The following is a 57,671-nucleotide window of genomic DNA, read 5'->3' on the forward strand; positions in this document are numbered from 1 at the left end:
TGCATATTTTTAATAATATTGAACTTCCGGTTTCGGCTTTAAAAAGCTACTCTGTTTATGCCGGTGTTCAGGATGCACTTGTACAATGGTGGTATGGTCATAATGCCGTTGCATTTTTCTTAACGACACCATTTTTAGGGTTGATGTATTATTTTGTTCCAAAAGTAGCCAATCGACCAATTTATTCTTATCGTTTATCAATTATACATTTTTGGTCTTTAATCTTTATTTATATCTGGGCAGGACCACATCATTTATTGTATTCAGCTTTACCAAACTGGGCGCAAAATTTAGGAGTCGCATTCTCTATTATGTTAATTGCACCTTCGTGGGGAGGAATGATTAACGGACTTTTAACTTTAAGAGGCGCTTGGGATAAAGTTCGTGAAGAACCGGTTTTAAAATTCTTTGTGGTCGCCATTACCGGTTACGGAATGGCAACTTTTGAAGGTCCGATGCTTTCATTAAAAAATGTAAATGCTATTGCACATTATACAGACTGGATTATTGCACACGTACACGTGGGAGCTTTAGCCTGGAACGGGTTTATGTCTTTTGGTATCATTTACTGGTTGATTCCAAGAATGACAAAAAGTAAACTATTCTCTAATAAACTTGCTAATTTTCATTTTTGGATTGGTACGTTAGGAATCATTTTGTATACTTTACCAATGTATGTGGCCGGTTTTCTTCAGGCTTCAATGTGGAAACAATTTAATCCGGACGGTACTTTAACGTATGGTAATTTTCTTGAAACCGTTACGCAAATCATGCCAATGTATTGGATGAGAGCTATTGGCGGTACTTTGTATTTAGTTGGTATGTTTACATTGGTTTACAATATTATCATGACCGTTAAAGCAGGTGAAACAATAGAAGACGAATTGGCTCAGGCGCCTGCATTGCAAAGAATAAGCAGCAGCAGAATAAATGGAGAAAAATTCCATTCATGGTTAGAACGAAAACCAATTCAGCTGACCATTTTAGCAACGATTGCAATTTTAATTGGAGGAGTGATACAAATTGTACCAACAATTATGGTAAAATCAAATATTCCAACTATTTCCAGTGTAAAACCATATTCACCTTTAGAACTTGAAGGGCGTGATTTATATATAAGAGAAGGCTGTGTAGGCTGCCATTCACAATCAGTGCGTCCGTTTAGAAGTGAAGTTGAACGATACGGGCCACAATCAAAAGCAGGAGAATTTGTATACGATCATCCATTTCTTTGGGGATCAAAACGAACAGGTCCTGACTTATTGAGAGTTGGCGGTAAATACAATGATAACTGGCATTTTAATCACTTTTGGAATCCGCAAAGTATTTCGGCAGGTTCAATTATGCCAGGTTATAAATGGTTATTTGATAATAAACCGATGGATATTTCTTTAACCCAAAAGAAAATGCAGGCAATGGTTACATTGGGAGTTCCGTATTCAGAATCCGAAGTTTCAAATGCAGTGCAAACATTAAGAACCCAGGCATTATCAATAGAGAAAAGCCTTGAAAACGATCCTGACTTTGTAAAAAGCTATGAAGAAAGCAAGAAAAAAGCTGCTGCAAGAGGCGAAAAATTTGTTCCAATGAACGAAAGAGAAATAGTTGCCCTTATTGCATACATACAAAGACTCGGAACTGATATTAAAGTAAAAGATACTTCAAAATTATAAGATTATGTTCGAACAAATAAAACACAATATGGAGAATATTTCGGGTATAGCCATTTACCCGATTCTTTCTCTGCTTATATTCTTTGTCTTTTTTGTATTCTTAGGCTTTTGGGTCTTTACTTATAAAAAAGAAAAAATTAAAGAAATGAGCCAAATACCCTTAAATGAGGAAAGTATTATAATTTCAAAAAATATTTAAAATGAAAAAATTTTTCCCAGTATATGTAAGAGTACCGGTGATTTTCTTCATCGTTTTTGGATTAATGGAATATTTTATAGATTCTGGAGACAGAGCTGCTTTTATAAGGTATCCAATGGTTTCCGTTTTTTTATTGGTATTTCTATTCATTCTTATTGCAATTGAAATTACATTAAGTGCTGTTAATCGCGTTATGTATCAATTGATGTCTCCGGAAGAAAAAGCTGTGGCAGATTATGAAGATAACCTGAGCATTAAAGAAAGTACCTGGTATAAAGATTTAATGCATAAACTTACCAAAACGCAGCCTATTGAAAAAGAAGGCGATTTGTTGATGGATCATGATTATGACGGAATTAAAGAGCTTGATAATAATTTACCGCCTTGGTGGGTGTATTTGTTTTACATCTGTGTCATTTTTGGAGTAATTTATTTTGCCCGCTATGAAATGTTTGGTGGTGATGATCAGGAAATGGAGCTAAAAAAAGAAATGGCTCAGGCAAAAATCGATGTTGATGAATACCTCAAAACAGCACCGGATTTAATGGATGAAAAAACAGTTGTTTTGCTTACGGATGCTCCAAATTTAGATGCAGGTAAAGAAATTTTTATGACAAATTGTGCAGCTTGTCACCGCGCTGACGCCGGAGGACAAATTGGACCAAATTTAACAGATAATCATTGGATACTAGGTGGCGGAATTAAAAACCTGTTTCACACAATTACAAATGGTGGTCGGGACGGTAAAGGAATGATCTCATGGAAAGGAACTTTAAAACCTAAAGAAATTCAAAAAGTAGCAAGTTATATCTTGTCTTTACAGGGAAGTAATCCAAAAGATCCAAAAGAATCAGAAGGGGAAATCTGGGTTGATGAAAATGCGAAAAGTGATGTAGCGACAAGTAAATCAGCTGATAGTACCGAAGTTAAAAAATAATAAATAATCATGTCAAATTTACCAGACGAAGCTTTTAGAGATACCATTGGAACTATTGATGAAGGTGGTAAAAGGAAATATATTTTTCCAAAAAAACCGTCTGGTAAGTTCTATGATTATAGAAAATGGGTTAGTTACATTTTATTAGTCATATTAATTGCCAATCCATTTATAAAAGTAAACGGAAACCAATTTATGATGTTCAATGTATTAGAACGTCGTTTTAATATTTTTGGATTTCCATTTTGGCCACAGGATTTTTACCTTTTTGTAATTTCAATGCTTGTTGGAATTGTTTTTATTATATTATTTACAGTTGTTTTTGGAAGAATATTTTGCGGATGGATTTGTCCACAGACTATTTTCTTAGAAATGGTTTTTAGAAGAATAGAATATTGGATTGATGGTGATCGTGGCGCACAATTGCGTTTATCAAAACAAGAATGGAATTCTGAAAAAATTAGAAAGAGAACGACTAAATGGATAATTTTCTTCCTCATTTCTTTTGGTATAGCAAATGTCTTTTTAGCTTATTTGGTTGGGAGTGACACTCTTTTTTTAATGATTGAGCAAGGACCAATTCAGCAGGCAAGCAATTTTATTGCCCTGCTTATTTTTACAAGTGTTTTTTACTTTGTTTTTGTTTGGTTTCGCGAACAGGTTTGTATAATTGCTTGTCCTTATGGCCGCTTGCAAGGCGTTCTTTTAGATAATAAATCGATAAACGTTGCTTACGATTTTGTACGTGGTGAAAAAGAAGAAGGTCGCGCTAAGTTTAATAAAAAAGAAGACAGAAACACTACAGGAAAAGGAGATTGTATTGATTGTCATCAATGTGTGCACGTTTGTCCAATGGGAATCGATATTAGAAATGGTACACAATTAGAATGCACAAATTGCACCGCTTGTATTGATGAATGCGATTCGATAATGGATTCTGTTGGTTTACCAAAAGGCCTTATTCGTTATGCTTCAGAAGATGAAATTGCAAAAAAAGAGCCTTTTAAGTTTACTGCAAGAATGAAAGGTTACACAGCAGTTTTACTGATTTTAATGAGTGTTTTTGTTGGAATGCTTTTTTTAAGAGCAGATGTTCAGGCGATTATTTTACGTTTGCCGGACAGCTTTTTCAGCATAAAGGAGATAAAATCAGCAATGTATATACTTATAAGATTGTAAATAAAACCATGAAAGATTATAATGACATTCATTTTGAATTAATTGATCAAAAGGGTGCAATTAAAAACGTTGGAAAAGAGCATTTTAAAATTATAAAAGAAGGAATTTCGCAAGGAACCCTTTTTATAGAAATAGATGAGGCAATTTTAGAAAGTGATAAAACAAAAGTTAAAATAGGAATTTATAATGGCAAAGATTTGCTTGAAACAACCACAACAAACTTTTTAGGGCCGCGTAGTTTTAATTAAAAAAATAATACCATGAAAATCAATTGGGGAACGGGAATAGTAATTGCTTTTGGGTTATTTATGACCTTTATTTTATACTTCGTTTTTGAAGTACAATCAAATAGTAAATACGATAATGATTTGGTCGTAGAAGAATATTATAAACACGATTCGCATTTTCAGGAAGAAATGTCCCGTATTCAAAATGCACATGATTTACAGCAAAAACCAACAATTGAATATATAGCGGAAGGCGTAAAAATAGTTTTTCCTGTAAAATTTGAAACTGATAAATTAAAAGGAAACATTTTGCTGTACAGGCCATCAAACAAGAAATTTGATTTTAACACGCCAATTACTTTGACAAATTCTACATTATTGATTCCAAAAAGCAAATTAATAAAAGGACGCTGGGATGTTACTATGGAATGGCAATATGATGGTAAAAAGTACTTATCAAAAGAAGTTATTTTTGTAAATTAATAAAGCAAAAAATGCTGTATTCTGCTTTTATATTTGGGTTAATTAGTAGTTTTCACTGTATAGGAATGTGCGGACCCATTGCTATGATGTTGCCGGTAGATCGTCAAAATGAAGTAAAGAAAGCAATTCAGATTTTTACCTATCACATTGGGCGTTTAATTGCATACGCAGTAATTGGTCTAATTTTCGGATTATTGGGCAGAGGCTTTTTTCTGGCCGGATTGCAGCAAAATATGTCTATAGTTATTGGTTTGTTTATGATAATTGTAGTTTTGATTCCTGAAAAAGTATTTTCAAAATATAATTTTTCAAAACCGGTTTATAAAGTTATATCAAAAATCAAATCCGGTCTGGGAAGTCATTTTAAAAACAAAAGTTATAAGTCACTTTTTATAATAGGTTTATTAAACGGCTTTTTACCTTGCGGAATGGTTTATGTAGCCTTATTTGGAGCAATTGCGATGCAAAGTGCCAGTTTAGGGATTCTCTATATGATCTTATTCGGATTGGGAACTATACCTTTAATGACAGCCGTTGTGTATTTAAATTCATTACTGAATTTGTCTTTTAGAAATAAAATTCAAAGAGCAATTCCTTATGTTGCTGTAATTATTGGCGTTTTATTTATTTTACGGGGTTTGGGTCTCGGAATCCCATATTTATCTCCATCAAATATGAGTTTGTTTGTTCAGGAAGTTCCAAATTGTCATTAAACCGTCATTGAAAACAAACTGGTTTCCGGAGATTTTCTTTTTAAATGTAAATCAAAAGCCATACAAATATTACGTACAAAAGGTTTTCCTGCTTCGGTAATTGTAATTTTATTTTCTTCAATAACGATTAAATTATCTTTTTCAATTTCTTTTAAATCCGCTTTCACATTTTCAAGCTCTTTAAAATAAAGAACTTCATTAGTCCAGGAAGTTTCAAATTCACATGTTAGATTCAAAATATGTTTTCGGATGATTAAATCCTCACTATCCAGAATATGACCTTTTACAATTGGCAATTTATCCCATTCCAGTAATTGATAATAGTCTTCTAGGTTTTTGGTGTTTTGAGCAAAACTATACCAGCTGTCACTAATAGATGAAACCCCTAAACCAATCATAAGCTGCGTTTTTGAGGCACTATAACCCATAAAATTTCTATGAAGTTTTTTGTTTTGAGACGCTTTATATAAACTGTCTGATTGTAACGCAAAGTGATCCATTCCAATCTCTTTATAAGCGTTTTTAAACAACATCTCCTTTCCGGTTTCATACAAATTTCTTTTTTCGGAATCTTTTGGAAGATTTTCTTCATTGAAACCACGCTGACCATTTCCTTTTATCCAAGGCACATGGGCATAACTATAAAATGCTAAACGATCCGGTCTTAAAGAATTTGTTTTTTCTATCGTATCTACAACATCATCAATGGTTTGAAATGGCAGTCCGAATATAATATCGTGACCAATAGATGTATATCCAATTTCTTTTGCCCAAAAAGTTACTTTGGCTACATTATGAAAGGGCTGAATGCGATGAATTGCTTTTTGCACTTTTTCGGCATAATCCTGAACACCAAAACTTACCCGACGAAAGCCTAAATCATATAATTTTTTAAGTTGATCATAAGTGGTATTATTTGGATGTCCTTCAAAACTAAATTCATAGTTTTCTGCTTTATTGGCATAACAAAAAAGGCCATTTATGAGATGCTCTAAATTGTTTGTCGAAAAAAATGTTGGAGTGCCTCCGCCTAAATGTATTTCTTTTATAAAAGGTTTTTCGGGAAGTAATTTGCAATATAAGCGCCATTCCTTGAGTAAAGCTTTAATATACGTTTCTTCTACAGAATGGTTTTTTGTAATGCGTTTGTTGCATCCGCAAAAAGTGCACATACTTTCGCAAAAAGGCAAGTGAATGTAAAGACTGATTCCGTTTTGGGAATTGCTTTCTGAAAATGCTTTTTGAAAAGATTCAATCCATTTTTCAGAACTAAAATTCTGTTCATTCCAATACGGAACAGTTGGATAACTTGTATATCTCGGTCCCGGAACATTGTATTTTTGAATTAGTGAAATTTTCATAAAAGCGCATTTTGGATCTATCAAAATTAGCACGACAGATCAAAATATAAAATGATAAATATCATATTAGCCCATAAAAAAAGAGGCCCAAAATGAACCTCTTTTAACTGAATTAAATAACTAACACTAAATAGAATCCTGAATGATTTTAAGCCATTTTTTTGCAAACATATGATCTTGGTAAGCACTGATTTGCTTAATTCTGTCATCGTCAAAATCATAGAATGGGATTGTAATTTTTTTTGAGTTTTCTCTTTCCTGAAATTCAAAATCAATTTTTAAAATTGTATCTGAATTTGCGTCAGTTGTTGAAACTAATTTACAGGATGAAACTGTTTTTAAATCGACAAATGATGATTCCTGTTGATTAGGATTAAAATTCATCAAAATAAATTTTCTATTTTTTTGATCTATCGTAAGCGTTTTATTGCTTTGGGATTCTGTTAAATCAAAATCCTGAGGATTTGCCGAATTGAATTTCTTTTGAATATTTAAAATTTTTGTTTTGTTTGCAGCGCTTGTTCGTGCAGAGAAATATATAGGCACGGCTACTATGATCGCAATCACAATACCAATTATAGTTACACTTGTATCCATTTTTGTTTTATTAAATTAAATTATATGAAATAGTAAACAGTTTTCTAATCGAAAAACGGTTTAATTAATCTGAGAAGAATAAATCTTCGCGTTAAAATTTCATGAATTTAACTACCAAAAATAATGGAAGGGATAGAGTAATAGGGATATTTTGCGGCTCTGATTTAATAATTGATTTGCAAAATTTGATTTTGATTTAACAACCTGATGTGCAGGAATTGTTATCAATAAAGAGTCAAACCATTTAACTAAAATAGGCTGAATGGTTTTAATATTTGCTGTAAACTGATAACTCGCTTGTGGCTGTATAAAATCAGATGCGTCAACATAATCATTTGAAAAATTCGTATCCGATTTTTCACTTTCAATTTTTTGTACAGTAACTTGATTTGCCTGAACAGCAAAAAAAGCCATGATCAAAAGTGATACAAAAATAACGGTTTTACGAATCCAATCCATGTTGGCGAAATTAGTTCATAAAATACAATAAATGAAATTTTAAAAAGCTAATTAATGTTAAAAAAGGACATAATTTTATCCTCAACAAGTATTATAGTCGAGGATAAATAGTTTTATTGCTGCATTTTAAAATAATAGTCTGCCGAATGTTTTCCGCTTCCATAGAATAAAAAGAAAATACAAACTAACAGAACTACTATTGCCAGAACTAAGCTTTCTGAATGCATGTTTCCTATAAAGTTTATGAGAACGGCTCCAAATAATACAGGTAATTGAGCCGCTATTGCCCAGCGCGTAAGTAACCCGAAAACAATCATAATTCCTCCAATCATGTGAGCTGGAGCGATATAATGTAAAAGAAACATTCCGCCTCCAAAACGATCAATGGGAGAAATTAAATCATGCAGGTACTGAATGTTTGTTACAAAAGAAACCCCTTTCATAAATAAAAAAACACCCAATACAATACGTACTAAATCTACTGGCAAATAAGTGTGCGAATTAGCCCATTTATTTAAACTTTTTACATTTTCCATGATACTACGTGATTAAAAATTACATACTAAGTTACTAATTTTTAATGATATAGTGATTTTTAAGCGTTTAAAAATAAGTTTTGAATTATATTTTTAACGTATTTTAAGAATTCGTAAATGGCTAAACCTGAATTACGCCTAAATTAAATGGTTTTTGAATAGGAGCGTGGTTTGCAGCTTCAATTCCTAAAGAAATCCAGGTACGGGTATCTAATGGGTCTATAATGGCATCTGTCCACAATCTTGACGCTGCATAATAAGGAGAAGTTTGCTCGTCGTAGCGTGCTTTTATTTTGTTAAATAATTCTGTTTCCTTAGCTTCGTCAACAATTTCTCCTTTTGCTTTAAGAGAAGAAGCTTCAATTTGAGCTAATACTTTTGCAGCCTGTGTTCCGCCCATAACGGCAAGTTCTGCGCTTGGCCACGCAAAAATTAATCTAGGATCATACGCTTTTCCGCACATGGCATAATTTCCTGCGCCGTATGAATTACCTACAATGACAGTAAATTTTGGAACAACAGAATTGCTTACTGCATTTACCATTTTTGCTCCGTCTTTAATGATTCCGCCATGTTCAGATTTTGATCCAACCATAAAACCGGTAACATCTTGCACAAATACTAATGGAATTTTCTTTTGATTGCAATTAGCAATAAAACGTGTCGCTTTATCAGCGCTATCTGAGTAAATAACACCGCCAAACTGCATTTCACCTTTTTTGGTTTTCACCACTTTTCTTTGGTTTGCCACAATTCCTACAGCCCAGCCATCGATTCTTGCATAACCTGTAATAATAGTTTGTCCGTAACCATCCTTATAAGCTTCAAATTCTGAATTATCAACCAAACGATTGATAATTTCCATCATATCGTATTGCTCGTTTCTTGCTTTTGGCAGAATTCCGTAAATATCTTTTGGTTCAAGAGCAGGTTTTTCAGCCTTAATTCGGCTATAGCCCGCTTTATCAAAATCACCAATTTTATCTACAATATTTTTAATTTTATCTAAAGCATCTTTGTCGTCTTTCGCCTTATAATCTGTCACGCCCGAAATTTCGCAATGTGTTGTAGCTCCGCCTAAAGTTTCATTGTCGATAGTTTCGCCAATAGCCGCTTTTACGAGATAACTTCCGGCAAGAAAAATACTTCCGGTTTTATCTACAATTAAAGCTTCATCGCTCATAATTGGCAAATAAGCGCCTCCGGCAACGCAGCTTCCCATAACGGCAGCAATTTGAGTAATTCCCATACTGCTCATTTGAGCATTGTTTCTAAAGATTCTGCCAAAGTGCTCTTTATCAGGGAAAATTTCGTCTTGAAGCGGTAAATAAACTCCGGCGCTATCTACTAAATATATAATAGGCAACCTGTTTTCCATGGCGATTTCCTGCGCACGTAAATTCTTTTTTCCTGTAATAGGAAACCACGCGCCCGCTTTTACAGTAGCGTCATTGGCAACTACAATACATTGTTTTCCTCTAATATATCCTATTTTAATTACAACTCCGCCAGAAGGACAACCGCCGTGTTCAGCGTACATTCCGTCTCCAACAAATCCTCCAATTTCAATACTTTTCGAATTTTCATCCAGTAAATAATCGATGCGTTCGCGGGCTGTCATTTTACCTTCGGCATGCAACTTTTCGATACGTTTTTCACCTCCGCCTAATTTTATTTTGGCAAATCTTTGTTTTAATTCAGAAAGTAACAATTTATTGTGATCTTCGTTTTTATTGAAGTTTAAATCCATAAGATATTGTGGTTTTTACAAAATAGTGTTGGCTAATTTACAAAATCAATTGAAACCAGCATAATAAATTAATCTGTTGGGTTGTATCCATAAAAATTTAATTAAACACATTGAAGCATAGATTTTATTTGTTTGATTTAACAAAAATGGTTTTGCTGCTATCTGAAATTTTAGGCGTAATTCATTTTTTTTGACTTAATTTGTTTTTTCATACCAATTAGTATTTTTTATGTCTAAAGCTGCAAACACCCGACTTACAATTCTTCATAAAGCATTTGAATTGATTTATTCGAAAGGATATCAAACCACAAGTATCGATGAAATTATTGCGACAACTCAAGTTACAAAAGGTGCTTTTTATTATCATTTTGAAACAAAAGATGAAATGGGAGTTGCTATTATTGAGGAGATTTTAAAAGCAACAATGATGGAAAGCTTTATCTCGCCAATTGAAAATTCAGAAAATCCGCTGGAAGATATTTATGATATGATTTCGTATTTACTTCTCGAAGATCCTTTTTTGCAGGTTAAATACGGATGTCCGGTTGGAAACTTAACGCAGGAAATGACGCCTTGGAATAACGAATTCAGTAAAGCATTAACTGAATTGGTCGATCAATGGAAAAATACAATTGAAAAAGCTGTCACAAATGGCCAGAAATCTGGATTGATCAGGAAAGATGTTGATGGAAATCAAGCTGCCTTTTTTATAATTTCAGGCTATTGGGGAATACGGAATTTTGGAAAACTTCAGGATAATAATTCATGTTATATCGTTTATTTAAAAGAGTTTAGAAATTATTTAAATAGTTTAAAATAAATTCAATTTCAAAACATACTAATTAGTATGTTTTTGAATATATTTGCATTGTCTAAATCAAAAAAACAATGTATCAAACTCTTTTAATTTGCCATTCTTTTCTAAGATGGCTCCTATTAAACAGCTTATTGTATGCTATTTTCAGGGCTTATAAAGGTTATTCTTCAAAATTAGTATTTTCGAAAATAGACAATTCAATTCGACATTGGGCGGCGACAATTGCGCATATTCAATTAATTTTCGGAATTTTAATTTACATACAAAGTCCAATTGTTAAATATTTTTGGAAGAATTTTTCTGAAGGAATTCAAAATCCAGAAACTGTATTTTTTGGATTACTTCACATTTTTCTCATGTTAACTGCCATTGTTTTAATCACTGTTGGTTCGGCTTTAGCCAAAAGAAAAAAAGCTGACAACGATAAATTTAAAACAATGTTGTTGTGGTTTTCTATTGCTTTAATAATCATTTTTATTGCCATTCCCTGGCCATTTTCACCTCTTGCAAACCGACCTTATTTTAGATAATTATGAAACATTTACTTCAAACAAACATTGGAAGATTACGAATTATTGGATTTTTAGAAGGAACATCTTTATTGGTATTATTATGTATTGCAGTTCCTTTAAAATATGTTTTTGGCGAGCCATTTTTGACCAGAACAATGGGAACCATACACGGCGCTTTATTTTTACTTTTCGTTTTTAATACAATAAGCGTAGGAGTAGAACAAAATTGGAAGTTTAAAGAAACAACGTGGAAAGTGCTTTTAGCATGTATAATTCCATTTGGTACTTTTTATATTGATGCTAAAATTTTAAGCAGAATTGGAATAGCTTCTCAAAAGTAAAAAAATGAGCAAAAAAAAACAGAAGCCAAGCTTCTGTTTATATATATATAATTTGTTTGGATTATTTCTTAGAATCGCAAACCATTCTTTTCAAAATTGCCCATTGTTTTAAGGCATCACGAGCTTCAACAGCTGGATATCCCAACATGGTTTTTCCTGCAGGAACATCTCCGGTAACACCAGAACCTGCGCCAACAATAGCACCGTCGCCAATTGTTGTGTGATCTTTTATAGAAGCACTTCCGCCAATGATAACTCCATTTCCTAAAGTTACAGATCCGGCCAAACCACTATTTCCGGCCATAATACAAAATTTACCTAATTTGCTATTATGTCCAATTTGAACCAGATTATCAATCTTACAGCCGTCTCCTAAAATAGTCGAACTAAATTTTCCACGATCTACACATGAATTTGCTCCAATTTCAACTCCGTTTCCTATAATTACATTTCCAATTTGAGGAATCTTCACTAAACCTTTTTCACTGCACGGACGGAAACCAAAACCATCTGCTCCAATTGTTGCATTTGGGTGAATAATACATTCGTGACCAATGTGGCAACGTTCGCGAATTACTGTTCCTGACCATATTATGGTATTTTTACCAATAGTACATTCATCTAAAATGGTAACATTTGGATAAATGGTTGTATTTGCACCAATTTCGACTTTCGGACCAATATAACAACCGGCACCAATGCGAACATTTTCACCTAAAACAGCTGTTTCGTCAATAGTTGCCGTTTTGTGAATATTGTTGTGAAATAAAGGTGTTGGAGGTGCAAAAAGTGTTAAGATTTGAGACATAGCCAAATCAGCATTTTTTACTTTGATAAAAGCGCGATTATCTCCGGGTTCAATCGAAATATCTTCGTTAACAACTGCAATTGAGGCTTTTGACCCTTCCCAATATTTTTCATACTTTTTATTTCCTATGAAAGAAATTTCAGAAGTTGTGGCTTTTTCTAATTGCTCGGTCGCTGTAACGCATTGTGAAGTTGTGCCATAAATTACACCATTAATTACTTCATTAATTTCTTGAATTGAGTAGGATTTCATCGAATGAATTTAATTGATTTAGAGTTATTTTTTGCCAAATAAAATCAATTAGAATCGAATTACCTAATCTTATTTTTGCTTTTGTTGAAAAATATTTAAAATAACAGTTTAATTATTACAAAATTAACATTTAGATTATTAATTTTTTGCTTATTATTGATTTTAATTTTATTTTTTTTTCTGTTAAAACGACTTGATTACTAGTTTGTTAAGTGTAAATCATAAATTAAATACAATTATTGATATTTCTAATTTTCATAGATTTTAATTTTTAATTAATAAGCTATTGGTTGTTAATAAATTTTAATATTTCTATTTATCGTGAGAATAGAATCGATTTTGTGTTGTTGATCATGTTGATTTTCCAGATTCTCGTCTAACAGTTTTTCCTAATCCGGTGGATAATTTTCTAACGCTAAATTCTTTAGATGAAATACAGGGAATTTCAATTACAAATGAAAATGGACAAACAGTTTTAAATCTGAAAGGAAATATAAAAAGTAGATTTTAGTTCCTTTTCTACAGGGGTATATGTAGTAAATGTTTTAAGCGATAAACAAAAAATCACCAAAAAGGTGATTAAGAAATAATTTTTTATTTAATAAAATACCATGGAGAAAGTGTATAACATAATTTCTCCATGGTAGGGTATTTTGTTACTCTTTTATTTTAGAGAGAGAAACTGCATTAATGCAATAACGTAAACCGCTTGGTTCTGGTCCGTCAGGAAAAACGTGACCTAAATGTGCATCACAAACGTTGCAAACGACTTCAACACGAATCATTCCGTATGATTTATCAGCGTGATAGGCAATTGCATTTTCTTTTATTGGCTGTGTAAATGATGGCCATCCTGTTCCGGATTCAAACTTTTCAGAAGCATCAAAAAGCACAGTTCCACAGCATTTACATTCGTAAATTCCGGGATCAAATAAACTGCAAAGTTCAGAACTAAATGATCTTTCAGTGCCTTTTAAACGTGTTACCTGATATTCTTCAGCGCTTAAAACCTGTTTCCATTCTTCTTCCGTTTTTTCCACTCTTTTTTCAGGAGCCGGATTTCCTTTATTCGTAAATCGAATTATATCTGCCCATTTTATCATAGTCTTTTTTTTTAGTTTACAATCTCAGTCTCAGTCTTAGTTTACAGTCACAGTCACAGTTTGCAGTCACAGTTTGCAGTCACAGTTTACAGTTAACTGCGACTGAATACTGTAAACTGTGACTGACTACTGTAAAATTTATTCATCCTCTTTTTGTCCCATCATCATTAAAAATGCTTTCAGGAACGGATCAATATTTCCGTTCATAACACCATCAACATCGCTGGTTTCATAACCTGTACGAACATCTTTAACCAATTTATAAGGCTGCATTACATAATTACGTATTTGCGATCCCCATTCAATTTTCATTTTTCCGGCTTCGATATCGGCACGCTGCGCTTGTTGTTTTTTCAACTCAATTTCGTACAACTGCGAGCGTAACATTTGCATAGCACGTTGTCTGTTATCTTGCTGCGATCTGGTTTCAGAACATTGAATCTGAATTCCGGTTGGTTTGTGTACCAATTGTACTTTGGTTTCAACCTTATTTACGTTTTGTCCTCCCGCACCACTAGAGCGCGAAGTTGTAATTTCGATATCAGCAGGATTAATGTCAATTTCGATACTGTCATCAACAAGCGGATAAACGTAAACTGATACAAATGAAGTATGACGTTTTGCATTACTGTCAAAAGGCGAAATTCGTACTAATCTGTGAACGCCGTTTTCTCCTTTTAAGTAACCAAAAGAATAATCACCTTCAAATTCCAGAGTTACCGTTTTAATTCCCGCAACCTCGCCTTCCTGAAAGTTAAGTTCTTTTATTTTATAGCCATAACTTTCGCCCCACATCATGTACATACGCATTAGCATTCCGGCCCAGTCGCAACTTTCAGTTCCACCGGCTCCGGCAGTAATCTGAACAACGGCGCTTAAACTGTCGCCTTCATCAGAAAGCATGTTTTTAAACTCGATGTTTTCAATGTGATCCTGCGTAGTTTTATAATGCTCATCTAATTCTTCTGCAGAAAGTTCGCCTTCTTTATAAAAATCATAGGCAAGCTGTAATTCATCTGTAAGTTCAATGGCTTTGTTGTAATCTTCAATCCATTTTTTCTTGTTTCGAAGATTTTTTACAATGACTTCAGCTTCTTTTGCATTGTTCCAAAAATCAGGGGCAAAGGTTTTTTCTTCCTCGTTTGCAATTTCAATTAGTTTGGCATCAACGTCAAAGATACCTCCTCAACGCACCAAGGCGCTCCACAATACCCTTTATTTGTTCGGTAGTTGTCATAAATTAATATTAGTTTTATATGTTTTTTATAAATATTACGTTAATTTGGTTCTGGATATTCACAAGTTAAAATTTACTGAAACTTGCCAAGAATAACTCTAAGTAATACGTAATTTTGTAATACAAAAATAGATATAGTTTTTAGAACATGGAAATAAATTTAATTAGCGATACCATTACCAAGCCTACATACGAAATGTTGCAGTATATGTTTAACGCTCAGGTTGGCGATGATGTATACAAACAAGACCCTACGGTAATTGAATTAGAAACAAGGGTAGCTGAATTTTTTGGTATGGAAGCCGGACTTTTTTTTCCATCAGGAACTATGGCAAATCAAACCGCAATTAAATTACATACACAGCCCGGAGAGCAATTAATTGCTGATAAATATGCACACGTTTATCATTATGAAGGAGGAGGAGTTTCTTTTAACAGTGGCGTTTCGTGCTGTTTGTTAGACGGAGACAGAGGAATGATAAATGCGGCTCAGGTTGCTGCGGCAATCAATGATCCTGAGTTTTACCACAGTCCGTTAACAAGTTTGGTTTGTGTAGAAAATACAACCAATAAAGGTGGCGGCGCTTGTTATGAACTAGAAGATTTAAGAGAAATAAAAAAAGTTTGTGAGGCCAATAATTTGAAATTCCATTTGGATGGTGCCAGAATTTGGAATGCATTGGTGGCAAAAAGACAAAATCCGAAAGAATTTGGTGCTATTTTCGACACAATTTCAGTTTGTTTATCAAAAGGATTAGGCGCTCCAATAGGTTCTGTATTATTAGGTACAAAAGCAGATATTCACAGAGCATTGAGAATCAGGAAGATATTTGGTGGCGGAATGCGTCAGGTTGGTTATTTGGCAGCTGCAGGATTATATGCTTTGGCACATAATATCGAAAGATTGGCAGAAGATCATCGCAGAGCAAAAGAAATTGCAGCAGTTTTAAGCACAAAACCATGGGTGGCGGCAATTGAGCCTGTAGAAACTAATATTTTGATTTTTTCATTGGCAGAAGGATATAACGATCAGCTTTTGATAGAAAAATTAAAACAAAAAAATATCTCCATAAGTTCAATGGGACATAATAAACTGCGTATTGTAACACATTTAGATTACAGAGAAGTGATGCATACTTATGTGATTGAAACGCTTCAGAAGTTCTAGAAGAAAGGTACAAAGCTGCAAAGGTTCATAGGGACAAAGGTTTAAAAAAAAGATGCACAGTTTTGTGCATCTTTTTTTATTTAAAAGTTTCAAAATCAAAAACCTTTGAACCTTTGCAACTCAGAACCTTAGTACCTTTATTTAAAAAGATTATCCATTCCGGGAATCATTGGCATATCCATTTTTGCAACGGCATCCAATTCTTGTTCGTTTACGCTTGTTGCTCTTTCGATTGCTTTATTTAAGGTTACGATTAAATAATCTTCCAATTGTTCTTTATCTTCAAGTAAAGAATCATCAATAGAGATTGATTTTATTTTTCTATTAGCGGTTAAAGTCACTTTTAATAATCCGTCAGCGCTTTGCTCATCAATTAAAACAGTATCAAGACGCTTTTTTGTATCTTCGATTTTTTGTTGGGTTTCTTTAAGTTTACCCATCATTCCCATTAAATCCATTTTGTCGATTTTTAAATTATTCAGACAAAATTAGTATATTGCTGTATTATATCAATACAATATTTTATGAAAAAATTAATTCTGTTCTATTGTGTTTATAGTATTTTTGCTCCGACTTATATAAAAATTAATGCTCAACCAATGCAAAACGATATATCGGCTCCACAGGCCAAAGTAATTCCAAAAACACTTAAAAAACACAAAGAAACCCGAATCGATAATTATTTTTGGTTGAATGACAGAGAAAATCCTGAAGTTATTAATTACTTAAATCAGGAAAACGCATACTACGAAAGTATGACTTCACATACAAAACCTCTTCAGGAATCTTTATATGAAGAAATGAAAGGCAGAATAAAAGAAGATGATTCGTCTGTACCTTATTTTTATAATGGTTATTTCTACATTACGCGTTTTGAAACAGGGCAGGATTATCCAATATTCTCAAGAAAAAAAGGCAGCCTTTCGGCAGATGAAGAAATCATGTTCAATTGTAATGAACTGGCAAAAGATCATGCTTATTTTAAATTAGGCGGATTAAGTATTAGTCCGGATAACAAATTTGCGACTTTTGGAGTTGATATTGTGGGTAGAAGAATCTATACAATTCAGATAAAAAACTTAGAAACCGGAGAAATTCTGGCAGATAAAATAGAAAATGCAACCGGAGCTTCTGTTTGGGCAAATGATAATAATACTATTTTCTATGTTAAACAAGATGAAGTTACTTTGCGATCTGATAAAGTTTTCAGGCATAAATTAAATACCGGTTCTGATAAAGATGTTTTGGTTTTTAATGAAACCGATGACACATTTAATGTATCGATAAGCAAAGAAAAATCAAGAAAATATATTGTAATAGGATCAGGAAGTACTTTAACAACAGAATATAGAATTTTAAATTCAGACAATCCTGATGGCGAATTTGAAGTATTTCAAACACGTGTTCGAGGTTTAGAATACAGTATTTCGCATTATGAAGACTCTTTTTATATTTTAACGAATAAAGATAAGGCAACCAACTTTAAGTTGATGAAAACGCCTGAAAACAAAACGCAGAAGAAATTTTGGAAAGATGTTATTCCGCATCGTGAAGATGTTTTATTGGAAGATATCGAAATTTTCAAGAACTATTTAGTAGTTGAAGAACGCTCAAACGGTTTAAATCATATTCGAATTATGCCCTGGAATGGCGAGCCGGATTATTATTTGCCTTTTGGAAGCGAAACGTATAATGCTTACACAACAACTAATATTGATTTTGATACCGATATTTTACGTTACAGTTACCAATCGCTTGCAACGCCTTCGTCTGTAATTGATTTTAACATGAAAACTAAAACCAAAGAAATTTTAAAAGAGCAACAGGTTTTAGGAGGCAAATTTGATAAAAATAATTATATCGAAGAAAGAGTTTGGGCAACTGCAAGAGACGGAATTAAGGTTCCTATTTCGATAATTTACCGCAAAGGATTAGAGAAAAATGGCAAAAATCCGTTACTGCTTTATGCCTATGGTTCTTATGGGATAACTATGGACACGTACTTTTCTTCGACGCGACTTTCTCTGTTAGACCGCGGATTTGTTTACGCCATCGCTCATATTAGAGGAGGGGAAGATTTAGGACGACAATGGTATGAAGATGGAAAACTGTTAAAAAAGAAAAATACCTTTACAGATTTCATCGATTGCTCTAAATTTGTAATAAACGAGAAATATACTTCTGCTGATCATTTGTATGCAGAAGGAGGTTCTGCAGGAGGACTTTTGATGGGAGTAATCGTAAATGAAGCTCCGCAATTATACAACGGGGTTATTGCCCAGGTACCTTTTGTAGATGTTATTACAACAATGCTCGACGATAGTATTCCGCTTACAACAGGGGAATATGACGAATGGGGAAACCCAAACAATAAAAAATATTACGATTATATGTTATCTTACTCACCATATGATAACGTAAAATCACAACAATATCCTAATATGTACGTTTCTACAGGGCTGCACGATTCGCAAGTTCAATATTGGGAACCTGCAAAATGGGTCGCCAAGTTAAGAAATTTAAAAACAGATAATAATCTTCTGTTCTTGGATACTAACATGGATGCAGGACATGGCGGTGCTTCAGGCCGATTTGAAGCTTTAAAAGACTTAGCAAAAGAATTTAGTTTTTTATTAGATTTAGAGAAAATTAAAAGCTAATTAGAAATTTTTTGTTAAATTTGCAACCTATCAAGGTCATTTAAAATTACCTTTGATTAACTATTTTTTTATGAAAGAAGAAATAAATGCTTACAATAATGTTTTAGAGTTAATAGGTAACACCCCACTTATTAAACTAAATAAAATCACCGACGAGTTAGAAGGCAATTTCTACGCAAAGGTAGAAGCTTTTAACCCGGGACATTCCTCAAAAGATAGAATTGCATTATATATTATTGAAGAAGCCGAGAAAAGAGGAATACTTTCTCCAGGAGATACCATAATCGAAACAACATCTGGTAATACAGGTTTTAGTTTAGCAATGGTAAGCATTATAAAAGGGTATAATTGTATTCTCGCAGTAAGCTCAAAATCATCGAAAGATAAAATTGACATGTTGAGAAGTTTAGGAGCTAAAGTGTATGTTTGTCCCGCACACGTTTCTGCAGATGATGAAAGGTCATATTATAACGTTGCAAAACGTTTGCATGAAGAAACAAAAGGTTCAGTTTACATTAATCAATATTTTAACCAGTTAAATATTGATGCCCACTACAACTCTACAGGTCCTGAAATCTGGGAACAGACAAAAGGACAAATTACACACCTTGTTGCTTGTAGCGGAACCGGAGGAACAATCTCAGGAACTGCGAAATTCTTAAAAGAGCAAAATCCAAACATTCGAATTCTAGGTGTAGATGCTTTTGGTTCAGTATTGAAAAAATACCACGAAACAAGAGAATTCGACAATAAAGAAATTTATCCCTATCGTATTGAAGGTTTAGGAAAAAACCTGATTCCATCAGCGACAGATTTTGATATCATCGATAAATTCATGAAAGTTACCGATGAAGAAAGTGCTCATTCTGCCAGAGAAATTACCCGCAAAGAAGGTTTATTTGTTGGATATACATCCGGAGCAGTAATGCAGGCAATTAAACAGTATGCAGAAGAAGGAGAATTTACAAAAGACAGTAATATTATTGCCATTTTTCCTGATCACGGTTCTCGCTATATGAGTAAAGTATTTAGCGATGACTGGATGAACGAACAAGGATTCTTTGATAGCATCAATGAAGAAGAAGTTCAGAAAATTGAATTTGTAAAGTAAGTAAAAAATACTTTAATATATATAACTCCATTCGTACAGCGAATGGAGTTTTTTTTTAAGAAACAGTTTACAAATACCAAATATTGATGTTCGTTAAGTGTTAAAATATTTGATTTAAATGAGAATAACGTATTTATGCATAATAAGAGTTTGGTTATGTTGAATAAAATTTATAGTTTTAACAAAATTTGTTAAAGTATAAACTAATATAATTAAGAGTTTAAAATTATAAATTTTGGTTATTTAACGATTATTCAGGCTCGTTGCCGAAGAAATTTTTAGTCAGATACATTATAATATAGTTTAGTATTGTTAAAATATATAAGTTTTAAAAACCCCAAACATCTCTACATATGAATAAATTATTACTAACATTAATGTTTGTAAGTTTTTTAAATAGCAATGCCCAAAATCCCGTACAGGAATTTAAATTCGACGGAAGTTTAAAGAGTGCGGATAATACAATTTCTTTTTTGGGAGCTCCTAATTTTGTAAATGACAGAATGGGAGTTGCTAAAAGTGCTCTGCGATTAATTAATAAAGGTTTAGAAGTAGTTGTAGGTGAACTTCCGCAAGCAAATAAACCGAGATCAATATCTGTTTGGGTAAAATTTAACGTAATTACAGCACCAAATTATATTGTAGGTTATGGCGGTGGAGCTAATGCGCAATATTTTGGATTATTGCAGCAAGGTTCATCCGGAGGTAATGCAGATTTAAGCCTGGCAGGCTGGGGAGCTGCAAATGATGTTATAGTTTCGGTTCCGCTTGCTAAAGATGTTTGGTATCAATATAGCATTACTTATGATGGTAATGTCTCAAAAATATATCGTAATGGCGAATTATTAAAATCTGTAGAAGGAATTTCACGCTTAACGAAAGGATATATTTTAAGGCTGGGTGAACTAAATACGACAGTTGGTATTAATGCAGATATAGACGATGTTAAAGTATATACCGTTGCCATGACAGACGAACAGGTAATGGAGTCTTATAACAGCTCAAAACCGACAAATGCGGTTGTTGCATCTCAAAGTGCTCCAGCTTCAAAGACTGTACAAAAAAGCATACCTGTTGAAACAAAAACAACAGCTCCAATAAAATTGACATCTCCGCCGGCTGTTTCAACAACTGACACAAAAAATGCTTCTAAAATTGTTGAGGTTTTCTCGCAAGGAACAAAAGTAGTAGGAGCAAACGCCACGAATATTGGTGATTTACCCGAAGGAACCTATTTATTGAAAGTGACAAACAATCCCGCGAAAAAATAACCTGATATAGTTTTGATAACAAAAAAGCCTTCTAAAAGTTTAATTTTAGAAGGCTTTTTTTATTGACATAATGTGGTTTTTTTAGCTAATAACGCTAAGAACTACAAATAAAATTACCAGAATAATTACGGCAAATTTTGTGTATTTAGATGCTTGCATAAAATTTATTTTTTAAAAAATCTATTCTTCTTTCATAGTATGATACACGTTCATAACGTCATCATCTTCTTCAATTTTCTCTATTAGTTTTTCAACGTCGGCGATTTGAGCTTCAGTAAGTTCTTTTGTGATTTGAGGAATACGCTCAAAACCAGAAGATAAAATTTCAAGACCTCTGTTTTCTAATTCTTTCTGCAAAGCTCCAAAGCTTCCAAAAGGAGCATAGATTAAGATTCCGTCTTCATCTTCAAAAACTTCCTCGGCACCAAAATCAATTAATTCCAATTCTAATTCTTCAGGATCAAGATTTCCTTTTGCAATTCTAAAATTACAAGTATGGTCAAACATAAACTCAACAGAACCCTGAGTTCCCATTGTTCCGTTGCATTTGTTAAAGTAACTGCGAATGTTTGCTACAGTTCTATTATTATTGTCAGATGCCGTTTCAATTAAAATAGCAATTCCGTGAGGAGCATATCCTTCAAACAAAATTTCCTTATAATTGGCAGTATCTTTATTACTTGCATTTTTTATCGCGCGCTCCACATTGTCCTTAGGCATGTTAGCGGCTTTAGCATTTTGTATTACAGCTCTTAATCTAGAATTGGCATCAGGGTTAGGACCACCTTCTTTAACGGCCATAACGATATCTTTACCAATTCGGGTAAATGTTTTAGCCATTGCTGACCAACGTTTCATTTTTCTTCCTTTTCTAAATTCGAACGCTCTTCCCATTTCTAATTTTTAGTTTTGAGATGCAAAAATACGGTTATTCCTTATTTTTGCAAAATCAATTCAATTCTTTTTTAGACTTAGTTAAAAGTTAGATGTTATTAGTTAGAAGTTAGATGTTAAAAGTTTCAGGTTTCAGGTTTCATGTTGTTGGAATCTGTAAAATAAAAACTCCTGTCATATTACGAAAGGAGTTTTTATATGTGAAGCCTGTAAATCGTAAACTGTAAATTGTAAACTGTAAATTGTAAACTGTAAACTGTAAACTGAGACTGTAACTGAGACTGTAAACTGAGACTTTACTTCGCCGCATTAAACTCAGTAATGATATTTACGGCTTCGTTTAAATAAGGATTAGTTTTAAGATTATCAATCTGGTATTGATTAATCGTTTTTTCAGTTGGATATGCGCCTAATAAAAACTGATTTACACTTGAATTGTAAACATCCAGCGGATTATTATCGTTGTTGAACGTATTAATTTCTGTCCAGATATAATTCACATTTTTTTTCTGTTTAAAAACAGCATCCAAAGTCATCGGAATTTCAGCTTTTGGCACATTTACCATTTCATCAATTTTTAAATTGATTTTTTTGATGTTATTAAAGTATTCATTATCAGCTAAACGAAGCGTACTATTTTTAGCTATTTTATCAATAATAGCTCTTTTTACATACGTTTTGTATTTTAAAAAAGGTTCAATACTATCATTTTTTATGGCAGTAGGAAAATCATTTTCTTTTTGATAAATACCCTCGTAAAATTCAGGAAGAATCACATCGGGTTTAACCCCAATATATTGATGGCTTTTTCCGGTAACTCTATAAAATTTATTAATTGTAATCTTGAGAAAATCGGTGTTTTTTTGTTCGTCAAGCGAAAGAATAGTTTGCATCGTTGCTTTTCCCAAAGTAGTGCTTCCTAAAAGTAATGCACGATTATAATCCTGCAATATCGAAGAAAAAAATTCACTGGCAGAAGCCGTATTGCTATTTACCAAAATCACAATTGGTCCCTTATAAATAACACCTCGGTAAGGATCATTAATTACAGATTGATTCTGTTTATTATCAACAACAATCGAAATCGGACCATAATCAACAAACATTCCCGCCAATTTTATGGCTTCTTCCATAGAACCTCCGCCATTATCAATCAAATCAATAACAAGACCTTTTATATTATCTCTTTCTAGTTTTAATACTTCGCGCGCAACATCATCGGCACAGCCTTTTCGGCTATTTCCATCCAGATCAGCATAAAAACTCGGAATTTTAATGTATCCAATTTTACTTTCTTTCCCAACGATAAAACTAAAAACCGAATTTTCTTCGTCTTTCATCACTTGCTTTTCGATATATACATCAAAGCTTTTTCCTGCATTACGTTTTATGGTAAGCGTTATACTTTTGTTCGATTCAGACAAAATCATGGTCGAAATAGATTCTAAAGAAGAACAAGAAACCTGTAATGTTTCCTTATGATTAGATACAGAGAGAATTTGATCTCCTTTTTTTATTTGTCCCGTTTTATAAGCCGGACCATTCGGATCGATTTCGTCGATTATAATTTCGTTCTTCTCATTTAAATTCACCGTCATTCCCAAAGACAAATGCTCTTTTGATAACGAGGCAACAAAACTTGATTTAGAATCATCACTAAAATAAGCCGTATGCGGGTCAAAATAAGTACAAAAGAAATTATACAATTTTTCTTCCTGTTTAATATTAGTTTCAAGAAGTGTGTTTATTCGGCAAATTTCATTGGATAAAATCAATTTTTTAGAGGCGAGTTCAATAGATTTGAAATTTGCCTTAATAGAATCCAGATTTTCACTCGATTCAGCCATATCATCTAATATTTGATAGCGAAGTTTTTTAGTCCATACCTTTTCAAGATCTTCTTTTTTAAGATAAAAAGCAAATGATTTTTTATAAAAACGAATCGTATCTTTCCTGGTATAATCAATGGTTCCTGCCTCTATTTTTTCTAAAACAGCTTTAGTTCTCAAAAGACCGTTTTTATATTTAGTAGTAATATCTGCCAAAAAACTGCAGTCGTTACTCAAAATTAAATCATCGAGTTGCAAGCGATATTTTTGAGCCATTTCATCATATTCGCTTTTAAAAAATATATTTCTTGAAGGATCTAACTCATCTATAAGATTATCAAAAACAAAAATAGATAAACTGTCATCTACCGGTTTTGGACGTACATGTTCTGCCTGAATAAGCGTATTTATTTTGTTGACAATTTCGCATGTTGGGTCGCTATTTTGACTAAATAGTAAGTTTGTAGTTAATACCAATACTAATAATATTCTTTTCATAAATAGCGAAAATCTTTGTTTGTATTAAAGTTACGCTTATTTTTCGATACCCGTTTATATTTTTTCTAAAATATCTTACAGGAAAATCACTTTTATATTGCTATTATTTTAAAAAGTTTTCGCCACGAATTCCCGAATTACTTCAGCTAAAATTCGTGAATTTGTGGCGAAAAAAAATGCGCTATTTATTAAGTAGCGCATTTTCAAAATTTATATGTTTAAAAAACTATTTCTTGTAAAAAGGTAATTTTACCACTTTTGCCGGAACATCATTTTTTCTGATTCTGATAAAAATATCGCTGTCAATAGCACTATTATTTACAGTAACATATCCCAAACCAATCCCTTTATTCATTGAAGGCGACATAGTTCCTGAAGTTACAACGCCAATTACAGCACCAGATGCGTCAACAATTTCATAATCATGTCTTGGTACAGCACGTTCCTGCATTTCAAAAGCAACTAATTTTTTAGTAACACCCGCTTCTTTTTGTTTTTTCAAACTTTCAGAATTCGTAAAATCTTTTGTGAATTTTGTAATCCATCCTAAACCGGCTTCAAGCGGAGAAGTCGTGTCGTTAATGTCATTTCCGTACAAACAGAAACCCATTTCCAAACGCAAAGTATCACGAGCCGCAAGACCAATAGGTTTAATTCCAAAAGCAGCTCCGGCTTCAAAAACTTTATTCCAAACCTGTTCAACTTCGCTGTTCTTGCAGTAAATTTCAAATCCGCCAGAACCTGTATATCCGGTTGCCGAAATAATTACATGCTCAATTCCTGCAAAATCAGCCACCTCAAAATGGTAATAAGGAATTGCAGCTAAATCTATAGAAGACAAAGGCTGCATCGCTTCAACCGCTTTTGGACCCTGAATCGCCAATAAAGAATAATCATCAGAAAGATTTTTCATGTCAACACCCAAATCATTGTGCGAAGAAATCCAGTTCCAGTCTTTTTCAATATTCGAAGCATTTACAACCAATAAATACTGCTCATCTTTCATTTTATATACAATCAAATCGTCTACGATTCCGCCATCATTATTTGGCAAACACGAATATTGTGCTCTTCCAATAGTCAAAGTCGAAGCATCATTCGAAGTCACTTTCTGAATCAAAGCCAACGCATTTGGACCCGTCAACAAAAATTCACCCATATGCGAAACGTCAAAAACGCCAAGACTGTTACGAACTGTTTCGTGTTCAGCATTTACACCTTCGTAAGTAATAGGCATATTGTAACCGGCAAACGGAAGCATTTTTGCTCCCAAACTCTCATGTATGTGCGTAAGTGCAGTATTTTTCATTGTGTTGTTTTATAAAATTGTGTCGCAAATTTATTCAAAAAATATCTAAAATAGATAGTCTAAATTATAAAATTCGCAATAATTAGAAGCTATTTCCTGCTATCCGCTATATCTTTTATATTTTAAAGAAAAATATAAAAGGATATCGCTTCTATCAGGGCTAGGGATTTAAGATAACAAGAAACAATTTCTTCTTCAAAATTTTATGTAACTTTAGTAACCTAAAAATTTATTACTACCAAATAAGGAATAAGGCACAAGAACCAGCACAAATCAAAAAATCCGTTTCAATCCGCGTTTTTTACAAAGTAAATCCGTTTCATCCGCGTTACAAACAACCATAAACCTGAACCAAAAGTGATTAAAATTAAAATATAAGCCAAATGAAAGATCCATTTTTAATTACAAAACAAGATATTTTAAAATTCTATAAACCCATAAATCCTCACACACATAAAGGACTTCAGGGACATGCCGTGATTATTGCCGGAAGTTATGGCAAAATAGGAGCAGCCGTTTTAGCATCAAAATCCTGTTTAAAATCCGGCTGCGGACTCGTAACGACTTTTACACCAAAATATGGTTATCAAATCCTTCAAACCTCCATTCCCGAAGTTATGGTTATCACCGATGAAAATACCAATTTCATCACAAATATTCAGCTTTCAATACAACCGCAAGCAATTGGAATTGGACCCGGAATAGGGCAGGAGCTAGGTACACAAAAAGCATTATTTGAATTTTTAAGAATCAATAAAATACCTTTGGTTCTTGATGCCGATGCATTAAACATCTTATCAGAAAACCAATCCTGGCTCGAATTAGTTCCTGAAAACACCATTTTAACACCACACCCAAAAGAACTCGAACGCCTAATTGGCAAATGGAATTCAGAATCGGAAAAGTTTCAAAAAACAATTGCTTTCTCAGAAAAATACAAAGTAATCATCGTCATGAAAGGCGCGCCAACTTACATCATAAATAAAGCAGAAATCTACGAAAACACAACCGGAAATGCCGCATTAGCAACAGCCGGAAGCGGAGATGTTTTAACCGGAATCCTGACAAGTTTATTAGCACAAGGCTACGAACCTAAATATACTGCAAAACTCGGCGTATTCCTCCACGGATTAACCGCAGATATTGCCCTGCCACAAACAGGTTATCAATCGTTTATAGCTTCAGATATTATAGAGAATTTAGGAAAAGCTTTTTTGGAATTAGAGAATGGGATAATTAGATAATTAGAGAATGGGATAATGAGATAATTAAATATAATGCACAAAATTCATTTATAAACTTTTGTTTGCAAACTAAAGTCTATATAAAAAAAGCGTATAAAAATCCGCGTTAATCTGCGTCTTCGCTTTAGCGAATCCGTTTCATCCGCGTACATTTTTCACAATCTCTATACAAACTAAAGTCTACACAAAATTAGTAATTGCGAGGAACGAAGCAACCCTACTAACAATAGACTCAAAGTTTGATTTTGTAAGTGTGATTGCTTCGTTCCTCGCAATGACATAAAGAGCGTGTAAAAATCCGTGTTAATCTGCGTTTTCGCTTTAGCGAATCCGTTTCATCCGCGTACATTTTTCACATAAAACTTTGCGATCATTACGCTTAAACAAACAAAAAATCTAAGAAGTCTAAGTAAGTCTAAAAATCTAACAATCTAAATTAGTAAGTTTGTATTCCAGTAAATACTGCTTATGAAAAACTTCGATCTTAGAACCGTAAACGTTACGCGTTATATAACACCACTACGCGAAGGCGGTTCTTTACCCGCTTTGGCAGAAGCCGATGACGATTTTAAATACGTCTTAAAATTTAAAGGAGCCGGTCACGGTGTAAAAGCTTTAATAGCCGAATTAGTGGGCGGACAAATTGCAAAAGCTTTAAAATTACAGCTTCCCGAATTGGTTTTCGCCAATCTTGACGAAGCCTTTGGAAGAACCGAAGCCGACGAAGAAATTCAGGATTTACTGCAAGGAAGTCAGGGATTAAATCTGGCACTTCATTTTTTATCAGGAGCCATTACTTTTGATCCTGTTGTTACAACTGTTGATGCTAAATTAGCCTCACAAATCGTTTGGCTGGATGCTTATATTACCAATGTCGACCGTACTTTTAAAAATACAAATATGCTGATCTGGCATAAAGAATTATGGCTAATCGATCACGGTGCGTGTTTGTATTTTCATCATTCCTGGAATAATTGGGAACAACATGCCAAGAGTCCGTTTGCTTTGATAAAAGATCACGTTTTATTGCCGCAAGCCTCACTTTTAAAAGAAGTCGACGCAGAATTCAAAACGCTTTTAACACCCGAAATTTTAAAAGAAATTGTAAATACAATTCCCTTAGAGTGGCTGCAATGGGAAGATACGGATGAAACACCGGAAACTTTGCGAAGCGTATACTTACAATTTTTGCAAACGAGATTAAATAATTCCGAAATCTTTGTAAATCAGGCTCAAAATGCAAGATAGTCACTTATATGAATATGCAGTAATTCGCGTAGTACCAAGAGTTGAGCGCGAAGAATTCCTGAATATCGGAATCATTTTATTTTGCAAAAAAGCCAAATTTATAAAAGTATTGTCCCATATCGACGATGCAAAAATAGAAACCCTTTCAAACGATTTTGATATCGAGCAATTGCATTGTAATGTTACCGCATTAAAGAAAATTGCAGCCGGAGAAAAAGACGGCGGACCAATTGGCGAAATGGATATTCCTTCGCGTTTTCGTTGGTTAACCGCAATCCGAAGTTCGGCAATTCAAACTTCAAGACCACATTCTGGATTATGTCAGGATTTAGAGAAAACAATTCAGAGATTATTTGAAGAGTTGGTGCTTTAAAAGAGGTTCAAAGGTTTACTTTAAAAAGAGGTTCAAAGGTTCATAGATGCAGAGGTTCAAAGGTTTTTCTTTGTGACTCTGCAATTAAAAAAACTTAGCGAATCTTTGCGTAACCCTTTGCGAACTTTGCGATAAAACCTGAAACTTGAAACCTGAAACCTAAAACTTGAAACCTAAAACTTGAAACCTAAAACTTGAAACTTGAAACCTGAAACCTGAGAAAAAAAACTAAATTTTCTTAAAAATCCAATATTCCCGAAAGACATTCATTAGAAAAATGAAGCGTTATATTTTCCTTTTTTTGATTTTCAATAACTAATAAATCATGAGGTTTTAGATTGTATGGCTTCTCATTAATTTTAATAACTGTTGTATCTAAAGAAAATAAAAATATTATTTGAGCATTATAATTTTGATCATTATTGGTTAATTTCAGTTTGTGATGACTTATTTTTTTAGAAACCATCCAATTGAAATCAATGCCTTTTGTAAAAGAAGTCACTTCATCATCAGAATTAAATTCCATGATTTCATATTTCTCATAGATTCTTTTTTCTTTGTTTACCTCAATATCTAAGCAGTTATCAAGCATAACCAAGTATCGGGAATAACCTTTAAATTTGGTAAACTCTGACGGCACTTTCTCTATTGTAGCACTGCTTATTCTAAATACAAAATCTCTATCAGTATAGTTTGCTGTTTTCGGATATATCATATATTCATACGTCAATCCACCACTCCAAATAGAGGCTTTACTATTTTTTTTAGGAAAAAGTTGTATGTTCATTTATTGAATAAGGTTCAAAGGTTCAGAGGGACAAAGGTTCAAAGGTTTAAAGGTTTTCCGCAGAGATCTTTACCTTCTTTCTTGTGATATTACAGAAAAAAGAATAAATATTACAAAGCCTAAAATTGTATTTATTTTCATTTATTGAAATATTTATTAGGACTTCAAATTTCCGGATACATCTTCAAGCCTGCTTTAAATTAACTTAGATCACTTATAGGGTGATTTTTTTTAGATTTTTTTCTCTAAAAAGATAAATTCCAAAGGTGTATTTGAAATATTAATATGAATATCGCTTGAAGGAAAAGCTTCTTTTTCTCCCGTTTCAACATAACCGTGACGTTTGTACCACGCAATAAGTTCTGCACGAACCGAAACAACGGTCATACTAATAGTAGATAATCCTAAAGTTTTTGCATGGTTTTCACCTTCAGCCAATAGTTTTTTTCCAATGCCGGCATTTTGCAATTCAGGCGAAACAGTTAACATTCCCAAATACAATTGATCTTCTTTTTCTACTAACAAAACAGAACCAATAATTCTATCATTCTCGGTATATTTCAGGAACGTATTTTTAGGATCTGAAATGATTTGCGTTAATTCTTCTTCGGTTGTTCTTTTTCCTTCTAATAAATGCGCTTCTGTAGTCCAGCCTTTTTTAGAAGTTTCACCTCTGTATGCTGAATTTATTAAGGTTGTTAATGCTGGAATGTCTTGTAATGTTACTTTTGAAATCATAAAATGTGTATGCTGTAAATAATTGTCGTATTCAATCGAATTTTTCGATAAATGTAAGGAAATATATAAATAAAAATATGAAATTTGTTTAGAACAGAAAATCAAGAAAGTATGGGTAGAATGCATTTATTTGAATTTGAAGATCAACAATGGCTTCCTGAATTTATTAGAAATTATATAACTGATTTTTTACAGTTTCTGTCGAATAATACCGCCATGTATAAAGGAATTTTACCCATAATAGAAAAAGGACTAAAAGAAAGTAAAACGAATCAAATTATCGATTTGGGTTCAGGCGGTGGAGGCGGATTAATTTGGCTGAACAACGAATTACGAAAAAACAACCCCGATCTTAAAATTTTGCTGACGGATTATTTTCCTAATATTCCTGCATTCGAGCACACACAAAAGCAAGCAGATAATTTCGAATTTATAAAAACGCCAGTCGACGCCAAAAATGTTCCTGAAAATCTAAAAGGACTTCGAACACAATTTTTGTCTTTTCATCATTTCAAACCCAAAGATGCACAGCAAATTCTGCAGAATGCTATTGATAAAAACAGCCCAATTGCCATTTTTGAAGGGCAGGAAAGGACTGTTACAAGTATCCTTGCAATGATTTTTTCACCATTTACTGTTTTCTTGACAACGCCTTTTATAAGACCATTTAAGATTGGCAGAATTATTTTTACGTATTTGATTCCAATTGTGCCATTATTGGTTTTATGGGATGGCGTTGTATCTTCATTAAGAACTTATTCTGTTGAAGAAATGAATGCTTTAATCGCAAATTTAAACAACAAAGAAACTTACAATTGGGAAGTTGGAAAAGTAAAATCCGGACCTACTAAGATTTTGTATCTTGTAGGGACTAAGAAATAGTTTTTATTTTAAGTCTTTTGGTTTCAAGAGCGGCAAATTGAATTGACTCCAGCTTTAGCTGGAGAAACAGAATTACATTAGAAAATGGCTTTAGCCGAATCTTTTGTATTTTTTGGCTAAAGCCGAATTTGTCAATTTATATAAATTATGAAAAGAGTATCTTACAAAAACAAGTTTGTTTTTTACCGAAATTTATTTTCGTTTAAGAATTTTAAATATCTTTGAATTATGAGTACAGCAATAAAACCAAAACATATCGGCAGAAATATAAGCCGTATCAGAGAGCTTAAAGATATGAAACAAGAAGCACTGGCATATGCTTTAGGAATAAGTCAGCAGACAATTTCGGCTATTGAAAACAGCGAAACTGTAGAAGAACAAAGATTAATTGAGATAGCAAAAGCTCTTGAAGTTTCTGTTGAAGCAATTAAGAACTTTTCTGATGAAGGTGTTGTTAATTATTTTAATAGTTTTCATGATAATATTGTTACAACAGGAAGTATCTTTGCTACAAATTGTACTTTTAATCCTTTAGATAAAGTAGTTGAACTTTACGAACGTTTGGTGCAAGCTGAAAAAGATAAAGTTGAGTATTTAGAGAAATTATTGAACGGGAAGTAACAGTTTTTGAAGATATATAAAAATGAAAAGAGACCTTTGATGAGGTCTCTTTTTTGTTTTCATTTTTTGGTTTTTGAGTCTCTTTGTGTTCACGAGCGGGACGCTCGCGTCAGCAGGGGAAAAAATTAAAATATAAATTAACTTTTACAATATTCTACTAAAGATTTTATTCTTCTATTTCTGTTATAAAAACTTTTAGTACCTGCAGACATTGATGATTTGTAAATTTTAATGTTTGGGTCTTGTGATTTTAATAGATATTCGGTGTAGAATTTTTCTACCTTAGTTTTCAAATTTTCATAATCAATATCTTCAATTTTATTCTCTTTTAAAAGTTCTACAGTTAATCCCCAAAGTGCATAGATATGACTAACACCTTCAACTTTTAACTTTTTATAATCAAGGTTTAATCTAGATAAAATTTCGACACTTTCCATAAATTTTTTTTCAAAAGAAGTAATTTGAGTAGAGTCAGATTTACTATACTGAGAAATTTTTTCGTCAATGATTTCTGGTTTATCTCCAATTTTAATTTCATCTTCAATTGAAGTAAGAAGTAATTCTATAATAAATTCTTCATCTTCTAATCTATTTCTTTGTAATTTATCTAAAATTGGTTTTAGAGTTTCGTTACCGGCTAATATTTTTACTAATTTTAAAAAGTTTGAATCATTAAATTTTGCATTTCTAAGTTCTTGTTTCGTAAGTGGCTCACCATTCCTGTTTAGTCTGTCAAAAATATTATTAACAATATCTGATACATCAGTATCGATATATTCTACAGTAATATCATATCTCCAAAATACTTTTTTCCAGTCAGTTAGTTCTGGTTTGTCAAGATCTTTAAAATTGATATTTGATAAATCTTCTGAACCAAATCCGTCAGAATGAAAATCTTCAGGGGTATTAATTTTATTTGCTATAAAATCTAAAATTGAAGTAAGTCTTTGTTTTCCATCAATTACATCATACATTGTTTTGCCAGATGTTTCATCAATATGTTGATGTAAAAAGATGGGTGGAATTGGAAAATTTTTCAAAATAGTATCGATTAGAAAAGATTTTTTACTTTCACTCCAAACATCACTTTTACGCTGATAGCTTGGATCAAAATTATATTTGTTTAACTGAAAGTTTTCCCAAAAAGTTGCAATATTTATTGTGGTGCTATTTCTATTTAATATTTTCATCTTAAATGAGTGGTTTTGAATTGTTATAAAAAATTACTTTATCGAACAAAGTAGTTATTATTGCATTGAATACTTTTGGAGTATAAGGATTTATAACTTTAACTTCATCTATTTCAGGATTAATGCTAGTTAAGATTGAGTCTATTTCTAATCGATCAACGTGCCAATAAGACAACCCACATATTATTAACTCATCATTTTTATTTAGTGATTTTGCAACTTCTTTTGCGTTATCTCTAATTTCTTTAGCCCATTTAAAATCTAATCTACTCGAGTCGCCTGCGGGAGGAATAATTGCATTTACGGAATTTAAAGCATCGATATTATTATATTCAATTTTAAACTCACTAATTTCTCCATCATTAGAATCACTATCATAACGGATTGCGAAAGCTTCTTTTTGTTTTTTAACTCGATGAGAAAAACTTATTGAACCATGAGGTTTATATATTTTTATTTTTTTGCTTTGATCATCAAGTTTTGCAATGTCAAAATGGATATTACTTTTTTTTAATATTCTTTCTAGCAAAATGTCATAATTGAAAGTTACAATATGAATTTTATCTACATCAGTAGAATTATATAATTCATTTAAATATTTAAACCATGGCCAATCTGAAAAATCCAATTTGTTAATATCTATTTGTTTATCATAGTAAACGAACAAAGCTTGCAAATAGGTTACTAATTCTTTATATGCTTTGATATAAATATTTGCAGGTTTTGTGTTGTTTTTATGAAGTATGTTAGCACAAGTAATTATGTCTTCAATTAAATTTATTGCATCCTCATTTGACATATTTGGTCTTGCTCCTAATGTCCATAAATTGGGGCAATATCTGTAAGATAAAAAGCCAGGTTTATCATTCCCAGGCCAATTCACTAATTCCCCATTTGAAAATAAGTTACTGACATTAATACCACTATCAATTTTATTTTTTAAATGATTAATAAGGTCGATTGTGAAACCATTGCCAAGTAGAATAAAGTAATTTTTTTTTCCCATTAATTAAATTTAAATATGTATAGTAGACTATTTTTAATAAAATATAAAGTGCTAAAATATTAAAAAAATAACGACAAATTACATCAAAATAAATCTGTGCAAATTATGCCCTATATTTTTAAATAAAGATAAAATTACCTCAAAAACTCTTTCAATTCCTCATAACTCTTAATCTTCACGCTAACTTTTTCCTCATTAATAACACTTTCAATCTGTTCTGGAATCGGAAGTGTAATTCCTAAAGCAGGTTCAACAACGTCAAGAAATTTAATAGGATGAGCAGTTTCTAAGAAAACACCAATCGCATTCTCATGTTTTTGTAATTCTTTTTTCAAACCTAAATATCCAACAGCACCGTGAGGTTCTGCGATATAACCGTTGGTATTATATATTTGTTTTAAAGCTTCGAGAGTTTCTTCATCAGTATAACTGTAGGATGAGAAATCTTTTTCGAAAGCTTTTAAATCATTATTATATAATTCCTGAATACGGATAAAATTACTTGGGTTTCCAACATCCATTGCGTTAGAAATTGTTGCAATTGAAGGTTTTGGATCGTATTTTCCGTTTTCTAAAAATCTTGGTACGGTATCGTTTACGTTTGTAGAAGCTACAAAATGTTCGATTGGCAAACCTAATTTCTTAGCCATAATTCCGGCGCAGATATTCCCGAAGTTTCCACTCGGGCAAGAGAAAACCAATGGCTTATTTTGGCTTTTCAAAGCTTTGTAAGCAAAGAAAAAATAGAACATTTGCGGTAACCAACGCGCAATATTAATAGAATTTGCCGATGTCAGGTTTTTATGCGCCAAAGTTTCATCTAAAAACGCTTTTTTGACCATATCCTGACAATCATCAAAAACACCGTCAACTTCAAGTGCTTTAATGTTTTTTCCTAAAGTAGTTAATTGTTTTTCCTGAATATCGCTCACTTTTCCTGATGGATATAAAATAACGACATCAACGCCGTCAACGCCTAGAAATCCGCTTGCAACGGCTCCGCCCGTATCTCCCGAAGTGGCAACTAAAACCGTGTTTTTGCTGTCTTTTTTATCTTTATTAAAATACGCCAGACAACGTGACATAAATCGCGCGCCAACATCTTTAAAAGCCATTGTTGGTCCGTGAAATAATTCTAAAGAGTAAATTCCGTTTTCAACTTCCACAACCGGAAAATCGAAACTTAAAGTATCCGCAATAATTTCTCTTAAATGATCTTCCGGAATTTCATCACCCACAAATTGCTGAATCACATCAAAAGCAATATTATGATGGGTTAGATTTTCGATTACATTAAAAAATGCAGGATTTAAAGGTGTTATGATCTGAGGAAAATACAATCCTTTATCGCTTGCTAATCCTTGTATTACGGCTTCTTTAAACGAAACTTCGGGTGCATTATGGTTTAAACTATAGTATTTCATGGTTTGTTTTAGTTTTTAGACTTTAGATTTTAAATTTTAGAAAAAAGAGAATAGAGTATAGAAAATAGATTTTTCTTTAAATCAAATTCTAATTTTTTATCCCGAAGCTTTGGGGCTAAATTCCAAATTCCAATAATTATTATTCGGTTTTTTTGTCATTTCGACGGAGGAGAAATCGCATCCAGAGATCAACGCACTTTATGTCATTACTTTATGTGATTTCTCCCTCCGGTCGAAATGACAAACTTTATGGTTATTCTTTGTGTTTATGCTTCGCGGGACTTCGACTACGCTCAGTCTGACAAACTTTATCTTAATATTTTAATTCTTTTTACTTAATACATTTCACATTTCACAAGTCACATTTCACAAGTCACACTTTACAAAATGCGTACGCCATCGGGATTAATTTTCGAAACATGAATTTCATATGGTAAATTCATTTTTTCGTAAACATCGCTCATGGCTTTTGCGATTTGGTCGGCGGTATTTTTTCCTTTGCTTAAAGCAAAAATCGATGGTCCTGAACCAGAAATTCCAGAGCCTAAAGCGCCGTTTTCTAAAGCCGTTTGTTTGATTAAATCAAAACCCGGAATCAAAACACTTCGTAAAGGTTCAACGATTTCATCGTGAAGCGAGCGTCCAATCAAATCGTAATCTTTTGTGTATAAACCGGCAATTAATCCGCCAACATTTCCCCATTGCATAATGGCGCTTTTCAGCGAAACGGTTTGTTTCAATACCGAACGCGCATCAGATGTTTTCAACTCAATTTGAGGATGAACTACGGTTGCGAATAATTCTTCGGGACTATCAATTCTGATAATATCAAGCGGAGCATAACTTCTTACCAACGTAAAACCACCTAAAAGGGCAGGAGCAACGTTGTCAGCGTGAGCATTTCCGCTGGCTAATTTTTCGCCCTGCATGGCAAATTGCACCAAATCTTTACGAGAATATGGTTTTCCTAATAATTCATTTATACCGAAAACCGCTCCGGCAGAACTTGCGGCGCTGCTTCCAATTCCGCTTCCGGCTTTGATATTTTTATAGATTTCGATTTCAAAACCAAATGTTATCGGATTAAAATCTCTTTCATAAGCTTCTAACATCGCTAAAGCCGCAACTCCCGAAACATTTTTCTCGGTTTCCATCGGCAAATCAGCACCAATAATTTTAGTAATACGAACTCCTTTTTGATCTGTTTTTCGAACAATCATTTCATCGCCCGCATTGTCTAAGCAAAGTCCAAGTACGTCAAATCCGCACGAAAGATTCGCTATGGTCGCCGGGCAAAATAGTTTTATTTCTATCATTTTTTTTGAGGTTCAGAGTGGCAAAGGTTCAAAGGTTCAGAGGCTTTGCTGCTCGATAATTTTTTATTTTAAGGTTCAGAGCGACAAAGGTTCATAGGCTCAAAGGTTTTTAACTTTGTCCCTTTGCACCTTTGAGCCTTTGTACCTTCTTTAGTTATTTCCAATGCGAATTACATCCGCAAAAATCCCTGACGCGGTAACAGCTGCTCCTGCTCCGGCGCCTTTTATCAATAATGGCTGATCTACGTAACGATCTGTGTAGAAAAGGACGATATTGTCTTTTCCTTCCAGATTGTAAAATGGGTGATCTTTTGGAATAAACTGAAGGCCTACGCTTGCTTTTCCGTTTTCGAATTGTGCAACATATTTCAATCTTGAATCTTTTTTCAAGGCTTCTTTATAAATGTTTTCAAAATGTTCGGCGTGTTTGGTTAACGAGGCAAAAAAGTCATCGTTATTGGTTGTAGCTAAACATTCGGCAGGAAGGAAAGATTCGTTTTCGATGGCATCAATATCCATTTCGTAACCGCTTTCGCGAATTAAAATCAGGATTTTACGAGCAACGTCAATTCCGCTTAAATCAATTTTTGGGTCTGGTTCTGTAAATCCCTGAACTCCGGCTTCTTTTACAACATCGTGAAAAGAATTATTCTCATCAAAATTATTGAAAATGAAGTTTAAACTTCCTGATAAAACTGCCTGAATTTTATGCACTTTATCGCCTGAGGCAATTAAGTTTTTTACGGTATCAATAATTGGCAATCCCGCACCAACATTGGTTTCAAATAAAAACGGAGCGTTGTATTGGCGTGATAAACTTTTTAATTTTTTATAATTGTCATACGCAGATGAACAGGCTATTTTGTTGCAGGTTACAACGGCAATACTTTGTTTCAGGAACTGTTCGTAAGTTTCAGAAACGGTTGCATTTGCTGTAATATCCACAAAAATACTGTTACGTAAATTCAGTTCTTTGGCGCGCTCGATAAAAGTTGCTGCGTTTGCCGGTTCGCCTTTATCTAAATCAGATTGCCATTCTTTTAAAGAAATTCCATCTTCATCAAAAAGCATTTTTCTGGAGTTTGACAAAGCAATTACGCGAACATTTATCTTTAAATTATCTTTTAAAAATTTCTTTTGATTGTGAATTTGTTCGATGAATTTTTCGCCGACATTTCCAACTCCCATCACGAATAAATTCAACTGTTTTGTGTTTTCTTCAAAGAAGTTTTCGTGCAAAGTGTTCAATGCTTTTTTAACGTCTCTTTCATTAATTACAGTCGAAATATTACGTTCAGAAGCACCTTGTGCAATGGCACGAATATTAACGTTGTTTTTTCCTAAAGTGCTGAACATTCTTCCGCTTAAACCCTGGTGATTTTTCATGTTTTCACCAACCAAAGCAATAATGCAAAGGTCTTTTTCGACAATACAAGGATCGATTTTATTTTGAAGAATTTCAACTTCAAAAGCTCTGTTAATTGCAGCTTCGGCATTTTCAGCATCCGAATTTAAAATTCCGATACAAATCGAATGCTCGGAAGAAGCCTGAGTAATAAAAATTACGTTGATTTTTTCCTGAGATAATACTTCAAACAAACGTCTGGACGAACCGGCAACTCCAATCATTCCGGGACCTTCAAGCGTTAGTAACGAAATATGATCGATATGGCTAATTCCTTTTACAACGGTATCTTTTGATGAAACCTGATTAGAAATTAAAGTTCCTTCGGCTTCTGGCTCAAAAGTATTTTTAATTAAAATTGGAATACTTTTTCTTAAAACCGGCTGAATTGTTGGCGGATACAACACTTTTGCTCCAAAATGCGATAATTCCATCGCTTCCTGATAGGAAATTGCAGCAATTGGCTGGGCTTGTTTTACAATTTTCGGGTTTGCAGTAAACATTCCGTTCACGTCAGTCCAAATTTCAAGCTGAGTAGCATCAAGAGCTCCGGCGATAATGGCAGCAGTATAATCAGAACCTCCGCGACCAAGAGTAGTTGTAATTCCGTCCAGAGTTAAAGCAATAAATCCGGGTAAAATATTGATTTGTGATTCATTTTGAGCGAAATATTCCTGAATTAATTGGTTTGAAATTTCGAAGTTTACAGCGGCTTTTCCAAAATCAGCATTGGTTTTGATTATTTCGCGGCTGTCTTTGTAAACCACATTTTTATTAATTTGCTGATATGCCTGCGCAATGATGTAAGAAGACAATAATTCTCCAAAACTTAAAATAGTGTCAGCCGTTCTTGGAGATAATTCCCCCAATAAAAAACAGCCGTCTAATAAAGTTTCTAAATGATTGATGATTCTTTTTACGTGACTTAAAAGACTGCTTTGCTCGCTTACGGGAATTAGATCTTTTAAAGTGTCAAGGTGTTTTTTCTCGATTTCGGCAACGATTTCTCTGAAACTTTCATCGTTTGCAGCCGCTTTTGCTGCTGCGAGTTGCAGTAAATCAGTTACTTTACTTAAAGCAGAAACAACCACGACTAATTTATCCTGTTTAGATTTTTGATTTATTATTTCGAGAACGAGTTTTATATTTTGTGCATTGGCAACCGAAGTTCCGCCAAATTTTAATACTTTCATTTTTGATATTTTTTAATAAGGTGCAAAGATTTTGAGTAACAAAGGTTCAAAGGTTATGAACTGTGAACTGAAACTAAAACTGCGACTTTTTTTTTCTTTGTAAATGTTTTTTATGTATCCAATGCCTTTCTTCTTTCATGAAAAAAAGTATAGATAACCAGGATTATATGTAAAATGTATACCCCTAAGGGGTAGTTGTTGTAGTAGAAGTTGTTGTAGCAGCAATTGCAACTCTTGTTTGAGTTGTCATTGTAGATTGATATTTAATGCTGTTACTTTTCATTTTTGATTTTTCAAAAGTACGCCTTTTTATAAAAGTTAAAAATATTTATTGCCTTTTTACGAATATTTTATTTTTTCAAAAGGATAAATTTCAATACTGAGCATTTGTTAAAATTAAATCTTCAAAGTTGTCTTATTCGTATAATTAGCCTTGTTTTTCGAAGATGTTTACTATTATAGAACTGATTTTATTGAATGTTTAACAATGAAAAACAGCGAATTTAGTCTATATATTAAGTAGGAATGTGTTTTTTGAGATTATGATTTCAGAGGTAAAGTAAAGAAGTTTATGGTTTTAATGCAGGTTTTGATTGTGAAATAGGTAAAACTAATAATCTGAAATTGTTTAAATTTTAATTATTATGAACAAATGTTGCTTTTTAATATTGATTTGCTGAATTTTGATGCCTTAAAATAAATATGACATGAGAGAAGTCCATTATATAAGTACTGAAACTTTAACTTTAGAAGATTTACAAGAAATAATTGTTAATCAAAAAACACTTGAATTATCAGAAGAAGCAAAAGTCAATGTTCAAAAATGCCGTGATTATTTAGATAAAAAAATGGCGACGCATTCTGAACCAATTTATGGCATCAATACTGGTTTTGGATCGCTTTATAGTGTGAAAATCTCGAATGAAAATTTATCTAAACTTCAGGAGAATTTAGTAAAATCACACGCTTGCGGAACCGGAGAGGAAGTTCCGGCTGAAATTGTAAAAATGATGCTGTTTCTTAAAATTCAGTCTTTAAGTTACGGACATTCAGGAATTCAGCTGCAAACTGTAAATCGTTTGGTCGATTTTTACAATAATGACATTTTACCTGTAATATATACGCAAGGTTCACTTGGCGCATCTGGAGATTTAGCACCATTGGCTCATTTATCTTTACCATTATTAGGAGAAGGCGAAGTTTATTTTGAAGGAAAAAAAGTGGCTTCTGCCGAAGTTTTAAAACATTTTAACTGGGAACCAATCGTTTTACAGTCAAAAGAAGGTTTGGCATTATTAAATGGAACTCAGTTTATGAGTGCTTACGGAGCTCATATTTTGATAAAAGCATATAAATATTCGTATTTGGCAGATTTAATTGGAACTATTTCTTTGGAAGGTTTTGATGGAAGAATCGAACCTTTTAATGAATTAATTCATTTTATTCGTCCTCATAAAGGACAAATTATTACAGCGCAGCGTATTAATGAATTTCTGGAAGGAAGCGAAATTATTGCTCAGGAGAAAAAACACGTTCAGGATCCGTATTCTTTCCGTTGTATACCTCAGGTTCATGGCGCCTCAAAAGATGCGATTGATTATGTTCGAAAAGTATTCAAGACCGAAATTAATTCGGTTACCGATAATCCTAATATATTTATTGAATCCGATCAGATTATCTCCGGCGGAAATTTTCACGGTCAGCCTTTGGCTTTGGCTTTAGATTTTATGGCAATTGCTTTGGCAGAATTAGGAAGTATTTCTGAAAGAAGAACATACCAATTGATTTCGGGATTGCGTAATCTTCCGGCATTTTTGGTTGATAATCCGGGATTAAATTCAGGATTTATGATACCGCAATATACTGCGGCAAGTATTGCAAGCCAAAATAAACAATTGGCTACACCTTCGAGCGTAGATAGTATTGTGTCTAGTAATGGACAGGAAGATCACGTAAGTATGGGCGCAAACGGCGCTACAAAAGCGTTGCGTGTTATGGATAATTTAGAGCGTATTTTAGCAATAGAGCTGTTAAATGCTTCGCAGGCAATTGCTTATAGAGAGCCTTTGAAATCAAGTGATTTTATTGAAATGTTTTTGAGCAGTTACAGAGAAGTTGTGCCTTTGGTAAAAGAAGACAGAATCCTACATTATGACATTGAAAACACGGTTTCATTTCTGGATAGTTTCCAAATTGAAAATGATTTGTTAACAATGGCTTAACATTGTAAATTATTATTGAAGTAATTTTGCCGTATCAAAAACATAAAAATGTCAATAAACAGTATTTTCCAATTTTTAGTGCCGAAAGACAAAAAATTCTTTCCACTTTTTGAAGAGGCTTCAAGCAATTTAATTGAATTAGCTTCTAATTTACACGAAGCTGTAAACCTTCCATTAAAAGAAAGAGAAGTTCTTTTTCAAAAAATTGATGAGTTAGAGCAAAGAGGAGAAGACATTACACGTCAAACCAATCTTGAATTGAGTAGAAATTTTATTACTCCATTTGACAGAGAGGATATTCACACACTTATTACTTCTATTGATAACGTTGCAGATTACCTTCACGGTGCTGCAAGCAGAATGAGATTGTATCAGGTTGATAAGATTACAAAATCTATCAGAAAAATGACAGAAATCAATCTTGAAGCTTGTCAAAATATTGATAGCGCAGTAAAAGAGTTAAGCAACTTAAAGAACATGAATGTTATTAAAGATGCTTGCGCCAGAATTAACAAATTGGAAAACAAGTCAGATAACGTTTATAACAAAGCAGTTTTTGAAATTTTTGAAAACGAAACAGACGCTAAAAATATTATTAAATATAAAGAGGTGTTATCTGTTTTAGAATCAGCAACAGATAAATGTAAGAGCGTTGCGAACATACTGGAATCTATTTCTGTAAAACATTCTTAAATTCAATTTATTTCATTCTGAAGTTATAATTTATGACGCTACTTATAATTATTATAGTATTAGCCTTAATTTTTGATTACATCAATGGTTTTCATGATGCGGCAAATGCTATAGCAACCGTTGTTGCTACAAAAGTACTAACGCCTTTTCAGGCTGTACTTTGGGCAGCATTTTTTAACTTTCTTGCCTATTGGGTTTTCGGATTTGGTGTTGCAGATACTGTTGCAAAAACAGCTGACACAATGCAAATTGATCTTGTTGTAATTCTTGCGGGAGTTATTGCCGCTATTTGCTGGAATTTATTAACCTGGTGGTTAGGAATTCCTTCAAGTTCTTCACATACTTTAATTGGTGGTTTTGCAGGAGCAGCAGTTGCTCACGCGATAGCTGTACATGGTTTTTCCGGTTATGTTGGTGAAGACGGAGTGACACATTATTGGTACGAAATCGTAAGCTGGTACAAAGCCGGAAAAGATGGCGGAATGCCTTCCGGAGTCCTCATTATTATTGCATTTATTGTATTAGCGCCTTTATTAGGGGCATTAGCATCATATTTAATCTCGATTTGGTTATTAAATGCTTCCCGTAAAGTTATTGGACCTAAAATATTTACAGTTGCTTTAATGATTGCAACGATTTGGTTTGTTTACACACAAATAATCCCGTACGAAGAAATTATAAAAGATGGACATAAACCTCGTTTTTTATCTTCTGTTTTTTGGAGTGTTGCTTTAGAACCACATAATATCAAATGGCTTTTAGTTGCTTTTATTGTATTAACGGTTAGTGGATTTTGTTTGATATTTAGCAGCTTAAATCTTCATCAGGCAGATGCTGCCTTGAAAAAAATGCAGCTATTATCTTCTGCAGCCTTTAGTTTAGGACACGGAGGAAATGATTCTCAAAAAGTAATGGGTATTATTGCCGCCGCAGTTGTTGTTTATTTAAATACACATCCCGGAGTACACATGTCTGAATGGTTAGATGTAGTGCTTCCTTCAGATACTGGTACATTTAAAATGCCGCCTTGGATTCCGTTGGCGTGTTATTCTGCAATTGCAGCCGGAACTTTAAGTGGTGGATGGAAAATTGTGAAAACAATGGGTTCTAAAATTACAAAAGTAACTTCTTTTGAAGGTGTTGCTGCTGAAACTGCCGGAGCTTTGACATTATATTTTACGGAGCATTTAAAAATTCCGGTAAGTACAACACATACTATTACAGGTTCTATCATTGGGGTTGGATTAACAAAACGTGTATCTGCCGTTCGTTGGGGTGTAACTGTAAGTTTGATCTGGGCATGGATATTAACGATTCCTATTTCGGCTATTTTGGCTGGATTGGTTTACTTTATATTGAGCGTATTTATCTCTTAGTAAAATGATATTTGTAAAATGTGAGATGTGAAAATCTGCATTTATCTACATAAATAAAAAGCTGATTTCTTAATTGAAATCAGCTTTTTTTTATTTTCTAAAATTCTTATGATTGTGTTTTCGTTTATAATGTGTTTGTTTTAGATTATTTTTATCTTCAGAAATAACACTAATAGTACCGTCAATTTCCAACATACAAAGCTTTACATCGGTAAAATGCTCTAAACCATGTTCACGCATTGCTTCCTTTAATTCGTCGTGTGAGATGTCTAATTTGCTTAAAGCTTTAAAATCAAGTTTTCCGTCGTGAATTAAAATTTCAGGTTTATCTAAAAGTAAATCGTTGAGCACTTTGTACTTGTGTGTAAGTTTCTTGATAACAAAGTTGATTAAAAACAAAACCAATGCCGCAACCAAACCTCCCCAAAGACTTGTGTCCGGACCAACCATTGCATTTTGAACCGAATTACTAATCAGCAAAATCAAAATAATATCGGCAGTATTTAATTGCGAAAGTTCTTTTTTACCGAAAACCCGCAATGCTATTGTCATGAAAAAATATACAGCGAGACTTCTTAAAGTAATGTCAATATATGGAGGTAATATCATTTTTTTAGAATTTGGATTTAAAAAAAGCTTTGCCAGAGTTTTACACTTGACAAAGCTGCTAAATTAATTATGTGTTATGAAGTTTACATGAACTTATTTATAATATCAATTTAAAATTCTTTTCGATTGCTCTGATCATTTCTCCGGCAATATCTTTATTAGTTGCACCTTCAATTCCTTCAAGACCCGGAGATGAGTTTACTTCCAATAATAACGGTCCTTTTGAAGAACGAATAATGTCGACTCCGGCTACTTTTAAATCCATAGCTTTTGCGGCTTTTATAGCGATCTTTTTTTCTTCGGGGGTAACTTTTATTACAGATGCCGTTCCGCCAAGGTGAATGTTTGCCCTGAATTCTCCTGGCATTGCTTCACGCTGAATTGCTGCAACGACTTTTCCGTCAATGACAAAACAGCGAATATCCTTTCCGTTTGCTTCTTTGATGAATTCCTGAACAAGAATGTTAGCATTTAAACTTTTAAAAGCATTGATAACACTTTCTGCGGCTTTTTTAGTTTCTGCAAGTACAACTCCTTTTCCTTGTGTTCCTTCCAGTAATTTTACGATAAGAGGCGAGCCTCCAACCATTTTAATCAAGTTGTCAGTATCCAAAGGCGAATTGGCAAAACCCGTTGTTGGAATATCGATTCCGCTGTTTAAAAGTAATTGCAGTGAATATAGTTTATCACGCGATTGTGTTATGGCTGTAGCCGAATTTAAAACAAAAACTTTCAAAGCTTCAAACTGACGTGTTAAAGCGCAGCCATAAAAAGTAATACTTGGTCGAATTCTTGGTATAATGGCATCAAATTGATTTAATATTTTTCCACCGCGATAATGAATTTCCGGAGTTTTAGCATCGAGTTTCATGTAACATTCTTTGATATTCAAAAAGTGCATTTCATGACCACGCATTTCACCGGCTTCCATGATTCTTTTATTACTGTATAATTCCGGATTACTGGCCAAAAGCCCGATTCTTAAACCTGAAGTTGCTTTTTCAGAGTTTTGATATAATTCTTTTAATGCTTCGGTTGTTGGCTGTCCTAACATGTATTTTTCTTCCGGATCAACTAATACACGTCCGCTCATGGCTTCACGGCCTAAAAGCATTCTGAAACCCATAGAGTCACGATTAGTCAACGTCATTTCAATTGGCCATTTTACATCACCAATTTTTAAATTTGTCTGAATTACATATCGATGTTCTCTAAATCCGCTGGAACTTTTTACTATTCTTTTGTCTACAAGCGGAGCTTCGCAATGAATAATAGTTTTAATATTATTTTGAATTGGATTAATATCAAATTTAACCCAATTGGCATCATTTTTTATAAAAGGAGCTATGTTTATAGCGTGCATTGCAGAAGTTTTAGCGCCGGAATCGACACGAGCCTTGATTGTAGGGATTCCTAGTTCTGGAAATGAGCACCATTCTTCGCTACCTAAAATGACTTTGTTTTGAAGCATACGTTGTTTTTTATTATAGAATTTAATATTCAAAAATAGCTATTTGCTTTTAATAAATATACGATTTTATCCAAAGAAAAAACCCGTTATGTTATAAAAACGTAACGGGTTTATTATTTCTGTTATAAAATTAAACTATTTTATTGATTTGTTGGTTCTTCTGCTTTGTGTACTTCTACAGAAAGCTCTTGAGAATCATCTTTCAAATCCATCAAAATTTCATCACCTGAATGTATTTTTGAAGTTATGATTTCTTCTGCTAACAAATCTTCAACATATTTCTGAATCGCTCTTTTTAGGGGTCTTGCACCAAATTGTCTGTCAAAACCTTTTTCAGCGATAAATGCTTTCGCTCTGTCAGTAAGACTTAGTTTGTAGCCTAATTCAGCAATACGATTGTATAGTTTCGAAAGTTCAATTTCGATAATCAAATCAATATCATGTTTTTCTAATGCATTGAACACAATTACGTCATCAATTCTGTTTAAGAATTCAGGAGCAAAGGTTTTTTTCAATGCATTTTCGATAATGCTTTTTGAGTTTTCATCAGCCTGAGCTACTTTCGCAGCAGTTCCGAATCCTACACCTTGTCCAAAATCTTTTAACTGACGCGCTCCAACGTTAGATGTCATAATGATAATCGTGTTTTTAAAGTCGATTTTGCGACCTAAACTATCAGTCAAATATCCATCATCAAGAACCTGAAGCATCATATTAAATACATCCGGATGCGCTTTTTCGATCTCATCCAAAAGAACAACACAATATGGTTTTCTACGAACTTTTTCAGTCAATTGTCCACCTTCTTCGTAACCAACATATCCCGGAGGCGCTCCAACTAAACGAGAGATAGCAAATTTTTCCATGTATTCACTCATGTCGATACGAACTAATGCATCTTCAGAATCGAATAATTCTTTTGCTAAAACTTTTGCTAATTGGGTTTTACCAACTCCGGTCTGACCTAAGAAAATAAATGAACCAATTGGTTTGTTAGGATCTTTAAGTCCGGCTCTGTTACGTTGAATAGAACGTGCAATTTTAAGAACCGCATCATTTTGACCAATTACTTTATTCTGAATTAATTCAGGTAATTTGGCTAATTTGTTGCTTTCTGTTTGTGCAATCCTGTTAACAGGAATTCCGGTCATCATAGAAACAACATCGGCTACATTATCTTCTGTAACTTCAATTCTGTTGTTTTTAGAATCTTCTTCCCATTGTTCCTGTGCAACGGCTAAATCTTTTTCGATACGTTTTTCATCATCACGAAGTTTGGCAGCTTCTTCATATTTTTGTTTTTTAACTACCAGATTTTTGTTTTCACGTACTTCTTCTAACTGACGTTCTAAATCAAGAATTTGTTTAGGAACATCAATATTGGTAATGTGCACGCGAGAACCTGCTTCGTCAAGAGCATCGATAGCTTTGTCCGGTAAAAAACGCTCAGACATATATCTGTTTGTTAATTTAACACAAGCTTCAATGGCTTCCTGCGTATAGGTTACATTGTGGTGATCTTCGTATTTGTCTTTTACATTGTTCAAAATGGCGATTGTTTCTTCAACAGAAGTTGGTTCTACAATTACTTTTTGAAAACGTCTTTCAAGAGCTCCGTCTTTCTCAATATATTGTCTGTACTCATCAAGCGTTGTTGCACCAATACATTGAATTTCGCCTCTTGCTAATGCAGGTTTAAACATATTTGAAGCATCCAGAGAACCAGTTGCTCCGCCTGCACCTACAATAGTGTGGATTTCATCTATAAAAAGAATGATATCATCATTTTTTTCAAGTTCGTTCATCACGGCTTTCATTCTTTCTTCAAACTGACCGCGGTATTTTGTTCCGGCAACTAAACTTGCCAAATCAAGCGTTACTACACGTTTATGGAAAAGAATACGTGATACTTTTTTCTGAATGATACGTAATGCTAATCCTTCGGCAATAGCAGATTTACCTACTCCTGGTTCACCAATAAGAAGTGGGTTATTCTTTTTTCTACGGCTTAAAATTTGCGATACACGCTCAATTTCTTTTTCGCGTCCTACAACCGGATCTAGTTTTCCTTCTTCGGCCATTTCTGTTAAATCTCTCCCAAAATTATCTAAAACCGGAGTCTTTGATTTTTTGTTTGACTTATTGGCTGGATTGTTAAAACTACTTTCCTTGAGACTGTCATCTTGTCCTGAATCATCGTTGTATGATTCGTTTCTTGGCAAGTTTTCTAAGAATTCTTCTTCGTTTGGAGTCATATTTAAATATTGTTCTTTAGCTATGTCATAATCTATTTTTAGTTTATTCAACAGCTTGGTTGTTGGATCGTTTTCGTTTCGTAAGATACATAATAGCAAGTGTGCTGTACTAATCGATGAGCTCTGAAATACTTTTGCTTCAAGAAAAGTTGTCTTCAGTGCCCTTTCCGCTTGACGGGTAAGATGAAGATTTTTCTTTTCGGCATTTACTTCAACGCTTTGATTGGCGGGGCTAAGTATTTCTACTTTTCTGCGCAAATGATCTAAATCGACAGCCAGGTTATTAAGTATATGAATGGCTTTACCGTTTCCATCCCTCAAAATGCCTAGCATTAGATGTTCAGTACCTATAAAGTCGTGACCCAAACGTAAGGCCTCTTCTTTACTGTAGGTAATAACATCTTTTACTCTTGGTGAAAAATTATCATCCATAATATATAATTGTATTGTAAATTTAGTGAATTAGTCTTTGAAAAACAAAAACCGTACCCTTCCAAAACTCCTGTCAGCTAATAGACAAAAAAAATAATAATAAAAGCGTTAAAAAACGCTTAATTTATTAACTAAAAAGTAAAATAAAGTTGTTAATAAATCATTGAAATAAGTGTAAGTAAATAGCTGAAAAAATTTCAAAAAACCGTATCTTGGCACGCTTTGAAACTAATATAATTATTAAACATAACAACTTATGTCTGAAGGAGAAAAGTTAATTCCTATTAACATTGAAGATGAAATGAAATCAGCTTACATCGATTATTCGATGTCAGTAATTGTATCGAGAGCACTTCCTGATGTTAGAGATGGCTTGAAACCAGTGCATCGAAGAGTTCTTTACGGAATGTATGACTTAGGAGTAACATCAAGATCTGCCCACAAAAAATCTGCGAGAATCGTAGGGGAGGTTTTGGGTAAGTATCACCCACACGGAGATACCTCTGTTTATGATGCAATGGTACGTATGGCTCAGGAATGGAGTATGCGTTATTTATTAGTGGATGGTCAGGGTAACTTTGGTTCTGTCGATGGTGACAGTCCGGCAGCAATGCGTTATACTGAGGCCAGAATGCGCAAAATCTCGGAAGATATTATGGCAGATATCGAAAAAGAAACAGTTGATTTTCAACTAAACTTTGACGATACTTTATATGAGCCAAAAGTAATGCCTACAAGAGTTCCTACTTTATTAGTAAACGGAGCAACAGGTATTGCAGTTGGTATGGCGACCAATATGCCCCCACACAACTTAACAGAAGTTATTAATGGTACATTAGCGTATCTTGCTAATAATGATATTGAGATCGACGAATTAATGACGCATATTAAAGCTCCCGATTTTCCAACCGGTGGTGTAATATATGGTTATGAAGGTGTTCGTGAAGCTTTTAAAACCGGTAGAGGACGTATTGTAATGCGTGCCAAAGTTGGTTTTGAAGAAGTGGACGGCAGAGAATGTATCATTGTAACCGAAATTCCATATCAGGTTAACAAAGCCGAAATGATCAAACGTACGGCTGATTTGGTTAACGATAAAAAAATTGAAGGTATTGCCAATATTCGTGACGAATCTGATAGAAACGGTATGCGTATCGTTTATATCCTGAAACGTGACGCTACGCCAAACGTAGTTTTGAATACCTTATATAAGTTCACTTCATTACAATCATCTTTTAGTGTAAATAATATTGCACTTGTAAAAGGACGCCCGCAAATGTTGAATCTAAAAGATATGATTCATTATTTTATTGAGCACCGTCATGATGTTGTAGTGCGCAGAACGCAGTTTGAATTGCGTAAAGCAGAAGAAAGAGCGCATATATTAGAAGGATTAATTATTGCTTCTGATAATATTGATGAAGTTATTGCGATCATCAGAGGTTCTAAAAATACAGAAGAAGCCCGTGATAAATTAATCGAAAGATTCAGTTTGTCAGATATTCAGGCTCGTGCTATTGTCGAGATGCGTTTGCGTCAGTTAACAGGTCTTGAGCAAGATAAATTAAGAGCTGAGTTTGAAGAATTAATGAAGTTAATTGAGCACTTAAAAGCTTTATTGGCAGATGTTGATTTGAGAACAGCTTTAATCAAAGAAGAACTTGAAGAAATTCGCGAGAAATACGGAGATGCCCGTCGTTCTCAAATTGAATATTCAGGAGGAGATGTAAGTATCGAAGATTTAATCGCCGATGAAAATGTAGTAATTACAATTTCGCACGCAGGTTATATCAAACGTACAAACCTTACAGAATATAAAACTCAAAATAGAGGAGGAGTTGGACAAAAAAGTGCAGGAACAAGAGATCAGGATTTCCTTGAGCATATGTTCGTTGCTACCAACCACCAATATATGATGTTCTTTACGCAAAAAGGAAAATGTTTCTGGATGCGTGTTTACGAAATTCCGGAAGGAAGTAAAACAGCAAAAGGAAGAGCAATTCAAAACCTTGTAAACATTGAAAGTGATGATAAAGTAAAAGCTTTCATTTGTACGCAAGACTTAAAAGACAAAGATTATATCAACAGTCATAACCTTGTAATGGTAACAAAACAAGGACAGGTTAAGAAAACTTCTTTAGAGAAATATTCTAAACCAAGAGTAAACGGTGTTGCTGCTATTACTATTAAGGAAGGCGACGAATTAATGGGTGCTCAATTAACCAACGGAGAAAGCCAAATTATCTTAGCAGTTAAGTCTGGTAAATTGGTTCGTTTTGAAGAAACCAAAACACGTCCGATGGGAAGAACAGCTTCCGGAGTTCGTGGAATTACGTTAAAAGACGATACCGATGAAGTAATTGGTATGGTTACTGTTGACAAAAATGATATTAACGATTCGCAAATTTTAGTTGTAACTGAAAACGGATACGGTAAACGCACCAAATTAGTAGACGAAGACGGAGAAGATGTTTACAGAATTACAAATCGAGGTGGTAAAGGTGTGAAAACACTTAATATTACTGAGAAAACAGGAAAACTGATTTCGATTAATGCCGTAACAGATGCTGATGATTTAATGATTATCAACAAATCAGGATTAACAATTAGAATGGCTATTGAAGATTTACGTGTAATGGGTCGTGCAACACAAGGTGTTCGATTAATTAACTTAAAAGGTAAAGATTCGATTGCAGCTGTAACAAAAGTTATGAAAGATGATGTTGAAGAAGTTATTGTTGATGAAGATGGAAATGTTATAGAACCTGTTATCGAAAGAGTTAAACCGGATTTAGAAGTTCTTGAAGACGACGGTACAGCAGAAGACGATGATGACGATGCTGATGAAACAGTTGAAGACGAAGATGATTCTGAAGAAGAATCGGAAGAGTAAAAATATATAACCACGAAAATTAAAATTAAATACACAAATTGAATATTATGAAAAGTAAATATGTAATACTTGCATCAGCATTATTGATTTCAGTAGCTACTTTTGCTCAAAAAGATCAAATTAAAAGTGCTGAGAAAGCATTAAAAAGCGGAGATGCTCAAGGAGCAATTACGATATTAAAAGATGCTGAAAACATGGTAGTGAATGCCAAAGATGTTGAGCAGGCACAATATTATTCAGTACAAGGTAACGCATACCTTGATCTGGCTAATAAAAGTGTAGAAACTGGTAAAAACTTATCTCTTGCTGCAGAAAGCTACAAAAAATTAATTGAGATTGAAAAAGCTTCGGGAAAATTGAAGTATTCAACTCAGGCAGCCGCTTCAATTAGCGAAATTAAAGGAAAATTGATTAATTCAGCAATTGCAGATACTCAGGCTAACAAACATGCTGACGGAGCAAAAAAATTGTATGATGCTTATTTATTAGATAAAAAAGATACAATCAACTTATACTATGCTGCTTCAACAGCTGTAAATGCACAGGATTATGATACGGCTTTACCAATGTATGAAGAATTAAAAAAAATAAATTATTCTGGTAAAGGAACTAGTTATACAGCAGTAAACAAAGCTTCAGGAAACGAAGATGGTTTTAATACTGCCAGCGAAAGAGATTTAGCAGTAAAATTAGGAACACACGAAAAACCAAAAACAGAAGCTATTCCTTCAAAAAGAGGAGAGATTTATAAAAATCTTGCTTTGATTTTAGTTCAAAAAGGACGTATCGAAGATGCTAAAAAAGCAATTGCTGATGCAAGAAAAACAAATCCGGATGATTCTTCTTTAATCCTTACAGAAGCTAATTTATATTTAGAAACAAAAGATTTTGAAACGTATAAAAAATTAGTTGGTGAGGCTTTGCAAAAAGATCCAACCAATGCTGATTTAGTATTTAATTTAGGAGTTATTAGCGCAAATGCTAAAAACCCTGCCGATGCTGAAAAATATTATTTGAAAGCTATCGAAATTAATCCTAACTATACAAATGCTTACCTTAATCTTGCAGCGTTAAAATTAGAAGCTGAAAAACCAATCATTGACGAAATGAATAAATTGGGTACTTCTGCAAAAGATATGAAACGTTACGATGTATTAAAAGCGCAAAGAGAAGGCGTTTTTAAAGGAGTTATTCCTTATCTTAAAAAAGCAAATGAATTAGATCCTAAAAACGAAGATGTATCTAAAACATTACTAGGTGTTTACAAAGCGTTAGAAATGACTGCTGAAGCAAAAGAATTGAAAGCAAGAATGTAATTAGAATATTTCTTTCTATATAAAAAAACCTTCGCGAAAGCGAAGGTTTTTTTATGCTATAAAACTTTATATACTACAATAATGTAGCTGATAATGTAATAGTTGTATTTAAAAGTTTAGAAATTGGACAAATTTCTTTTGCTTTTGCAGCTGTTTTTTCAAATTCTTCAGCCGAAATAGAAGGAACTTTCCCTTTTAAATCTAAATGAATCAAAGTAATTGTTCCATCTTCAAAAGTTACTGTCGCTTCTGTAGACAAATCATCTGCAGTAAAACCACCTTCGTTTAGTAAAAAACTTAATTGCATGGTAAAACAGCCTGAATGTGCTGCAGCAACAAGTTCTTCCGGATTTGTTCCAACACCATCTGCAAATCTGGTTTTAAATGATAATTGCGCTTTATCCAGAGTTGTACTTTGTGTACTAATAGTTCCTTTTCCTTCCATACCGGTTCCTTGCCAGTTGGCATTTGCTTTTCTTGTAAATTTCATTTTGTAATATATTAAGGTTTATAATCTTTTGATACTCAAATATAATCAATAATTTACAGAATGGTTTTATGGAATTTAATTACAAATGTTAAGTTTCAGGTTTCAGGTTTAAAGTTTCAAGTTTTTTTGTTTTAGGTTTCAGGTTTTTTTTGTTTCAGGTTTCAACATTTGTCAGGCTGAGCGGAGTCGGAGCCCATTGCTATTGGAAATAAGATTTTAAAAACAAAAGTTCGCAAAGCTAAATGAATATAAAGCTTTGCGAACTTTGCGATAAAATACACGGTATAAAAAAAGCTGCAAAGAATATTTTCAATGCAGCTTTTATATTTTAATTATTCCTGACCTAGATTACGTAATTGTTTCAATTTATCTTTCCAAACTTCAAGGCTTTCCTTATGAACCGCTATGTTTTTACGAACTTCAAGAACAATTGAATTCTCTTTTTTCGCATTTTTAGTATTCGTGAAAAACTGAATATTATTTTCTAACTGAAAAATTTCGTTTTGTACTTCTTCAATTTTACGCATTAAGAAAATCTTTTCGTTGTCTAATTTTCTTGTGTCGTTACTTTCAGATAACGAATCAATTCTATTAGAAAAACGCATCATTTCAGTTTCTTTTTTACTTAAACTTAGTTTTTCAAAAAGAGCATCGAGAATTTTATTGAATTTTCCTTCGATATGACGTCTTGAAAAAGGCACTTTTCCAAATCCTTTCCAGGTTTCAATATGCAATTTAATAGCATCTAAATCTGTTTTATGGTCGCCTGTCAATTGATAAGCTCTCAAGATATCCAAGTACGCTTTTTTATTATCAAAAGCAGCTACTTCATCAACGTTTTCTTCAGATTTATGTTCTTTTAATTTGTCGAAATAATGATTACAGGCATCTTTAAATTCTTTCCAGATTTTATCTGAATATTTTTTAGGCACATGACCAATTTGCTTCCATTCTTCCTGAATTTGTTTCATGACAGGTGTTGTAGCAGCAAAATCTGTACTTTCTTGTAATTCTTTGGCTTTAGCAACCAAAGCCATTTTTTTATTTAAATTATCGTTTTGATCTTTTTTAATGTCTTTATAAAACGAATTTTTAAAAGAATTAAAGTTTCTGACAGCCGTTTTAAATGCAGCCCAAGTTTCTTCGTTTACATCTGATGGAACTTTACCGGCAGCGAAAAACTCATTTCTAAGTGCTTCAACTTTTTGTATTTGTAATAGCCATTGCGAATGAGAGTTTACTTTTTCAGTGCCAAGAACTTCGATTTTTGCAATAATTTCCTTTTTAACTTCCAGGTTTTGTTGCTCGTTTGCTCTTTGGCTTTCAAATAAAAGCTCTCTCTTATCATGGATTTTTTTAGTCAGTTCACTAAATTTATTCCAGATTGCATCACGATGTTCTTTAGAAACAGGTCCAATATCTTCTTTCCAGATTCTGTGCAAATCCTGCAATTCACGAAACGCTTTGCTGATGTCAGTTTCATTAACCAACTCTTCAACACGCGTAATAATTTTTTGCTTTTGCTCTAAATTGTATTTAAAATCTAAATCTCTGGCTTCACGGTCCAAATGCAGATAATCATAGAAATTTTCTACATGAAAATGATAATTATTCCAAACATGATTGTATTTATCCTTTGGAATTGCTCCTGCATTTTTCCATCTTTCTCTTAAATCATTAAAATGTTTCAGAGTATCTTTGATGTTTTCCTGCGGGTTTATAAGTTCTTTTAGTTCTTCAACAATAGCAAGTCGATTCTCTAAATTTGATTTTAAATTGGTTTGTAAATGCTTAAAATGCGCATTTCTTTTTTCTCTGAATACATTATAATATTCATCAAATTTAGATTTTAGCGGAGAATGATATTCAAATTCTTCATTAGGATCTTGTTTCGAAGCATTAAATTCTTCTTTTTTCTCCTCTATAAGGTGATTGTATTGTAATAAAAACGATTTTTTAATTTCTTCAATATGATCTTTTACAGACATTACTTTATCTGTATTGACAAGCTTCTTTAATTCATCAACAAGTGCATCCAGTGAGAAAGTATCATAATCCTGCATAGGAATATCATGACGCTCTTTTAGCGTCTCATCTTCGCTTTCTTCAGCATTCGAGTTTGTTATTTCGTCTAATGCTGTTTGATGATCGGTTTCTGTGGCTTCTTCAACATTTTCTACTTCATTTTCAGGAAGTGAAATTTCATTTTCCGCTGTGGCTTCAGACCCCGTTGTTTCAGTGGCATCATTTGGTAGAGAATCGCTAATTTCGATTCCTAATTTTCCGTCTGCTTCTTGCAGGTTGTCATTCTTTTCTTCTAACATTTTAAATGTGTAAGGTTTTTATTTTAAACATTGCGAAAGATAGTAAAGGTGTTTCTAAATACAAAATAAATCCTTTGTTTATACGTTATTTTACGGTGAAATTCTTATTTATTGAGTTGTTTTAAGGTTATGATAGATGTTTTTTTGCGTAATTTTTGAAGTTAATTTAAATTTTAAAATAATATTGTTTTAAGAAGAATAGTTAAAAAATAATATTTTAGTAAATAAGATCTTATTTTTTACCAAAGCTTAAAATAAAATTAACATACCAACTTCGATTCCAAAATTATATGATTTATGATTTCCAAAACCCACACTTGGGTGAATGTAAGCCATATCATTTGTTGTTATTCTTCGTCCAAATTCTACAAAAGCATTATTTGGATATCCCTTATTTGTTGCATTGTATCTAAAAGCAGCATCGACCGCGATCCAGTTTTTTCCAATAATAAACATCAGGTAATTTTCGAATGCTGTAACGTTTATGTTATCCCTATTATCAGAACCTGCAAAACTCAGTTGATTTTCTAAAGAAGCTATCCACAATATTTTGTCTTTCCTGATATATTTTCCGTAGAAAACTGCGGGAGCAAAAACCCATTTACCTGATCCACGTGCAGGGTCAGTGGCTGAATTGGAAATTACCCTGGCACGAAAAGCTATTCCGCCGGTTTTATGGTTTAAATAAGGAATATAACTAATTCCGGCTCCAATATCGCCAATTCCGGTTTGGTTTTCAGAATTAGAATTTGTTGAAATTAAAGGAAGATCAACTCTTAAATTCCAGGCTTTATTGGCAATCGGATGCAGAAAACGAAGTTGAGTTGTATTAAAAGAACCTGAATCTGTATCTAAATATTCATTAAATAACAGGATAGTTTTTAAATAATAATGATAGCGTGCTTCTGTATAAACATTTTTAGAAGAGTCTACAGAATCCTGCGCTTTTACAGAAAAAAGAATAGAAAAAATTAGTAAAACACAAAGGTAAATTTTTTTCATAACTACTTGTAAATGAGTAGTCTAATTTACAAAAATTACCTTAGTGTTTTATTTGTAGCTGTTTTTTTATTTATTCCAGATTTTCCATGCCTTTTCTGCCTGAAAAATAAGCATATCGTAACCGTTTTTTATTATTGCTCCCTTTTCTTTGGCATTTTTTAAAAATTGCGTTTCGGTAGGATTGTAGATTAAATCGTAAGCAATGTGTTTATCCGTAAAAAACTCATAAGGAATATTAGGACAAGCCTTAATATTCGGACTTGTTCCAACGGGCGTACAGTTAATTATGATTTGAAAATTATCAAAAGTAGTTGCGTTTATTAAACCATAATCAATAATGTTTTCTTTTGCTTCCCGAGATACAAATGTATAAGGAATGTTGAGTTCGTCAAGGGCAAAAGCAACCCCTTTTGATGCACCGCCTGTACCCAAAATAAGGGCTTTTTTATGATGTGGCTCTAATAACGGCTTTAATGATTTTTTGAAACCGTAATAATCTGTATTATAACCTTTTAATTTTCCTTTTTTGGTAAATTTAATAGTGTTTACGGCGCCTATTAAAGCTGCTTTTTTTGATAGTTTATCTAGAAACGGAATGACTTGTTCTTTGTACGGAATTGTAACATTTAAACCATTTAAATCAGGATTGTTTTTTAATAATCCGCCAAAATGATTGATGTCTGCAATATCAAAATTTTCATAACTATTGCCGGCAAAAACTTCATCACTGAATTTTTCAGTAAAATATCCTTTTGAAAATGAGTAACTAATATTACGTCCTAATAGGCCAAAACGTCTTTTTAAAATATCAATCATTATTGTTGGTTTATCGTGTATGTTAAATTAAATGTTGATCTTACTTTTTTTCCATTTAATTCTGCGGGAAGCCATTTTTGTAATTTTATTACTCTTTCAAGTTCTTTGCCTGTATCGTAACCTAAGTCTTTAATAATTTTAACAGCAGTGAAAGAACCATCTTTTTCGACAACAAACGAAAGGACAATATCTCCACTGATTTTTTTCTCTTTTATTTTTTTAGAAACAACAAAGTTCTCACTTATAAATTGATTAATTTTAATATTATAATTTTGAAATCCTGCTGGTACTTCGACTTCTTTACGATCATATATTTTCAAGTCTTCTTTTTCAGCTTGCATTGGTTCTGCTGAACCTATTACGTTTTCTGTTTGACTATATGAAAATGTAGCTAATATTAGAAATGCTAACGTAATTATTT

At 33.2% G+C, this 57,671-nt stretch carries 48 protein-coding genes and 2 pseudogenes (2 of these 50 cut by a window edge); 23 read left to right on the forward strand and 27 right to left on the reverse strand.

The annotated features are described in order from the left end of the window. From ccoN to OLM54_RS02505, 5 genes and pseudogenes are all read left to right on the forward strand, one after another. Nucleotides 1-1,673, forward strand: the 3' portion of a protein-coding gene (gene ccoN / locus OLM54_RS02480; protein ID WP_264537032.1) for a cytochrome-c oxidase, cbb3-type subunit I. It extends 517 nt beyond the left edge of the window; 1,673 of the gene's 2,190 nt are visible here — the last part of the coding sequence; its start codon lies off the left edge, out of view; its stop codon occupies nucleotides 1,671-1,673. Nucleotides 1,674-1,873: 200 nt separating this feature from the next. Further along, complete coding sequence (locus OLM54_RS02490; RefSeq protein WP_264537034.1) at nucleotides 1,874-2,809, forward strand: cbb3-type cytochrome c oxidase N-terminal domain-containing protein; 936 nt, start codon at nucleotides 1,874-1,876, stop codon at nucleotides 2,807-2,809. A gap of 9 nt (nucleotides 2,810-2,818) precedes the next feature. Continuing rightward, nucleotides 2,819-4,236 (forward strand): annotated as a pseudogene (ccoG, locus tag OLM54_RS02495) (cytochrome c oxidase accessory protein CcoG). Between the two features lie 12 nt (nucleotides 4,237-4,248). Beyond that, nucleotides 4,249-4,698: a FixH family protein gene (locus OLM54_RS02500; protein WP_264537035.1), complete on the forward strand. Its 450-nt coding sequence runs from the start codon at nucleotides 4,249-4,251 to the stop codon at nucleotides 4,696-4,698. Between the two features lie 11 nt (nucleotides 4,699-4,709). Then, nucleotides 4,710-5,411: a sulfite exporter TauE/SafE family protein gene (locus OLM54_RS02505; protein ID WP_264537036.1), complete on the forward strand. Its 702-nt coding sequence runs from the start codon at nucleotides 4,710-4,712 to the stop codon at nucleotides 5,409-5,411. Here OLM54_RS02505 and hemN read toward each other — a convergent pair. From hemN to OLM54_RS02530, 5 genes are all read right to left on the reverse strand, one after another. Continuing rightward, complete coding sequence (gene hemN, locus OLM54_RS02510; RefSeq protein ID WP_264537037.1) at nucleotides 5,408-6,772, reverse strand: oxygen-independent coproporphyrinogen III oxidase; 1,365 nt, start codon at nucleotides 6,770-6,772, stop codon at nucleotides 5,408-5,410. The two genes, OLM54_RS02505 and hemN, sit on opposite strands and share 4 nt — an antisense overlap. 126 nt (nucleotides 6,773-6,898) lie before the next feature. Next, a complete protein-coding gene (locus tag OLM54_RS02515) occupies nucleotides 6,899-7,369 on the reverse strand; it encodes a hypothetical protein (RefSeq protein ID WP_264537038.1) in 471 nt (156 codons plus the stop codon). 111 nt (nucleotides 7,370-7,480) lie between these two features. Then, the gene (locus tag OLM54_RS02520; RefSeq protein ID WP_264537039.1) at nucleotides 7,481-7,828 is read right to left on the reverse strand and encodes a hypothetical protein; all 348 of its coding nucleotides are present in this window, start codon (nucleotides 7,826-7,828) and stop codon (nucleotides 7,481-7,483) included. A gap of 113 nt (nucleotides 7,829-7,941) precedes the next feature. Further along, a complete protein-coding gene (locus OLM54_RS02525; protein WP_264537040.1) occupies nucleotides 7,942-8,364 on the reverse strand; it encodes a DoxX family protein in 423 nt (140 codons plus the stop codon). Between the two features lie 121 nt (nucleotides 8,365-8,485). After that, a complete protein-coding gene (locus OLM54_RS02530; protein WP_264537041.1) occupies nucleotides 8,486-10,114 on the reverse strand; it encodes an acyl-CoA carboxylase subunit beta in 1,629 nt (542 codons plus the stop codon). 229 nt (nucleotides 10,115-10,343) lie between these two features. Between OLM54_RS02530 and OLM54_RS02535 the strand changes: the two genes are divergently transcribed. The 3 genes from OLM54_RS02535 (at nucleotide 10,344) to OLM54_RS02545 (ending at nucleotide 11,784) form a co-directional block, all read left to right on the forward strand. Further along, complete coding sequence (locus tag OLM54_RS02535) at nucleotides 10,344-10,934, forward strand: TetR/AcrR family transcriptional regulator (RefSeq protein WP_264537042.1); 591 nt, start codon at nucleotides 10,344-10,346, stop codon at nucleotides 10,932-10,934. Nucleotides 10,935-11,002: 68 nt separating this feature from the next. Continuing rightward, nucleotides 11,003-11,461, forward strand: coding sequence for a hypothetical protein (locus OLM54_RS02540; protein ID WP_264537043.1), 459 nt, complete (start codon nucleotides 11,003-11,005; stop codon nucleotides 11,459-11,461). A gap of 2 nt (nucleotides 11,462-11,463) precedes the next feature. After that, nucleotides 11,464-11,784: a DUF3817 domain-containing protein gene (locus tag OLM54_RS02545; RefSeq protein WP_264537044.1), complete on the forward strand. Its 321-nt coding sequence runs from the start codon at nucleotides 11,464-11,466 to the stop codon at nucleotides 11,782-11,784. Between the two features lie 61 nt (nucleotides 11,785-11,845). On the opposite strand, the gene lpxD is transcribed toward OLM54_RS02545, so the two are convergent. Then, complete coding sequence (gene lpxD, locus OLM54_RS02550) at nucleotides 11,846-12,844, reverse strand: UDP-3-O-(3-hydroxymyristoyl)glucosamine N-acyltransferase (protein WP_264537045.1); 999 nt, start codon at nucleotides 12,842-12,844, stop codon at nucleotides 11,846-11,848. Between the two features lie 512 nt (nucleotides 12,845-13,356). On the opposite strand from lpxD, the pseudogene OLM54_RS21695 reads away from it, so the two are divergent. Further along, nucleotides 13,357-13,434, forward strand: a pseudogene (locus OLM54_RS21695) (T9SS type A sorting domain-containing protein); the annotation flags it as partial. 66 nt (nucleotides 13,435-13,500) lie between these two features. Here OLM54_RS21695 and msrB read toward each other — a convergent pair. Further along, a complete protein-coding gene (gene msrB / locus OLM54_RS02555) occupies nucleotides 13,501-13,947 on the reverse strand; it encodes a peptide-methionine (R)-S-oxide reductase MsrB (RefSeq protein ID WP_264537046.1) in 447 nt (148 codons plus the stop codon). A 138-nt stretch (nucleotides 13,948-14,085) separates the two neighbouring features. Next, nucleotides 14,086-15,184, reverse strand: a protein-coding gene (prfB, locus tag OLM54_RS02560) for a peptide chain release factor 2 (protein ID WP_264537047.1) whose coding sequence is annotated in 2 segments (ribosomal slippage) — nucleotides 14,086-15,120 and nucleotides 15,122-15,184 — 1,098 coding nt in all. Because the reading frame shifts where the segments join, the coding sequence is not laid out codon by codon here. Nucleotides 15,185-15,332: 148 nt separating this feature from the next. Here prfB and OLM54_RS02565 point away from each other — a divergent pair. Further along, nucleotides 15,333-16,352 carry a threonine aldolase family protein gene (locus OLM54_RS02565; protein ID WP_264537048.1) on the forward strand — a complete coding sequence of 340 codons (1,020 nt, stop codon included), beginning with the start codon at nucleotides 15,333-15,335 and terminating at the stop codon, nucleotides 16,350-16,352. Nucleotides 16,353-16,489: 137 nt separating this feature from the next. Here OLM54_RS02565 and OLM54_RS02570 read toward each other — a convergent pair whose 3' ends face one another. Further along, nucleotides 16,490-16,810, reverse strand: coding sequence for a YbaB/EbfC family nucleoid-associated protein (locus OLM54_RS02570; RefSeq protein WP_264537049.1), 321 nt, complete (start codon nucleotides 16,808-16,810; stop codon nucleotides 16,490-16,492). Nucleotides 16,811-16,876: 66 nt separating this feature from the next. Here OLM54_RS02570 and OLM54_RS02575 point away from each other — a divergent pair, with 66 nt between their 5' ends. The 3 genes from OLM54_RS02575 to OLM54_RS02585 all read left to right on the forward strand — a co-directional run bounded on the left by OLM54_RS02575 (nucleotide 16,877) and on the right by OLM54_RS02585 (nucleotide 21,394). Continuing rightward, nucleotides 16,877-19,012 (forward strand): S9 family peptidase, encoded by a 2,136-nt coding sequence (locus tag OLM54_RS02575; protein WP_413614461.1) that lies wholly within the window; start codon nucleotides 16,877-16,879, stop codon nucleotides 19,010-19,012. Nucleotides 19,013-19,082: 70 nt separating this feature from the next. Beyond that, a complete protein-coding gene (locus OLM54_RS02580) occupies nucleotides 19,083-20,123 on the forward strand; it encodes a PLP-dependent cysteine synthase family protein (RefSeq protein WP_264537050.1) in 1,041 nt (346 codons plus the stop codon). A gap of 353 nt (nucleotides 20,124-20,476) precedes the next feature. Further along, nucleotides 20,477-21,394 (forward strand): LamG domain-containing protein, encoded by a 918-nt coding sequence (locus OLM54_RS02585; RefSeq protein ID WP_264537051.1) that lies wholly within the window; start codon nucleotides 20,477-20,479, stop codon nucleotides 21,392-21,394. A 180-nt stretch (nucleotides 21,395-21,574) separates the two neighbouring features. On the opposite strand, the gene OLM54_RS02590 is transcribed toward OLM54_RS02585, so the two are convergent. The 3 genes from OLM54_RS02590 to gcvT form a co-directional block, all read right to left on the reverse strand. Then, complete coding sequence (locus tag OLM54_RS02590; RefSeq protein ID WP_007811539.1) at nucleotides 21,575-22,288, reverse strand: YebC/PmpR family DNA-binding transcriptional regulator; 714 nt, start codon at nucleotides 22,286-22,288, stop codon at nucleotides 21,575-21,577. Nucleotides 22,289-22,584: 296 nt separating this feature from the next. Further along, nucleotides 22,585-24,615: a S41 family peptidase gene (locus OLM54_RS02595; protein ID WP_264537052.1), complete on the reverse strand. Its 2,031-nt coding sequence runs from the start codon at nucleotides 24,613-24,615 to the stop codon at nucleotides 22,585-22,587. Nucleotides 24,616-24,841: 226 nt separating this feature from the next. Beyond that, nucleotides 24,842-25,924, reverse strand: coding sequence for a glycine cleavage system aminomethyltransferase GcvT (gene gcvT, locus OLM54_RS02600; protein WP_264537053.1), 1,083 nt, complete (start codon nucleotides 25,922-25,924; stop codon nucleotides 24,842-24,844). A gap of 383 nt (nucleotides 25,925-26,307) precedes the next feature. Here gcvT and OLM54_RS02605 point away from each other — a divergent pair, with 383 nt between their 5' ends. The 3 genes from OLM54_RS02605 to OLM54_RS02615 all read left to right on the forward strand — a co-directional run bounded on the left by OLM54_RS02605 (nucleotide 26,308) and on the right by OLM54_RS02615 (nucleotide 28,789). Continuing rightward, on the forward strand, nucleotides 26,308-27,168 hold the full coding sequence (locus OLM54_RS02605; RefSeq protein WP_264537054.1) for an NAD(P)H-hydrate dehydratase: 861 nt from the start codon (nucleotides 26,308-26,310) through the stop codon (nucleotides 27,166-27,168). A 468-nt stretch (nucleotides 27,169-27,636) separates the two neighbouring features. Continuing rightward, nucleotides 27,637-28,416 (forward strand): HipA family kinase, encoded by a 780-nt coding sequence (locus OLM54_RS02610; protein WP_264537055.1) that lies wholly within the window; start codon nucleotides 27,637-27,639, stop codon nucleotides 28,414-28,416. Continuing rightward, nucleotides 28,406-28,789, forward strand: coding sequence for a DUF3037 domain-containing protein (locus tag OLM54_RS02615; protein ID WP_264537056.1), 384 nt, complete (start codon nucleotides 28,406-28,408; stop codon nucleotides 28,787-28,789). Before OLM54_RS02610 ends, OLM54_RS02615 begins: the two co-directional genes overlap by 11 nt. Before the next feature lie 238 nt (nucleotides 28,790-29,027). Here the strand turns inward: OLM54_RS02615 and OLM54_RS02620 are convergent, their stop codons facing one another. Together OLM54_RS02620 and OLM54_RS02625 are read right to left on the reverse strand one after the other, a co-directional pair. Then, nucleotides 29,028-29,576, reverse strand: a complete 549-nt coding sequence (locus OLM54_RS02620) for a HutD family protein (protein ID WP_264537057.1) — start codon at nucleotides 29,574-29,576, stop codon at nucleotides 29,028-29,030. A gap of 231 nt (nucleotides 29,577-29,807) precedes the next feature. Then, entirely contained in the window at nucleotides 29,808-30,314 is a 507-nt protein-coding gene (locus OLM54_RS02625) for a GNAT family N-acetyltransferase (protein ID WP_264537058.1), read from the reverse strand. An 84-nt stretch (nucleotides 30,315-30,398) separates the two neighbouring features. On the opposite strand from OLM54_RS02625, the gene OLM54_RS02630 reads away from it, so the two are divergent. Further along, a complete protein-coding gene (locus OLM54_RS02630; RefSeq protein ID WP_264537059.1) occupies nucleotides 30,399-31,196 on the forward strand; it encodes a hypothetical protein in 798 nt (265 codons plus the stop codon). 228 nt (nucleotides 31,197-31,424) lie between these two features. After that, nucleotides 31,425-31,817 carry a helix-turn-helix transcriptional regulator gene (locus OLM54_RS02635; protein ID WP_264537060.1) on the forward strand — a complete coding sequence of 131 codons (393 nt, stop codon included), beginning with the start codon at nucleotides 31,425-31,427 and terminating at the stop codon, nucleotides 31,815-31,817. Between the two features lie 137 nt (nucleotides 31,818-31,954). Here the strand turns inward: OLM54_RS02635 and OLM54_RS02640 are convergent, their stop codons facing one another. The 5 genes from OLM54_RS02640 to thrA form a co-directional block, all read right to left on the reverse strand. Continuing rightward, nucleotides 31,955-33,007: a DUF262 domain-containing protein gene (locus OLM54_RS02640; RefSeq protein ID WP_264537061.1), complete on the reverse strand. Its 1,053-nt coding sequence runs from the start codon at nucleotides 33,005-33,007 to the stop codon at nucleotides 31,955-31,957. A gap of 1 nt (nucleotide 33,008) precedes the next feature. Further along, nucleotides 33,009-34,013 (reverse strand): SIR2 family protein, encoded by a 1,005-nt coding sequence (locus OLM54_RS02645; RefSeq protein WP_264537062.1) that lies wholly within the window; start codon nucleotides 34,011-34,013, stop codon nucleotides 33,009-33,011. Nucleotides 34,014-34,147: 134 nt separating this feature from the next. Continuing rightward, nucleotides 34,148-35,437: a threonine synthase gene (thrC, locus tag OLM54_RS02650; protein ID WP_264537063.1), complete on the reverse strand. Its 1,290-nt coding sequence runs from the start codon at nucleotides 35,435-35,437 to the stop codon at nucleotides 34,148-34,150. A 380-nt stretch (nucleotides 35,438-35,817) separates the two neighbouring features. Then, nucleotides 35,818-36,753, reverse strand: a complete 936-nt coding sequence (locus OLM54_RS02655; protein ID WP_264537064.1) for a homoserine kinase — start codon at nucleotides 36,751-36,753, stop codon at nucleotides 35,818-35,820. Between the two features lie 150 nt (nucleotides 36,754-36,903). After that, a complete protein-coding gene (gene thrA / locus OLM54_RS02660; protein WP_264537065.1) occupies nucleotides 36,904-39,351 on the reverse strand; it encodes a bifunctional aspartate kinase/homoserine dehydrogenase I in 2,448 nt (815 codons plus the stop codon). A gap of 707 nt (nucleotides 39,352-40,058) precedes the next feature. Between thrA and hutH the strand changes: the two genes are divergently transcribed. Genes hutH through OLM54_RS02675 form a run of 3 tightly spaced genes read left to right on the forward strand, consistent with a single transcriptional unit; the run spans nucleotide 40,059 to nucleotide 43,642 of the window. Continuing rightward, complete coding sequence (gene hutH / locus OLM54_RS02665) at nucleotides 40,059-41,573, forward strand: histidine ammonia-lyase (protein WP_264537066.1); 1,515 nt, start codon at nucleotides 40,059-40,061, stop codon at nucleotides 41,571-41,573. A gap of 48 nt (nucleotides 41,574-41,621) precedes the next feature. Then, nucleotides 41,622-42,266 (forward strand): DUF47 domain-containing protein, encoded by a 645-nt coding sequence (locus tag OLM54_RS02670; protein WP_160374816.1) that lies wholly within the window; start codon nucleotides 41,622-41,624, stop codon nucleotides 42,264-42,266. A 32-nt stretch (nucleotides 42,267-42,298) separates the two neighbouring features. After that, the gene (locus tag OLM54_RS02675; protein WP_264537067.1) at nucleotides 42,299-43,642 is read left to right on the forward strand and encodes an inorganic phosphate transporter; all 1,344 of its coding nucleotides are present in this window, start codon (nucleotides 42,299-42,301) and stop codon (nucleotides 43,640-43,642) included. Nucleotides 43,643-43,732: 90 nt separating this feature from the next. On the opposite strand, the gene OLM54_RS02680 is transcribed toward OLM54_RS02675, so the two are convergent. The 3 genes from OLM54_RS02680 to OLM54_RS02690 form a co-directional block, all read right to left on the reverse strand. Further along, complete coding sequence (locus OLM54_RS02680) at nucleotides 43,733-44,251, reverse strand: DUF421 domain-containing protein (RefSeq protein WP_264537068.1); 519 nt, start codon at nucleotides 44,249-44,251, stop codon at nucleotides 43,733-43,735. 97 nt (nucleotides 44,252-44,348) lie between these two features. Continuing rightward, nucleotides 44,349-45,722 carry a 30S ribosomal protein S6--L-glutamate ligase gene (rimK, locus tag OLM54_RS02685; RefSeq protein ID WP_264537069.1) on the reverse strand — a complete coding sequence of 458 codons (1,374 nt, stop codon included), beginning with the start codon at nucleotides 45,720-45,722 and terminating at the stop codon, nucleotides 44,349-44,351. A gap of 140 nt (nucleotides 45,723-45,862) precedes the next feature. Continuing rightward, nucleotides 45,863-48,409, reverse strand: a complete 2,547-nt coding sequence (locus tag OLM54_RS02690; RefSeq protein ID WP_264537070.1) for an ATP-dependent Clp protease ATP-binding subunit — start codon at nucleotides 48,407-48,409, stop codon at nucleotides 45,863-45,865. Nucleotides 48,410-48,665: 256 nt separating this feature from the next. Here OLM54_RS02690 and gyrA point away from each other — a divergent pair, with 256 nt between their 5' ends. Continuing rightward, nucleotides 48,666-51,302 carry a DNA gyrase subunit A gene (gene gyrA, locus OLM54_RS02695; protein ID WP_264537071.1) on the forward strand — a complete coding sequence of 879 codons (2,637 nt, stop codon included), beginning with the start codon at nucleotides 48,666-48,668 and terminating at the stop codon, nucleotides 51,300-51,302. A 47-nt stretch (nucleotides 51,303-51,349) separates the two neighbouring features. After that, on the forward strand, nucleotides 51,350-52,618 hold the full coding sequence (locus OLM54_RS02700; protein ID WP_264537072.1) for a tetratricopeptide repeat protein: 1,269 nt from the start codon (nucleotides 51,350-51,352) through the stop codon (nucleotides 52,616-52,618). Nucleotides 52,619-52,691: 73 nt separating this feature from the next. On the opposite strand, the gene OLM54_RS02705 is transcribed toward OLM54_RS02700, so the two are convergent. The 5 genes from OLM54_RS02705 to OLM54_RS02725 form a co-directional block, all read right to left on the reverse strand. Further along, on the reverse strand, nucleotides 52,692-53,108 hold the full coding sequence (locus tag OLM54_RS02705; RefSeq protein ID WP_264537073.1) for an OsmC family protein: 417 nt from the start codon (nucleotides 53,106-53,108) through the stop codon (nucleotides 52,692-52,694). Between the two features lie 332 nt (nucleotides 53,109-53,440). Next, the gene (locus tag OLM54_RS02710) at nucleotides 53,441-55,432 is read right to left on the reverse strand and encodes a DUF349 domain-containing protein (protein ID WP_264537074.1); all 1,992 of its coding nucleotides are present in this window, start codon (nucleotides 55,430-55,432) and stop codon (nucleotides 53,441-53,443) included. Nucleotides 55,433-55,681: 249 nt separating this feature from the next. Further along, on the reverse strand, nucleotides 55,682-56,434 hold the full coding sequence (locus OLM54_RS02715; RefSeq protein WP_264537075.1) for a lipid A phosphoethanolamine transferase: 753 nt from the start codon (nucleotides 56,432-56,434) through the stop codon (nucleotides 55,682-55,684). A gap of 66 nt (nucleotides 56,435-56,500) precedes the next feature. Continuing rightward, nucleotides 56,501-57,250 carry a shikimate dehydrogenase family protein gene (locus OLM54_RS02720; RefSeq protein WP_264537076.1) on the reverse strand — a complete coding sequence of 250 codons (750 nt, stop codon included), beginning with the start codon at nucleotides 57,248-57,250 and terminating at the stop codon, nucleotides 56,501-56,503. Then, nucleotides 57,250-57,671, reverse strand: the 3' portion of a protein-coding gene (locus tag OLM54_RS02725; protein WP_264537077.1) for an energy transducer TonB. It continues 7 nt past the right edge of the window; 422 of the gene's 429 nt are visible here — the last part of the coding sequence; the start codon falls outside the window, past its right edge; it ends in the stop codon at nucleotides 57,250-57,252. The genes OLM54_RS02720 and OLM54_RS02725 overlap by 1 nt, the downstream gene beginning before the upstream one ends.

This window comes from Flavobacterium sp. N1736 (assembly GCF_025947065.1).
Taxonomy (GTDB): domain Bacteria; phylum Bacteroidota; class Bacteroidia; order Flavobacteriales; family Flavobacteriaceae; genus Flavobacterium.

Excerpts from the sequence above, each read along its gene's own strand:
- OLM54_RS02540 (WP_264537043.1), top strand. The coding sequence starts at position 11,003 with ATGTATCAAACTCTTTTAATTTGCCATTCTTTTCTAAGATGGCTCCTA.
- OLM54_RS02590 (WP_007811539.1), bottom strand. The coding sequence starts at position 22,288 with ATGGGAAGAGCGTTCGAATTTAGAAAAGGAAGAAAAATGAAACGTTGG.
- OLM54_RS02720 (WP_264537076.1), bottom strand. The coding sequence starts at position 57,250 with ATGATTGATATTTTAAAAAGACGTTTTGGCCTATTAGGACGTAATATT.
- OLM54_RS02645 (WP_264537062.1), bottom strand. The coding sequence starts at position 34,013 with ATGGGAAAAAAAAATTACTTTATTCTACTTGGCAATGGTTTCACAATC.
- OLM54_RS02500 (WP_264537035.1), top strand. The coding sequence starts at position 4,249 with ATGAAAATCAATTGGGGAACGGGAATAGTAATTGCTTTTGGGTTATTT.
- OLM54_RS02575 (WP_413614461.1), top strand. The coding sequence starts at position 16,877 with ATGAAAAAATTAATTCTGTTCTATTGTGTTTATAGTATTTTTGCTCCG.
- OLM54_RS02535 (WP_264537042.1), top strand. The coding sequence starts at position 10,344 with ATGTCTAAAGCTGCAAACACCCGACTTACAATTCTTCATAAAGCATTT.
- gyrA (WP_264537071.1), top strand. The coding sequence starts at position 48,666 with ATGTCTGAAGGAGAAAAGTTAATTCCTATTAACATTGAAGATGAAATG.
- OLM54_RS02615 (WP_264537056.1), top strand. The coding sequence starts at position 28,406 with ATGCAAGATAGTCACTTATATGAATATGCAGTAATTCGCGTAGTACCA.
- OLM54_RS02640 (WP_264537061.1), bottom strand. The coding sequence starts at position 33,007 with ATGAAAATATTAAATAGAAATAGCACCACAATAAATATTGCAACTTTT.
- OLM54_RS02530 (WP_264537041.1), bottom strand. The coding sequence starts at position 10,114 with ATGGATTTAAACTTCAATAAAAACGAAGATCACAATAAATTGTTACTT.
- OLM54_RS02675 (WP_264537067.1), top strand. The coding sequence starts at position 42,299 with ATGACGCTACTTATAATTATTATAGTATTAGCCTTAATTTTTGATTAC.
- OLM54_RS02605 (WP_264537054.1), top strand. The coding sequence starts at position 26,308 with ATGAAAGATCCATTTTTAATTACAAAACAAGATATTTTAAAATTCTAT.
- hutH (WP_264537066.1), top strand. The coding sequence starts at position 40,059 with ATGAGAGAAGTCCATTATATAAGTACTGAAACTTTAACTTTAGAAGAT.
- OLM54_RS02585 (WP_264537051.1), top strand. The coding sequence starts at position 20,477 with ATGAATAAATTATTACTAACATTAATGTTTGTAAGTTTTTTAAATAGC.
- OLM54_RS02715 (WP_264537075.1), bottom strand. The coding sequence starts at position 56,434 with ATGAAAAAAATTTACCTTTGTGTTTTACTAATTTTTTCTATTCTTTTT.
- OLM54_RS02580 (WP_264537050.1), top strand. The coding sequence starts at position 19,083 with ATGAAAGAAGAAATAAATGCTTACAATAATGTTTTAGAGTTAATAGGT.
- OLM54_RS02595 (WP_264537052.1), bottom strand. The coding sequence starts at position 24,615 with ATGAAAAGAATATTATTAGTATTGGTATTAACTACAAACTTACTATTT.
- OLM54_RS02545 (WP_264537044.1), top strand. The coding sequence starts at position 11,464 with ATGAAACATTTACTTCAAACAAACATTGGAAGATTACGAATTATTGGA.
- OLM54_RS02625 (WP_264537058.1), bottom strand. The coding sequence starts at position 30,314 with ATGATTTCAAAAGTAACATTACAAGACATTCCAGCATTAACAACCTTA.
- hemN (WP_264537037.1), bottom strand. The coding sequence starts at position 6,772 with ATGAAAATTTCACTAATTCAAAAATACAATGTTCCGGGACCGAGATAT.
- OLM54_RS02610 (WP_264537055.1), top strand. The coding sequence starts at position 27,637 with ATGAAAAACTTCGATCTTAGAACCGTAAACGTTACGCGTTATATAACA.
- gcvT (WP_264537053.1), bottom strand. The coding sequence starts at position 25,924 with ATGAAAAATACTGCACTTACGCACATACATGAGAGTTTGGGAGCAAAA.
- msrB (WP_264537046.1), bottom strand. The coding sequence starts at position 13,947 with ATGATAAAATGGGCAGATATAATTCGATTTACGAATAAAGGAAATCCG.
- OLM54_RS02690 (WP_264537070.1), bottom strand. The coding sequence starts at position 48,409 with ATGGATGATAATTTTTCACCAAGAGTAAAAGATGTTATTACCTACAGT.
- rimK (WP_264537069.1), bottom strand. The coding sequence starts at position 45,722 with ATGCTTCAAAACAAAGTCATTTTAGGTAGCGAAGAATGGTGCTCATTT.
- OLM54_RS02515 (WP_264537038.1), bottom strand. The coding sequence starts at position 7,369 with ATGGATACAAGTGTAACTATAATTGGTATTGTGATTGCGATCATAGTA.
- OLM54_RS02520 (WP_264537039.1), bottom strand. The coding sequence starts at position 7,828 with ATGGATTGGATTCGTAAAACCGTTATTTTTGTATCACTTTTGATCATG.
- OLM54_RS02635 (WP_264537060.1), top strand. The coding sequence starts at position 31,425 with ATGAGTACAGCAATAAAACCAAAACATATCGGCAGAAATATAAGCCGT.
- thrA (WP_264537065.1), bottom strand. The coding sequence starts at position 39,351 with ATGAAAGTATTAAAATTTGGCGGAACTTCGGTTGCCAATGCACAAAAT.
- OLM54_RS02565 (WP_264537048.1), top strand. The coding sequence starts at position 15,333 with ATGGAAATAAATTTAATTAGCGATACCATTACCAAGCCTACATACGAA.
- thrC (WP_264537063.1), bottom strand. The coding sequence starts at position 35,437 with ATGAAATACTATAGTTTAAACCATAATGCACCCGAAGTTTCGTTTAAA.
- OLM54_RS02700 (WP_264537072.1), top strand. The coding sequence starts at position 51,350 with ATGAAAAGTAAATATGTAATACTTGCATCAGCATTATTGATTTCAGTA.
- lpxD (WP_264537045.1), bottom strand. The coding sequence starts at position 12,844 with ATGAAATCCTACTCAATTCAAGAAATTAATGAAGTAATTAATGGTGTA.
- OLM54_RS02670 (WP_160374816.1), top strand. The coding sequence starts at position 41,622 with ATGTCAATAAACAGTATTTTCCAATTTTTAGTGCCGAAAGACAAAAAA.
- OLM54_RS02570 (WP_264537049.1), bottom strand. The coding sequence starts at position 16,810 with ATGGATTTAATGGGAATGATGGGTAAACTTAAAGAAACCCAACAAAAA.
- OLM54_RS02620 (WP_264537057.1), bottom strand. The coding sequence starts at position 29,576 with ATGAACATACAACTTTTTCCTAAAAAAAATAGTAAAGCCTCTATTTGG.
- OLM54_RS02680 (WP_264537068.1), bottom strand. The coding sequence starts at position 44,251 with ATGATATTACCTCCATATATTGACATTACTTTAAGAAGTCTCGCTGTA.
- OLM54_RS02490 (WP_264537034.1), top strand. The coding sequence starts at position 1,874 with ATGAAAAAATTTTTCCCAGTATATGTAAGAGTACCGGTGATTTTCTTC.
- OLM54_RS02655 (WP_264537064.1), bottom strand. The coding sequence starts at position 36,753 with ATGATAGAAATAAAACTATTTTGCCCGGCGACCATAGCGAATCTTTCG.
- OLM54_RS02705 (WP_264537073.1), bottom strand. The coding sequence starts at position 53,108 with ATGAAATTTACAAGAAAAGCAAATGCCAACTGGCAAGGAACCGGTATG.
- OLM54_RS02525 (WP_264537040.1), bottom strand. The coding sequence starts at position 8,364 with ATGGAAAATGTAAAAAGTTTAAATAAATGGGCTAATTCGCACACTTAT.
- OLM54_RS02710 (WP_264537074.1), bottom strand. The coding sequence starts at position 55,432 with ATGTTAGAAGAAAAGAATGACAACCTGCAAGAAGCAGACGGAAAATTA.
- OLM54_RS02505 (WP_264537036.1), top strand. The coding sequence starts at position 4,710 with ATGCTGTATTCTGCTTTTATATTTGGGTTAATTAGTAGTTTTCACTGT.